The sequence below is a fragment of the Dactylosporangium sp. CA-139114 genome, assembly GCF_050955725.1.
In the GTDB taxonomy this organism is placed as follows: domain Bacteria; phylum Actinomycetota; class Actinomycetes; order Mycobacteriales; family Micromonosporaceae; genus Dactylosporangium.
Genome location: NZ_CP192080.1, coordinates 4,548,204 through 4,605,874, shown reverse-complemented (window position 1 = coordinate 4,605,874; position 57,671 = coordinate 4,548,204). Strand labels below are relative to the sequence as shown.

Annotated in this window: 41 protein-coding genes (1 of these 41 only partly in view); 19 read left to right on the top strand and 22 right to left on the bottom strand. The window is 75.1% G+C overall.

Translation table 11 applies throughout. From position 1 onward, the window contains the following. Positions 1 to 11: 11 nt before the first annotated feature. Positions 12 to 230: a hypothetical protein gene (locus ACQP2P_RS20805; protein ID WP_433618326.1), complete on the bottom strand. Its 219-nt coding sequence runs from the start codon at positions 228 to 230 to the stop codon at positions 12 to 14. 116 nt (positions 231 to 346) lie between these two features. Between ACQP2P_RS20805 and ACQP2P_RS20800 the strand changes: the two genes are divergently transcribed. Then, positions 347 to 703 (top strand): hypothetical protein, encoded by a 357-nt coding sequence (locus ACQP2P_RS20800; protein ID WP_433618324.1) that lies wholly within the window; start codon positions 347 to 349, stop codon positions 701 to 703. Positions 704 to 818: 115 nt separating this feature from the next. Here ACQP2P_RS20800 and ACQP2P_RS20795 read toward each other — a convergent pair whose 3' ends face one another. Both ACQP2P_RS20795 and ACQP2P_RS20790 read right to left on the bottom strand, forming a co-directional pair. Then, positions 819 to 1,103 (bottom strand): DUF7336 domain-containing protein, encoded by a 285-nt coding sequence (locus ACQP2P_RS20795; RefSeq protein ID WP_433618322.1) that lies wholly within the window; start codon positions 1,101 to 1,103, stop codon positions 819 to 821. A gap of 100 nt (positions 1,104 to 1,203) precedes the next feature. Beyond that, on the bottom strand, positions 1,204 to 1,359 hold the full coding sequence (locus tag ACQP2P_RS20790) for a hypothetical protein (RefSeq protein ID WP_433618321.1): 156 nt from the start codon (positions 1,357 to 1,359) through the stop codon (positions 1,204 to 1,206). Positions 1,360 to 1,740: 381 nt separating this feature from the next. On the opposite strand from ACQP2P_RS20790, the gene ACQP2P_RS20785 reads away from it, so the two are divergent. The 6 genes from ACQP2P_RS20785 to ACQP2P_RS20760 all read left to right on the top strand — a co-directional run bounded on the left by ACQP2P_RS20785 (position 1,741) and on the right by ACQP2P_RS20760 (position 6,147). Further along, positions 1,741 to 2,439: a hypothetical protein gene (locus ACQP2P_RS20785; protein ID WP_433618319.1), complete on the top strand. Its 699-nt coding sequence runs from the start codon at positions 1,741 to 1,743 to the stop codon at positions 2,437 to 2,439. 392 nt (positions 2,440 to 2,831) lie between these two features. Then, positions 2,832 to 4,066 (top strand): IS3 family transposase gene (locus tag ACQP2P_RS20780; protein ID WP_433604076.1). Its coding sequence is split into 2 segments (ribosomal slippage): positions 2,832 to 3,111 and positions 3,111 to 4,066, totalling 1,236 coding nucleotides; the frame shifts between segments, so codons are not numbered across the junction. Positions 4,067 to 4,098: 32 nt separating this feature from the next. Next, positions 4,099 to 4,350, top strand: a complete 252-nt coding sequence (locus tag ACQP2P_RS20775; RefSeq protein ID WP_433618317.1) for a hypothetical protein — start codon at positions 4,099 to 4,101, stop codon at positions 4,348 to 4,350. 14 nt (positions 4,351 to 4,364) lie between these two features. Continuing rightward, positions 4,365 to 4,886 carry a hypothetical protein gene (locus tag ACQP2P_RS20770; protein WP_433618315.1) on the top strand — a complete coding sequence of 174 codons (522 nt, stop codon included), beginning with the start codon at positions 4,365 to 4,367 and terminating at the stop codon, positions 4,884 to 4,886. A gap of 78 nt (positions 4,887 to 4,964) precedes the next feature. Beyond that, on the top strand, positions 4,965 to 5,639 hold the full coding sequence (locus tag ACQP2P_RS20765) for a hypothetical protein (protein ID WP_433618313.1): 675 nt from the start codon (positions 4,965 to 4,967) through the stop codon (positions 5,637 to 5,639). 49 nt (positions 5,640 to 5,688) lie between these two features. Continuing rightward, on the top strand, positions 5,689 to 6,147 hold the full coding sequence (locus tag ACQP2P_RS20760) for a hypothetical protein (RefSeq protein WP_433618311.1): 459 nt from the start codon (positions 5,689 to 5,691) through the stop codon (positions 6,145 to 6,147). Between the two features lie 66 nt (positions 6,148 to 6,213). Here the strand turns inward: ACQP2P_RS20760 and ACQP2P_RS20755 are convergent, their stop codons facing one another. Next, the gene (locus ACQP2P_RS20755; RefSeq protein WP_350621643.1) at positions 6,214 to 6,417 is read right to left on the bottom strand and encodes a cold-shock protein; all 204 of its coding nucleotides are present in this window, start codon (positions 6,415 to 6,417) and stop codon (positions 6,214 to 6,216) included. A 366-nt stretch (positions 6,418 to 6,783) separates the two neighbouring features. Here ACQP2P_RS20755 and ACQP2P_RS20750 point away from each other — a divergent pair, with 366 nt between their 5' ends. The 4 genes from ACQP2P_RS20750 (at position 6,784) to ACQP2P_RS20735 (ending at position 9,443) form a co-directional block, all read left to right on the top strand. Continuing rightward, positions 6,784 to 7,260: a Chromate resistance protein ChrB gene (locus tag ACQP2P_RS20750; RefSeq protein ID WP_433618309.1), complete on the top strand. Its 477-nt coding sequence runs from the start codon at positions 6,784 to 6,786 to the stop codon at positions 7,258 to 7,260. Next, positions 7,257 to 7,709 carry a YkvA family protein gene (locus ACQP2P_RS20745; RefSeq protein WP_433618307.1) on the top strand — a complete coding sequence of 151 codons (453 nt, stop codon included), beginning with the start codon at positions 7,257 to 7,259 and terminating at the stop codon, positions 7,707 to 7,709. The genes ACQP2P_RS20750 and ACQP2P_RS20745 overlap by 4 nt, the downstream gene beginning before the upstream one ends. A 133-nt stretch (positions 7,710 to 7,842) precedes the next feature. Then, positions 7,843 to 8,202 (top strand): hypothetical protein, encoded by a 360-nt coding sequence (locus ACQP2P_RS20740; protein WP_433618305.1) that lies wholly within the window; start codon positions 7,843 to 7,845, stop codon positions 8,200 to 8,202. Between the two features lie 5 nt (positions 8,203 to 8,207). Continuing rightward, positions 8,208 to 9,443, top strand: coding sequence for a glycoside hydrolase family 15 protein (locus tag ACQP2P_RS20735; RefSeq protein ID WP_433618303.1), 1,236 nt, complete (start codon positions 8,208 to 8,210; stop codon positions 9,441 to 9,443). Here the strand turns inward: ACQP2P_RS20735 and ACQP2P_RS20730 are convergent. Beyond that, a complete protein-coding gene (locus ACQP2P_RS20730) occupies positions 9,379 to 10,311 on the bottom strand; it encodes a sigma-70 family RNA polymerase sigma factor (protein WP_433618302.1) in 933 nt (310 codons plus the stop codon). The two genes, ACQP2P_RS20735 and ACQP2P_RS20730, sit on opposite strands and share 65 nt — an antisense overlap. A gap of 96 nt (positions 10,312 to 10,407) precedes the next feature. On the opposite strand from ACQP2P_RS20730, the gene ACQP2P_RS20725 reads away from it, so the two are divergent. Together ACQP2P_RS20725 and ACQP2P_RS20720 are read left to right on the top strand one after the other, a co-directional pair. Continuing rightward, on the top strand, positions 10,408 to 10,968 hold the full coding sequence (locus tag ACQP2P_RS20725; RefSeq protein ID WP_433618300.1) for a dihydrofolate reductase family protein: 561 nt from the start codon (positions 10,408 to 10,410) through the stop codon (positions 10,966 to 10,968). Positions 10,969 to 11,033: 65 nt separating this feature from the next. After that, entirely contained in the window at positions 11,034 to 12,098 is a 1,065-nt protein-coding gene (locus ACQP2P_RS20720) for a glycoside hydrolase family 43 protein (protein ID WP_433618297.1), read from the top strand. Between the two features lie 50 nt (positions 12,099 to 12,148). Here the strand turns inward: ACQP2P_RS20720 and ACQP2P_RS20715 are convergent, their stop codons facing one another. The 6 genes from ACQP2P_RS20715 to ACQP2P_RS20690 form a co-directional block, all read right to left on the bottom strand. Beyond that, complete coding sequence (locus tag ACQP2P_RS20715; protein ID WP_433618295.1) at positions 12,149 to 12,988, bottom strand: tetratricopeptide repeat protein; 840 nt, start codon at positions 12,986 to 12,988, stop codon at positions 12,149 to 12,151. Positions 12,989 to 13,096: 108 nt separating this feature from the next. Continuing rightward, positions 13,097 to 13,444, bottom strand: a complete 348-nt coding sequence (locus ACQP2P_RS20710; protein ID WP_433618293.1) for an MmcQ/YjbR family DNA-binding protein — start codon at positions 13,442 to 13,444, stop codon at positions 13,097 to 13,099. A 13-nt stretch (positions 13,445 to 13,457) separates the two neighbouring features. Next, entirely contained in the window at positions 13,458 to 14,636 is a 1,179-nt protein-coding gene (locus tag ACQP2P_RS20705; RefSeq protein WP_433618292.1) for an RNA polymerase sigma factor, read from the bottom strand. Between the two features lie 6 nt (positions 14,637 to 14,642). Then, positions 14,643 to 14,996, bottom strand: a complete 354-nt coding sequence (locus ACQP2P_RS20700) for a YciI family protein (RefSeq protein ID WP_433618290.1) — start codon at positions 14,994 to 14,996, stop codon at positions 14,643 to 14,645. Positions 14,997 to 15,040: 44 nt separating this feature from the next. Continuing rightward, on the bottom strand, positions 15,041 to 15,454 hold the full coding sequence (locus ACQP2P_RS20695) for a DUF6069 family protein (RefSeq protein WP_433618288.1): 414 nt from the start codon (positions 15,452 to 15,454) through the stop codon (positions 15,041 to 15,043). 87 nt (positions 15,455 to 15,541) lie between these two features. Next, positions 15,542 to 15,946: a nuclear transport factor 2 family protein gene (locus ACQP2P_RS20690; protein WP_433618287.1), complete on the bottom strand. Its 405-nt coding sequence runs from the start codon at positions 15,944 to 15,946 to the stop codon at positions 15,542 to 15,544. Positions 15,947 to 16,021: 75 nt separating this feature from the next. Between ACQP2P_RS20690 and ACQP2P_RS20685 the strand changes: the two genes are divergently transcribed. Both ACQP2P_RS20685 and ACQP2P_RS20680 read left to right on the top strand, forming a co-directional pair. After that, positions 16,022 to 16,564, top strand: coding sequence for a TetR/AcrR family transcriptional regulator (locus ACQP2P_RS20685; protein ID WP_433618285.1), 543 nt, complete (start codon positions 16,022 to 16,024; stop codon positions 16,562 to 16,564). Positions 16,565 to 17,000: 436 nt separating this feature from the next. Next, the gene (locus ACQP2P_RS20680) at positions 17,001 to 17,447 is read left to right on the top strand and encodes a pentapeptide repeat-containing protein (protein ID WP_433619194.1); all 447 of its coding nucleotides are present in this window, start codon (positions 17,001 to 17,003) and stop codon (positions 17,445 to 17,447) included. A 932-nt stretch (positions 17,448 to 18,379) separates the two neighbouring features. On the opposite strand, the gene ACQP2P_RS20675 is transcribed toward ACQP2P_RS20680, so the two are convergent. After that, on the bottom strand, positions 18,380 to 20,650 hold the full coding sequence (locus ACQP2P_RS20675; RefSeq protein WP_433618284.1) for a tetratricopeptide repeat protein: 2,271 nt from the start codon (positions 20,648 to 20,650) through the stop codon (positions 18,380 to 18,382). A gap of 236 nt (positions 20,651 to 20,886) precedes the next feature. Here ACQP2P_RS20675 and ACQP2P_RS20670 point away from each other — a divergent pair, with 236 nt between their 5' ends. From ACQP2P_RS20670 to ACQP2P_RS20655, 4 genes are all read left to right on the top strand, one after another. Beyond that, entirely contained in the window at positions 20,887 to 21,372 is a 486-nt protein-coding gene (locus ACQP2P_RS20670; RefSeq protein WP_433618282.1) for a response regulator, read from the top strand. A gap of 134 nt (positions 21,373 to 21,506) precedes the next feature. Next, positions 21,507 to 22,922 carry a protein kinase domain-containing protein gene (locus tag ACQP2P_RS20665; protein WP_433618281.1) on the top strand — a complete coding sequence of 472 codons (1,416 nt, stop codon included), beginning with the start codon at positions 21,507 to 21,509 and terminating at the stop codon, positions 22,920 to 22,922. Continuing rightward, positions 22,919 to 23,122, top strand: a complete 204-nt coding sequence (locus tag ACQP2P_RS20660) for a hypothetical protein (protein ID WP_433618279.1) — start codon at positions 22,919 to 22,921, stop codon at positions 23,120 to 23,122. Before ACQP2P_RS20665 ends, ACQP2P_RS20660 begins: the two co-directional genes overlap by 4 nt. 9 nt (positions 23,123 to 23,131) lie before the next feature. Beyond that, entirely contained in the window at positions 23,132 to 23,656 is a 525-nt protein-coding gene (locus ACQP2P_RS20655; protein ID WP_433618277.1) for a MarR family winged helix-turn-helix transcriptional regulator, read from the top strand. 18 nt (positions 23,657 to 23,674) lie between these two features. Here the strand turns inward: ACQP2P_RS20655 and ACQP2P_RS20650 are convergent, their stop codons facing one another. The 10 genes from ACQP2P_RS20650 to ACQP2P_RS20605 all read right to left on the bottom strand — a co-directional run. Beyond that, on the bottom strand, positions 23,675 to 25,441 hold the full coding sequence (locus ACQP2P_RS20650; protein WP_433618275.1) for a chloride channel protein: 1,767 nt from the start codon (positions 25,439 to 25,441) through the stop codon (positions 23,675 to 23,677). A 123-nt stretch (positions 25,442 to 25,564) separates the two neighbouring features. Next, on the bottom strand, positions 25,565 to 26,176 hold the full coding sequence (locus tag ACQP2P_RS20645) for an STAS domain-containing protein (protein WP_433618273.1): 612 nt from the start codon (positions 26,174 to 26,176) through the stop codon (positions 25,565 to 25,567). Positions 26,177 to 26,369: 193 nt separating this feature from the next. After that, a complete protein-coding gene (locus tag ACQP2P_RS20640) occupies positions 26,370 to 27,125 on the bottom strand; it encodes a thioesterase II family protein (RefSeq protein WP_433618272.1) in 756 nt (251 codons plus the stop codon). Further along, a complete protein-coding gene (locus ACQP2P_RS20635) occupies positions 27,122 to 28,414 on the bottom strand; it encodes a beta-ketoacyl synthase N-terminal-like domain-containing protein (RefSeq protein WP_433618271.1) in 1,293 nt (430 codons plus the stop codon). The genes ACQP2P_RS20640 and ACQP2P_RS20635 overlap by 4 nt, the downstream gene beginning before the upstream one ends. After that, positions 28,411 to 28,650: a phosphopantetheine-binding protein gene (locus tag ACQP2P_RS20630; RefSeq protein WP_433618269.1), complete on the bottom strand. Its 240-nt coding sequence runs from the start codon at positions 28,648 to 28,650 to the stop codon at positions 28,411 to 28,413. The genes ACQP2P_RS20635 and ACQP2P_RS20630 overlap by 4 nt, the downstream gene beginning before the upstream one ends. A gap of 12 nt (positions 28,651 to 28,662) precedes the next feature. Further along, positions 28,663 to 29,895, bottom strand: coding sequence for a hydroxymethylglutaryl-CoA synthase family protein (locus ACQP2P_RS20625; RefSeq protein ID WP_433618268.1), 1,233 nt, complete (start codon positions 29,893 to 29,895; stop codon positions 28,663 to 28,665). Positions 29,896 to 29,906: 11 nt separating this feature from the next. Beyond that, positions 29,907 to 30,158 carry a phosphopantetheine-binding protein gene (locus ACQP2P_RS20620; protein WP_433618267.1) on the bottom strand — a complete coding sequence of 84 codons (252 nt, stop codon included), beginning with the start codon at positions 30,156 to 30,158 and terminating at the stop codon, positions 29,907 to 29,909. Continuing rightward, positions 30,155 to 31,045: an LnmK family bifunctional acyltransferase/decarboxylase gene (locus ACQP2P_RS20615; protein ID WP_433618266.1), complete on the bottom strand. Its 891-nt coding sequence runs from the start codon at positions 31,043 to 31,045 to the stop codon at positions 30,155 to 30,157. The genes ACQP2P_RS20620 and ACQP2P_RS20615 overlap by 4 nt, the downstream gene beginning before the upstream one ends. 10 nt (positions 31,046 to 31,055) lie before the next feature. Next, on the bottom strand, positions 31,056 to 51,434 hold the full coding sequence (locus tag ACQP2P_RS20610) for an SDR family NAD(P)-dependent oxidoreductase (RefSeq protein WP_433618264.1): 20,379 nt from the start codon (positions 51,432 to 51,434) through the stop codon (positions 31,056 to 31,058). 16 nt (positions 51,435 to 51,450) lie between these two features. Continuing rightward, positions 51,451 to 57,671: the final stretch of an amino acid adenylation domain-containing protein gene (locus ACQP2P_RS20605; RefSeq protein WP_433618262.1), read on the bottom strand. 6,238 nt of this gene lie beyond the right edge of the window; the window shows 6,221 of its 12,459 coding nt (coding positions 6,239-12,459); the start codon falls outside the window, past its right edge; the stop codon is at positions 51,451 to 51,453.

Below are 57,671 nucleotides of genomic sequence, written 5' to 3'. Positions count from 1 at the left end.
CGTCGGCGACATCACAGCTGGGGGCTGTCACCGGCCTGGCGAGACCGATCCAACTCCGCCGACCACACATCGATGTCCGCCGGAGTCAGGCACACCTCCATGCCGATCTGGAGGTGTTCGAGGACCGGCTCGCCCGGCACGGCTGGACCGGCCCGCGCCACCGGTGGGACGGCCACCTCCTGGTTGTGATCGCCAGAACTGCGCTGCGGCGTCGAGTTGGTCGTCAACATGTGTGGACGTACGCTGCGCGCGATGCAGCCGATTGCATGGCGGGAACTCCGGGAAGCGGAGGTGGCACGGCGACGCATACGAGTTCGACCCTGACCACCTGGCCGAGCCGTTCCCGTTGCGCCGTTCAGACTGGCAGCTTGAGGACGAGCTCAGCGCCGACTATCCCGACTGGTTCACGTTTGCCCGGCAGGTCAACTACGACGCCGCGGTGAAGGCCTGGCGGCAACGGCACGATGATGTCGTGTTCGATCCCCGGCGAACCTACGGTGCGGTCCCGATCTGCGACGACGGCTGCGCGCTGCGCCAGTGGCTTGTCGTGACTGGTCCGGAACGCGGGAACATCTGGCTCGATCACCGCGCCGACGGTCGCGGCCTGACGCCAGCCTGGCTTCCCCATCACCGACGAGTCACCTTCCCCCAGTGGTACCACGACTGGCTCCAAACGCTTGAGGACCTCCCAGCCAGTCCTTGATCACGTTCGCGCTCATGCCGCCGATGGCGAGGGCGGCGCCACCCATGTCCGTTACGCCGGGCGAACCGATCCTTGCGCCGGGCTGGCGAGAGTGGCTGGCCGGAGCCAGCGAGGTTCAGTCGTCCGCCGGGAGGGTGGAGAAGCCTTCGGCCCACCGGTCCTCGTCGAGGGTGTACGCATCGATGAGAAAGCAATCCGGCTCGTCGCGGAAGCCCGGTAGCTCTCGGGCGCTGGTGATGCGTGCCTGGGCCTTCTGCTCGGTGGAGTAGGCGCCGAGGATCTTCAGATCGTCCCCGTCCTCCTCGTCCCAGATCAGTTCGCCATGCTCGTCACGATGTTCACTGGGCCGACCGTCGAGGAACGGCGCATGCCTGATGTGCCACAGCAGGTAGACGATCACCGGTTGACGGTATCGCCGGCGTAATCATCGCAGTTTGCGCGCCCCAGCTGCCGGTGCACGGATTTGCCGCACATTGCGTGCTGACGCCCTGTCCGATCCGCTACAAGTCGGTCTCTCGGGATTCGATCCGCCAGCGCCGCAGCTCCTCCAGCGACGGGGGCGGCCCGGCGGGCCAGCGCGACGCCAGCTGCGCGCATTGTGCGATCAGCTGGTCACGGCTGAGCCCCTCGCCGTAGAGCGAGGCCTCGAACGTCATGGCATGTCGGCCGCGATTGGCGTGTTTTCGGACGCCGACATGGACGCCGCACTCAGGCGCCCTTGGTGCTGCCGTCTTCGAACGGGCAACGGCACGCGTGATGCGGGGACCAGATACCAGCGGCGACCGCAGGACGACAGCATCCTGATCTGACTCGCTGATCGGCGAGGCATGAACACTTCCGGCATCAACTATGTCGTTACATCATGCCACTGCGGCGTGCTGGCGTAACACCCTCTGGGCCAGGATGCCGCCGAGGGGTTGCATTGCTTTTCGGACTGACCCCGAGCCGAGTGCCGGACCACCCGACGCTGCCGGCTTGTTCGCAAAGCACCGTTGGACGTACATCTGCCGTGATCGTGAGCATGAGATCGTGGTGACATGGTTTCGAGGCGCTGGCTAACACAAGATCACGAGCTCAAGCCGGGTGCCGTAATCTTCCGCAGCGACCGCCGCTTCTCGATGGAGGCGTACTCCGCGAGCCACGGCCAGTTGCTCCTACGCAGCAATCCGGCTGACGACGAGGACGACACAACTATCGACCTGTTGTTCAAGCCCGTCGAGGCCGTCAAGCTTCGGGACGGATACGCCGGACTGGTGGTCAGATGCGCGACCACGCTGGAGGCGAACGCGATCATCGGGTCAGCGCCTGGTGTGCGCGCCGATCGCGGCGACCGGGTGTTCATGCTGGAGAGTGAGGGCCGATCCGACTACGTGATCAGCATGGCGTTTGGCTGGCACGAAGGGATCCTGTCCCGGATCCAAGGCAGCTTCTTCAACACCGCGGACGCGCACCTGCCGCGGTGGCCAACGGGGGCGCTGGACGGGTTGAACCCGGGGTTCAACGTGGCGTCCGTCCAGGAACTCGTCGACGCGCTCGGCTCGGACCACGAACAGCCGACCCGCCGGCACCGGTATCGGTATGTCTTCGTCCTCATGGTTGACGTCGGCGACGACGTGCGACCGCACAAGTCGGGCTCAGGGGTGTTCTTGACTCAGCAGGACGCCGAAGCAGCACAGGCGATCCTCGCGCCGAAGGTCCCGTCCTGCTGGATCGAAATGCTGCCGGTTGTCATGTGACGCGGCTGAACGCCCGCGCTTTCCATCACCGGCCCCGTACGGAAGCCACGGATGCCCATTCGTGAATGAGGCATCCAGTCACATTGCGTACACGGATCCGCCGCATTCCGGGGGCACTCGGACCGAGTGCTGCGTCTTGGCCCGCTGACGGCAGCGGTTCGCTGTCGAGACCCGAGTGTCAACGAGGTGGCAATCGCCGGAGTGGTCAAAGCTTTGCGGATCTTGTCCGGTGCCATGGTCTGCGGTGCTTCTGGGATGATGCGGCTCGATGTACCGTGGCGTGGGGTTAGCGGCGCCATGGGAAAGTGCTGCGGGGGGTGGCGGATGCCTACGGAGAAGATGTTCCGCCCCGGGTTTGATGGAGACATCGAAACCTGGGAGATGATGCTGCTGTGCCGGCACCGAAGAAGTACGACGATGCGTTGCGTGAGCGGGCGACCCGGCTGGCGGTCGAGGCCCGTCGGGATCCGGTGTCCGCGGTCGGGGCGATCCGTCGGATCGCTGATCAGCTCGGGGTCCATCCGGAGGCGTTGCGCACCTGGGTGAAGAAGGCCGAGACCGATGCCGGGGACCGTCCGGGCACCACCAGCAGCGACGCGGAACGCCTCGCCGCTTTGGAGCGGGAGGTTCGTGAACTGCGGCGGGCGAACCAGATCCTGAAGTCCGCGGCGAGTTTCTTCGCGGCGGAGCTGGACCGTCCGTCGCGATGAAGGTCGGCTTCGTCGACTCCCAGAAGGAACAGCACGGTGTCCAGCCGGTCCTGCAGGCGCTTGAAGGCACGCCGGCACAGATCGCACCGTCGACCTACTACGCCGCCAAGACCCGCCCTGTCAGCGCCCGGTCCCGGCGCGACGAGGAGCTGACCGTGCTGATCAAGCAGATCCACGCAGAGAACTACGGCGTCTACGGCGCCCGCAAGATCTGGCACGAGCTGCACCGCCGTGGCGTCGAGGTGGCCCGGTGCACGGTCGAACGGCTGATGCACGACGCCGGGCTGCGCGGGCTGCTGCGCGACAAAGCACCGCGCACAACCCGCCCGGCCGCCGAAACTGACCGGCCTCGTGACCTGGTCAACCGCGTCTTCACCGCAGCGCATCCGAACCAGCTGTGGGTCGCGGACCTGACCTACGTCCGCACCAGCATCGGCTGGGTCTACGCCGCGTTCGTCCTGGACGTGTACTCTCGCATGATCGTCGGCTGGCAGGTCGCCACCAGCCTCTATACCGACCTGGCGTTGGACGCGCTGAAAATGGCGATCTGGCGCCGCCAACATCAAGGCGCTGACCTGCATGAACTTGTCCATCACTCCGACCGCGGCGTGCAATATCGCGCGATTCGCTACAGCCAGCGGCTCGCCGAGGCCGGCGCCGTCGCCTCGGTCGGCTCGAAAGGCGACTCCTACGACAACGCCATGGCCGAGGCGTTCAACTCGCTGTACAAGGCCGAACTCGTGCGCAACAAGGGTCCGTGGCGCGGGCTCGACGACCTGGAGATGGCCACCGTCGAGTACATCGACTGGTATAACAACCGACGGCTTCATGGCGGGCTCGGCCACGTCCCGCCCGCCGAGTACGAGGCACTACATGCGATGACCCAGCCGGTCACCGCACCCCTGAAAACCAGCTAACCAACTGTCCATCAAACCCGGGGCTTGACAAGATGTGGGTCGACTGGAAGGACGGGGCGCATCTGTCCCGATCGGCGACGAAGATCGGTTCATTCAGCCCACTGACCCGTGACGGCACCACGAACAACCTGGGTCACGTTACTCTCCGCCCAATCGACAGGGACGAGAACGTCCTGCGCGAGCTTGTTGTCGAGGTTGCTGTCGCGGTCGCTGCCGCGGTGACGCTGAAAGCCATGGTACGGCTGCCGTATCGGCCGGGTCCGCCGTGGGTTCGGCCGCAGTAGCGGCTGGCTCCGCGGTGGCGTCGGCCGGCTCGGCTGTCGGGTCAACCGCGTCATCAGCGTGGAACAGGCTGACTCGCAAAAAGGCCAAGCCGGTCGTCGACGTCGAGTCGCACACCGCGGAGGAAGCCGCACCAGCAGACGCCGCACTGGTGGAAGCCGTGCCGGTGGAGGCCGGTGTGGTGGTGGAAGTTGCGCCTGTGGATGCGTCGCATGATGTGGCTGCCGCTATCGAGGCGTACAGGGCTGGTATGAGCCGGGCGGAAGCGCGGCAGCGCATCGTCGCGGCGCTGGCGGCCCGGCTGTTCAGCGAGCAGCAGATCGCGATCGTGCGCAATGCGCGGATAGAAGACGGTGGCGATACACCGGAGCTGGACAGCGCCACTCTGGCATCGATGCAGAAGCAGATCGGCGAGAGCGTCCAGCTGATCCTGGAGACCGCCCCCGCTTTGCTCGGCGAAGGCGCGATGACGGACCTACGGAAGATCTTCGGCCCTGCGCGCACCGAAGTAGACGGGCAACCCGAACGACGCATATGAAGCGTCTCGGCCCCGTCATCAGGAGGACGCCGGTTCGAATCCGGTCGGCTTCGCCGCCTCGAGCCGCATGGGGGTGCTGTGGGCGACTCGCGCCGCGTCCGGCAGTACACGGTGCCCGCGTGGATGATCGACGAGTGCGCGGCGGCGCGGGAGCGGGGCGACTGGCGGGCCGGCTGCGCGGCGGCGCGGGTCACGGTCGGGTTCGCCGACGCCGGGCCGGTCGCCGATCTGCTCGCCGGGTTCGCGCCCGAGCTGGTGCGCCGGCACCTGCCGCGATCGCAAGCCGGGTCGGGTGCCCTGGCCGGCGGCGGGCGGTACGTCCTCGCGCCCGACGGGCCGGTCACCCCCGGCACGATGGTGCTCGAGCTGCGGACCTCGCGGTGGACGACGGGCTCGCAGCGGCTCACCCTGGACGCGGTGCGGGCCGGGGCGCTGGGCGAGGGGCGGGTCGTGCCGCTGCCGCCGTACCTGTGGGACGCCCGCCGAGCCGAGGAGCTACGGGCCGTGTCGGCCGCGGCGGACGACGGCGCCTGGACGCTGGAGGCGTGGACCGCGGCCGGGTGGGCGCTGGACGGCGTGCGGGACTCCTCCTGGTCGCGCGCTGGGCTGGACCTGCTGCTGCGCGTCGACCCGGGGCTCGCGGCGTGGGAGCTGCGGCGCGTCGCCGAGCAGTTCGGGCACCGGTCGTGGCCGGCGGCTACACCCCGATGTGCGAGGTCCTGGCCCACGAGGCCCCGTACGATCTGGTGGTAGCCCTGAACGAGGCCGGCGCGATCCCCCACCTCACGAACGGAGGCGAGTCGTGATCACGGACCCGGTGCTCGTGCGCATCGGCGAGGCCGTGGCGCTGCACCACGGCCAGGGGCAGCCCGACGCCGCCCGCCGGATGTTCGCGCAGATCTGGGCCGAGATAGGCGGCGAGCAGGGCGACGCGCTGCACGTCAGCGTGCTCGCGCACTCAATGGCGGACGTGCAGGACGACGTCCGCGAGGAGCTGCTCTGGGATCGGCGGGCCCTGGCGGCGGCCGACCGGCTCACCGACGACCGGGCGGCCCGGGCGGGCGTGACCCTGTCGGTGGCGGGGCTGTATCCGTCGCTGCACCTCAACCTGGCCGACTGTTACCGGCGGCTGGGCGACCTCGACCGGGCCCGCTCACATCTGCGGCGGGCGCAGGACACGATCGGCGCGCTCGGCAACGACGACTACGGGCGCCTGATCAGGGACGGCCTGGAGCTGCTGGAGCAGCAACTGGCCCCCTGAGACGGCCGGAGCGCCGCGCAACGGCGCGGCGCTCCGGTGGTGCCCAAGCTCGTTGCGAGGATCGCGTCAGAGACCGCGGACGTTCTCCGCCTGGGGGCCCTTCTGGCCCTGGGTCACCTCGTACTCCACCTTCTGGCCTTCCGTCAGCTCACGGTAACCAGTGCTGGCGATGGCGGAGTAGTGGACGAACACGTCCGCACCGCCGTCGTCCTGCTGGATGAAGCCGAAGCCCTTTTCGGAGTTGAACCACTTGACAGTACCGCTAGCCACACTTTCCTCCTGTTTGCGGTGGCCGGTCCCCTGCCCATCGTCGGCAGTGAACAACCGTCCCCGCGGTCAATCATACCCGCTCCCGCCCCGATCCCGCGCACCCCGGGTACCCGTGGGCCCGGGAACGCTCGGCGCGGTCGCACCGCGGGAAGCCGCCGCCGCCGGGGCTGTACCGCTTCCAGCAGGCCATTGGCCCATCCGACCGGCGGCTGGTCGCCGACCGCGGACACGTCCGGGCGGCCGACCCCGAACGTGAACATCGGCATGCCCGGCGGGCTCGTCCCGCGCGGTGGCGCGGGCCGCGGTGCCGTGGCCGGCCGGAGCGCTGGTGCAACGATCGTTGCGTCAAGAGCCTACGGTCGTTGCATGGGCGAGGAGCCGTTTCTGCTGATCTCGGTCTCCACCGCCGGCGGGCCGCCCGGGCTCCGGGTCACCGTGTGGCGGACCCTGCGCGCGCTCGGCGGTCGCTACCCGCAGCAATCGGTGTGCCTGCTGCCGGCCCGCGGGGAGGTCGTCCGGCCCGCCCACCGGCTGCTGGCCCAGGTGCGGGCGAAGGGCGGCACCGGCCAGGCCATCACCGTCACCGTCCCGGACCCGCGGGAGCGCGCCGAGCTCGTCGCACGGTTCAACGCCGAGCGCGAGGCCGGATACGCCCGGGGCCGCGTGACCTACGCGGAGGTCGAGGAGTCCGAGGCCGACCTCGGCCGGTTGCGGGCCCGGATGGCCAAGATCACGGCGCGCGACGACTTCGGCGCCGCCGGGCACGCGGCCGCACAGGCCCGGATCGAGCGCTGCGCGGCCGCGCTCGGCGAGTTCGAGGCGGCCGCCGTGGCCGCCTCGTGAGCGGGGGCGCCGGGATGCCGTGGTGGCTGCAGACCCTGGTCGGCCTGGCGATCGCCCTCGCGGTGGCCTGGCTCGCGCTGGTCGTCGTGCTGCTCGTGGCCAAGCCCGACAAGGTGCGCCTGCGCGAGGCGCTGCGCCTGCTGCCCGACCTGCTGCGGCTGCTGCGACGCCTGGCCGCCGACCCGGGCCTGCCGCGCGGGGTGCGCGTCCGGCTCGGGCTGCTGCTGGTGTACCTCGCCGTCCCGGTCGACCTGATACCGGACTTCATCCCGGTGCTCGGCTACGCCGACGACGCCATCATCGTCGTCGCCGTGCTGCGCTCCACCGTCCGCCGGGCCGGCCTCGATGCGGTGCGCGCCCACTGGTCCGGCACCGACGACGGCTTCGCCGCGGTGTGCCGCCTCGCGGGCCTGCGCGACACCCCCGGGCGGGCGTCCGGCGGCGGCTGAATGCGGCATCCGCCGATGACGGTCGCGAGCTCGCGGCCGGTGCCGGTCCGGCGGGCCACGGACCGCTCGCGCTCGCACGGTTACACGCGGGCGGTGCGGGCATGGGACACCGGGAACGTGAAGGGAGCACACGATGCGCCGGGACAGTGAACGGGATGCGGCGATCGCGGTCATCCCGCTGCGCAACGCCACGGGGTGGCGACTCGTGCACCGCACGCCGACGGGCGCCGACGTCCTGGCGAGCAGCACCGCGAACAGCACCGAGACCATGCGACGAGGGCTACGGCGGCTGGGCGACGGTGACGGTACCCTCGCCATGACCGAAACCGTCGACCACCACTGGCAGTGGACGCTCGCGGACATCGGCGGCGCGCCGATCGCCTCCCCGCCGATCTACCGCGACCCGGGCAGCTGCCGCCGCGCCTACCTCGACGCGCGCCGGGCCGCCCACGCCGCCGCCGAGCACGCCGCGGCCGACCGGGCCGGCCGCTGACGCCGATGCCGTCGGCCATCGAGGACTACGCGCTGATCGGCGACCTGCACACCGCCGCGCTGGCCGGGCGGGACGGTTCCATCGACTGGTTGTGCCTGCCCCGCTTCGACGCGCCCGCGTGCTTCGCCGCGCTGCTCGGCGACGAACGGCACGGGCGGTGGCGCATCGTCCCGGCCGCACACGGTGCCGCGACCCGGCGCTCCTACGCGGGTGACAGCCTGGTGCTGCACACCGAGTGGGACACCGCCGAGGGTACGGTCCGGGCCCTCACGTACGCGCCGACCGGCGGGATCGTCGCCGCCGCGACCACCTCGCTGCCCGAGGAGCCCGGCGGGAGGCTCCGGGCGATCGCCGGCGACCCCGCGGACCTGCAGACCATGTACGGCCGCGACGGCACCCGCCGGATCCCGGAGTCCACTGTGGACTGGCTGCCGGGCTACCGCGGCGGCTCCCCGGTCCGCATCGGCAACGCGGCCGCGAGGCAGCGCCAGCTCGACGTGTGGGGCGAGGTGCTCGACGGCCTGCACGTCACCCGCGAGTCCGGGATCGTCGCGACGGACACGGCCTGGGACCGCCGGCGGGACCTCCTGGAGCACCTCGAGGGCCACTGGCGGGAGCCGGACAGCAGCCTGTGGGAGGTCCGGGGCGAGGAGCAGCAGTACGTGCACTCGAAGGTGATGGCCTGGGCCGGCTTCGACCGCGCGGTCCGGACCGTGCAGCGGCTCGGGCTGCCGGGCCCGGTGGACGCGTGGCGGCGGACCCGGGCCGCGATCCACGCGGAGGTGTGCGAGCGCGGCTTCGACTCCGAGCGCAACACGTTCACCCAGTGCTACGGCTCGGCCCGGCTGGACGCCGCCCTGCAGCTCATCCCGCGGATCGGCTTCCTGCCCTACGACGACCCCCGGGTGATCGGCACCATCGACGCCGTCCAGCGCGAGCTGAGCCGCGACGGGCTGCTGATGCGCTACCGCGACGGCCGCGAGGGCGCCTTCGTCGCCTGCTCCTTCTGGCTCGTCGAGGCGCTCAACGGCATCGGCCGCGACCAGGAGGCTCACGAGCTGCTCGAGCGGCTGCTGGCGCTGCGCAACGACGTGGGGATGCTGGCCGAGGAGTGCGACCCGGCCAGCGGGCGGCACCTCGGCAACACGCCGCAGGCGTTCAGCCTCGTCGGTCTCGTCAACGCGGCACGGTGTCTGCCGGGAGCCCGAACAGGCCGAAGACCGCCGGGTCGGCGAAGGTGACGTTGTGCCGGATCAGCCCGTCACGCACGGCGAACACCTGCACCGAGTGGGCCCGGACGCCGCCGGTGGCCGGGTCGGGGGCGTAGGTCGCGAGTGCCGGGCCGCCGTTGGCCGCCACGACACGCAGGCGCCAGCCGGGCCCGCGCATGGCGAAGACGCGCTCCATGAACGCGCCGTAGTGGGCGTGTCCCACGAGCCACAGCGGCACCGGGGGCATCTCCAGGATCACGTCGTCGGCGAGCAGCCTGGTCAGGCCGGGCACGTCGGCCGCCTCGAACGCCGCCAGGTACCGCTCGATCAGGGCCCGCTCCCCCGGGTCGGCCGGGTCGCGGAGCTCCTCGAGCGCCGGCCCGGCGGCGTGCAGCGCGGCCCGGGCCCGCTGCAGGCCGCTGTTCACGGCGGCGACGGTGGTGCCGAGCGCCTCGGCGACCTCGGCGGCCGTCAGCTCGAGCACCTCGCGCAGCAGCAGGATCGCGCGCTGCCGGGCGGACAGCAGCTGCAGCGCCGCGACGAAGGCGAGCCGGAGCCCGCAGCGCCGCTCGGCCGCCGCGGCGGGATCGTCCGGGAACGGCTGGAGCCACGCGATGTCAAGATCGGGCTTCAGCGGTACCAGCGGATCGTCCCCGGCCGGCCCGAGCCCGCTCGGCAGCGGTCGCCGGGCCCGCCCCTCCAGCGCGGTGAGGCAGGCGTTCGTGGCGATGCGGTGCAGCCAGGTGCGCCGCGACGAGCGCGCCGGGTCGTAGCGCTCCGCCGCCCGCCAGGCCCGCAGCAGCGTCTCCTGCACCAGGTCCTCGGCCTCGTGGTAGGAGCCGAGCATCCGGTAGCAGTGCGCCAGCAGGTCACCACGGAACGCCTCGAAATCCTCCACACGCCGCAGCGTACTGAGCGATGAGTCCGGCCGTCGCCGCCGGTATGTGTTCGTGAGTGCGGCCGGACGGGTCGCCACCGGGCAAGGGAGTTCACGATGGGTGACGTCATCGTCATACAGTTCGTCACGCTCGACGGCGTGGTGTCCGACCCCGACGGGCGGGGCGGGACCGGCTACGGCGGGTGGGCGTTCCGCTTCGGCACGGGGCCGGTGACCGACGACAAGTTCCGGCTGGGCGAGGTGATGCGCACCGGCGTGCAGCTGTACGGCCGCAAGACCTGGGAGGCGTTCGCACAGCTGTGGCCGGGGCGCGACAGCGACTACGCCAAGCTCATGAACGCCGTGCCGAAGCGGGTCGCCACGCGGGGCGCCATCGACGCGGCGGCCTGGCCGAACTCGGAGGCGCTCGTCGGCGACCCGGTCGCGTGGGTGCGGTCCGAACGCGAGCGGCGCGACGTCGTCGTGATCGGCAGCCTGAGTCTCGTGCACGCGCTCGCGGCGGCCGGCCTCGTCGAGGAGTACCGGCTCATCACCTTCCCGGTGGTGACCGGCGAGGGTGACCGGCTCTTCGCGGACGGTGTGCCCGCGGAACTCCGGTTCACCCTCGCCGAGCCCATCGGCGAGGCCGTGCTGACCGTCCTGCGCCGCAATCTTTAAGGGAACCTTACAATTTCGTATCCATCTATTGACAGGCGCGCGTGAGCTGGGAGATGTTGCGATCCATGCCCCGCATTCGCCGCTCCGGTGCCGCCGCCCTGGTCATCGCCGGCGCCCTCGCCCTCGTGCCGGTGCTGACCAGTGCCGGCACCGCCGACGCCGGTGCCACCACGCTCGGTGGCGCCGACCCCAGCGTCATCAAGGTCAACGGACTCTACGTCGCGGCCAAGTCGGTCGACGGCGGCGTGGCGATCCGCACGGCCACCTCCCTCGCCGCGATCGCCTCCGCGCCGAAGAAGCAGGTGTGGAAGGACACCGGCCTCGGCGAGGTGTGGGCGCCCGAGATCGTCTACCAGGACGGGCGCTACCACGTCTACTTCTCGGCCGGGACCGGCGCCGCGCACCGGATGTACCACATCGACTCGGCCAGCCCCGACTCCGGCTACACCGCCGCCGTGAAGGTCGCGCTGCCCAACGACAAGTGGGCCATCGACGGCGTGCCGTTCACGTTCCAGGGCCAGCGCTGGTTCGTGTGGTCCGGCTGGGCGGGCGACACGAACGTCGAGCAGAACCTGTACATCGCGCGGATGGCCGACGCGACCACGGCCACCGGCGCCCGGTACGTCATCTCCCAGCCGCGCGAGTCGTGGGAGCGCACGGTCGGCAACCCCTACATCAACGAGGCCCCCGAGCCGATCCTCGACCCCAAGGGCCAGCTGCACATCGTGTACTCCGCGAACGGCAGCTGGAGCAGCAAGTACTGCCTGGCCGACCTGCGCCTGCGGGCGGGCGGCGACCCGACGTACGTGTGGGACTGGTACAAGAGCAACGGCTGCCTCTTCGGGTCGTACGCGCCCAACATGATGTCCGGGTGGGACCCGACGCTGTACGTCGACGGCCCCGGCCACCACTCGTTCGTCCTCGAACGGGGTGACATCGCGACGAGCCCGCCGTCGGGCAACCGCTTCCCGACCATGTACCACGCGGTCGCCAAGGGCACGCCTTACTCCTGGTCGGCGCGCTACTGGTACACCGGCACGGCGGTGTGGTGGGGCAGCGTGACGTACCGCCGGGCCAACGTCCCCGGCGCGACCACCGACACCGGCTTCGGCCTCAAGTTCTTCGAGTAGCCGACGCGTTGCGCCCGAGCGTTCCCGGCCCGGCGCGCGGTGCGGGCGGATCACGTCGCGATGTGCAGGTCCGTCCACGTGCCGGTGGTCGTGCTCCGCCAGGCGTCGAGCAGTTCGCGGGCCCGGTCCGGCGGGGCGGCGATGAGGCACCGCTGCTCGCCGCCGAATGTTCGGGCCTCCTGCGCGACCGAGCCTTCGCTGCAGCACTTGCACAGAATGTAGCCGTTGCGCAGCGGTTCGAAGCCGAAGCCGTTCGCGTCGAGCAGGTCGGACAGCTCCTCGAGGACCGCCGGTTCCGCGGTCACGGTCGCGGCCAGGGTCGGCAGGTCGGACGGCTCGAACAGCATCAGCTCGTCGAACACCCGATACGTCCGGTCGCCGACCACCCGATCGCCCTTCGGCTCACCGTCGTGGACGACGATCTCGCCGTAGCGCCGGGAGGTGTCGAACGGCACGTTGATCACCCGGGCCCGGGTCGGGCACAGCCGCTGGACCCAGACGACCTCGGAACCCTCGGCGGTGGTGAGCCGCACGCACGCGCGGCCGAAGTCGCCCACGATCGGGCCGTCGCCGGGCGGCAGCTCGATGCCGAACGACGACCAGGCGTCGCGGGCCGTCGCCCAGTCGCGCTGGATCGTCGCGGCGATGCCGAGATTCCAGAATGCCGGGTCCTGCGCGCCGCGCGGGGCGTGGGCCGCGGCCTGGATGCCGAGCCGGTACGCCTGCGCCCAGTTGCGGCGGAACTTGTACGCCAGCGCGGCGTCGTACCACCAGTCGCCGACCCGCGGGTCCTCCGGCGCCTGGAGGGCGAGCCGCTCGTACAGCGCCGCCGAGCGCTCCCAGTCCTGCGCCGACCACGCGTCCCGCGCCTCGCGGACAAGCTCGTCCATCACCGTTTCCCTCCGACCGGACGGCGAGCGTACCTCAGGCACCCGCAGCCATGATCAGATGCCGCAACGACGCGACCGGCCAGGCCCCGATCGCCTCCGATCGCGTCATCACCGGCGGTCCTCCAGGTATGCGGTCCAGACCTTCTTCGGCACGGTCATGATCCAGGCGTTGACGACGAGCTCGTCGAGCTCCTCCGCGTCGAGGGCGGCCAGCCGCGCGCAGGCCCAGTTGAAGCGCAGGTCCGGCGGCGGCGGGAGGAGGAACTTGTCCGGCTCGGCCTCGACCAGCGCGTCCCGGCCGTCCTTCGGGTAGCCGAAGCCCACGGTCGCCTCGTCGCGGGAGAGCGCCGCGAAGACGATCTGCCCGACGCGCCACTTGATCCGGTCCCGCACGACGACCTCGTAGGCGCGCGGGAGCGTCCTGGTGATCGCGCGGATGTCGTCGACCCCGGCCATGTCTGCAGCCTATCTACGTGCCGGCCCGGCGCCGGCGCAGGTGCTCGCGCTCGGTCTCGTTGGTCGCCAGCGCGATGGCCTGGTCGTAGGCCTCCGCGGCTTCCGTGTCCCGTCCGAGGCGGGCCAGCAGCTCGGCGCGGGCGGCGGGCAGCCGGTGGTACCCCGGCAGGTCGACGTCCTCGAGCACGGCGAGGGCCACCGCCGGTCCGTGCACCTCGGCGACCGCGACCGCACGGTTCAGCGCGACGATCGGGGTGGGGGTGAGGGTGTACAGCTGGTCGTAGAGGGCCAGGACCTGCGCCCAGTCGGTGGCGTCGCCGTCGGTGTGGACCGCGTTGATCGCCGCCTGGATCTGGAACGGGCCGGGCCGGTTGCGCCGCAGGCACCGGCGGACCAGGTCGTGGCCCTCGGCGATGAGGGCACGGTCCCACCGCGTCCGGTCCTGCGCGGCGAGCAGCACCGGCTCGCCGCCCGGGCCGAGGCGGGCGGGGCGGCGCGCCTCGGTGAGCAGCAGCAGGGCGAGCAGGCCGAGGACCTCGGGCTCGTCGGGCATCAGCGCGGCGAGCTCGCGGGCGAGCCGGATCGCCTCGGCGCACAGGTCGGTGCGGATCAGCGGACCGGCGGTGGCCGCGTACCCCTCGTTGAACATCAGGTACAGCACGGTGAGCACGGGCGGCAGCCGGTCCGGCAGCTCGTGCGCGGCGGGGACCCGGTAGGGGATGCCGGCGTCGCGGATCTTCTTCTTGGCGCGCACGATCCGCTGGGCGACGGTCGCCTCCGGGACGAGGTACGCGCGGGCGATCTCGGCCGTCTCGAGGCCGCCGAGCAGCCGGAGGGTGAGGGCGGCCCGCGCGTCGGGCGCGAGGGCCGGGTGACAGCAGGTGAAGATGAGGCGCAGCTGGTCGTCCCGCACGGGTCCCACCTCCTCGGGCTCGTCCTGGTGGTGCAGCAGCAGGGCCTCGGCGTGCCGGGCCTCGCGGGTCGACTCGCGGCGGAGCCGGTCGATGGCCCGGTTCCGCGCGGTGGTCACGATCCAGGCGCCCGGGTTCGGCGGGGGCTCCTGCCATTTGCGCACCGCCGTGGCGAAGGCGTCCTGGACCGCTTCCTCGGCGAGGTTGATGTCGCCGAGGAAGCGGGTCAGGGTGGCGACGCAGCGGCCGTACTCCGCGCGGTAGATCTCCGCCAGGTCCACGCGGGTTCAGCCCTGGGACAGCTCGTCGAAGGGTCGCACCTCGATCGGCCCGCAGGCCCGCGAGCACTGCTCGGCCCAGGCCAGCGCCTCGTCCAGGTCCGCGCAGCGGATGACCCAGAAGCCGGCGAGGTGCTCGCGGGTCTCGGCGAACGGCCCGTCGGTCATGGTGGTGCCGCCCTGGCCGGTCCGCACGACGGTGGAGCTCTCCGGCGGCAGGAGCCCTCCGCCGAAGACCCAGGTGCCGGTCCTGACCATCTCCTGGTTGATCCGATCGGTCTCGCGGAACATGTGCTGCGTCTCCTCGTCGGACATCGCGGGGGCGCCCTCGACGGCGTGCACGGCCAGCAGGTACTGCTTCATGACGGTTGTTCCCTTCTCAGCAGGAGCCAGTCTCGGCAGCAAGCTCAGGCGGACAGGCGGCGGGCGACGAGCGGGACAACGATCGCGGCGGCGACCAGGTGCGTGAGCATCAGCAGCGCCTTCGTGCCAGGCGCGGCGTCCGCGAGCACGTCGGGCACCAGCGACAGCACGGTCAGGACCACCGTCGTGCGGACGAACGCGCGCCGCGGGCCCCGGGCGAAGCGGGCCAGCACCGCGGCGAGCACCACGCCCACCAGCGAGAAGATGGCGGTCAGCGTCCCGAACCCGGTGACCGGGATCGGCTGGCCGGCCATGTCGAGGCTGATCCCGGCGGCGTGCCCACCGGCGGCGACGGCCATGGTCGCGGCGCTCGCGGCGACCGTGGCGACGACGCCGTGCCCGACCAGCGCGGGGATGCTCGACGTCGTGGTGCGGGTGGTGGGAAGCGTGGTGGTCATGATGCCCTCCAGCGGTGTCCGGGCCGGCCGTGTGTGCCGGGCTCTCACCAGGGCTACGAACCACCCCCGCGCCGATCGACAGGTCCGCTAGAAAAGTTTCTGGCCGCGAATCCGCGCGGACGTGAGGTGGTCGAAGTAGTCGCGGGACTCGACGATCTGCCCGTCGCGCACGCGCAGCACGAAGATGCCCGGCAGCCGGAAGGGCTCGCCGGTGTCCTCGTTGACGCCGTCGTACGCGAACTCCGCCACGATCACCTCCGGGTCCACGGTCTGGTGGATGACGACGTCGGTGACCCGGCGCCGCAGCCGCGGGCCGTCGCCGGTGGGGCGGAAATGCTCGGCGAGCTCGGCGCGGGTGCGCAGCGCCGGGGCGCGCCGCGGGTGGAACGGGTGGACGACGTCGGTCCGCTCCGCGTAGAGGCCGGGCAGCTCGTCCCAGCGCTCGTCCGCGACGCCGTTGACGAGGGCGAGGAACACTTCGCGCGGGGTCATGAGGGGCGCTCCTGTATTATCCGAAGTGATGACTCCGATGCTACGGAGTCCAGACTTCGGACAGCAAGGGCGAGCATGCGCAGCGACGGACAGGCGAACCGCGACCGCATCCTGGACGCCGCCGAGGACGTGTTCGGCCGCGGCGGCGCGACCGCGTCCACGGAGGAGGTGGCCCGGCTGGCCGAGGTCGGCATCGCCACGGTCTTCCGCCACTTCCCCACCAAGGCGGCGCTCCTGCAGGCCGTGCTCATCCGGCGGTACGATCGGCTGCGCGCCGAGGCCGAGACGCTGCACGACACCGCAGATCCAGGCGCGGCGTTCTACGACTTCTTCCGCCACCTGGTCGCCGACGCGCCCGCGAAGATCACGATCGGCGAGGCGCTGCTCGACGCCGGCGGCGACACCGGCGGCGAGGCCCACCGAGCCGCCAACGGCCTGCGCGGCGCCGTGGGCGTCCTGCTGCGCCGCGCCCAGGCGGCCGGCGCGGTCCGCGACGACGTCGAGCTGCCCGAGGTCTACGCGCTGCTGGTCGCCACCTCGCGCGCGACCGCACTGGACGACGAGGTCCGCGCGCGGATGCTGGCCATCGTCTTCGACGGCCTGGCACCGCTGCCGTAGCACCGCCGCTGCCACCGCCCATCCGCGAGGTGACCGCAGGTCGTGACCGCGGCGGCGAGGACCTCGGGATGATCATGATCACACGCGGCCACCATGACCGGCAGCGTCTGCTCAAGATACGGGCCCGGCTCGATGCCCGGTCGGCCGCAGCGGAAGGATCGCCGGGTCGATCGCATGGCCGGCTCGGGCCGGTGTTCGCACCGAAACAAAGCGGGGTCGTGCGGGTGCGTCCGGACCTGTACCGTGCTCGCGTGACAACGCCATCGTCCCCCGTCGGGCCGGACCCGGACCAGCCCGGTCCGAGCGCGCCCGACGCCACCGAGCCGGCCTCGGGCACGCCGTCGACCGGTGCGGTACCGACGTCCGGAGGGCCGGCCTCCGGCATGCCGGCGGCTCCGGCTCCGACGTCCGGGATGCCGACCGGTGACGCGCCGGCCTGGCAAGCGCCGGGAACCGAAATGCCGGCAGCCGCGGCTCCGACGTCCGCCATGCCCGCCCCCGCAGCCCCCGGCTTTGCCATGCCCGGCGCCGCGATGCCGACCTCCGGGGCGCCCGGCTATGGGATGCCCGGCCCCGCAGTGCCGACCTCCGGGGCGCCCGGCTATCCCATGCCCGGCGCCGCGATGCCGACCTCCGGGGCGCCCGGCTACCCCATGCCCGGCGCCGCGATGCCGACCTCCGGGGCGCCCGGCTACCCCGTGCCCGGCCCTGGGATGCCAACATCCGGGGCGCCCGGCTATCCCATGCCCGGCGCGGGCTGGCCAGTCGGAGTGCCGGTCGCGCCGAAGCGGTCCAGGACCGGGCTGATCGTCGGCGTTGCCGTCGTCGTGCTCCTGCTCCTGTGCTCCGCCGGTGGAGTCGCCGCGTTCGTCGTCGTCGGTGATCGTCGAACGGACGCCTCGCCCTCGGGCACCTCGGGCAAGGCCTCCAGCGAGCCGTCGAGCCCGCCGAAGGCGATGTCCGTCGCCGAGTACCAGGCGGTCCTCACCGAGGTGGACGGCCTGCTCGGGCCGGCGTGGCAGAAGGTCGTCGGGGCGGGCAACCGGACCGCGACCTCCGAGGCGGCCACGGCGCTGTCCAAGGCGGCCAAGGACAGCGATTCCCGGCTGGCGTACTTGACCCCGCCCCAGGAGGCGAAGGACGGCCACGAGCACCTCATGCGGGCGTTCTCGTCGTCCAGCAACGGTTTCAGCAACCTGGCCGTGACCGTGCAGCGGGGCGAGGTGTGCGCCGGCTCCTCGGCGGTCTCGCAGGTGACCGGCTCGGTGGCGGCGAACGAGGTCCGCGAGGCGGTCAAGGCCTTCGGGTCGACGTTCACCTTCGGCGCGTGGCTGCCGGGGCCCGCCCCCCAGCAGGACCGCAAGCTGGCCAACGGCACGTACGTGAAGAAGGGCACGCTCAACGGCTCCGGCGAGTTCACGATCAACAACGGCGGCGGCCAGACCGACGTCGTGGTGAGTCTCGTGCCCAACGGCACGAAGGCGGCCGCCACGACCGTCTACATCTCGGCCGGCCAGACGTTCAAGGTCAAGCGCGTCCGGGACGGCAGCTACCAGATCTACATGGCGACCGGCTCGGACTGGGACGCGGGCGCCGCCGGCTTCACCCGCGACTGCCACCTGTCGAAGTTCACGGACCCCATCGAATTCAAGACCACCAGCAGGCAGTACACCACCTGGGAAATCACCCTCAAGCCGTCCACCGGCGGCAACGCGCACACCGACTCGGTCGACCCGGCCGACTTCCCGCAATGATCCCGGCGAGCGATCGGGGTGATCGCCGCGAGGAGCCGGCCGGGCGGCGACGTGGGCTCGCTCAGCTCGTGGGCGCGCCGAGGAGCGTCAAGGTGGCCTCGGTCGCCGGGTGGTCGGGGCCGAGGTGCCGTTGCTGGTCCCGCGCCAGCCGCCGCAGCAGCCGCTTGGCCTCGCGCCGGCGGCCCTGTTCGAGCAGCGCCCTGGCCAGCCAGTAGCGGGGCCGCGTGTCGAGCGTCTCGGGGTGGTCGGCGCCGAGCACGCGCAGCCGGTCGGCGATGAGCGGGCGCAGGAGCCGTTCCGCGTCGCCGAAGCGCTCGCACAGCACGAACAGCTCGGCGAGCGAATGCCGCGCGTCGAGCGTCTCGGCATGGTCGGCGCCGAGGACGCGTTCCCGGACCGCGATGATCTCGGCGTACCGGCGCTGGGCCTCCTCCGGCCGCCCGCACCGGCCGATCGCCCAGGCGAGGCAGCACCGGGTGTGCAGCGTGTCGGGGTGCTCGTCGCCGAGGGTGGCGGCCCGCGCCCGCAGGACCGGCTCCAGCTGCGCCTGCGCGGCCTCCCAATCGCCGAGCCGCCCGGTGGCCCAGGCGAGCTTGTGCCGGGTGTCGAGGGTGTCGAGATGCCCGGGGCCGAGGAGGCGGGTCCGCGCCGCGCACACCTGCGTGAGCTCGGCGTGGGCCTTCTCCCACCGGCCGAGGCGCCCGACCGCCCAGCCGCGTTCGTTGCGCAGGGCCAGGATCGCGACGTGGTCCGGGCCGAGGCGGTCGGCATGCCGCAGCGCCGATCCGGCGAGGGCCACGGCCGCCGCCTCCTGCCCGCGCCAGGTGTTGGCGGCGACCACCCGCACGACCATCCAGACCAGCTTCGTGAGGCTCTGCTCGCCGAGGACGCCGCTGTACCGCAGCAACTGCTCGACGTGCGGCGCGAACAGCCCGAACCAGCGCCACTCGGCGTTGTCGTCGAAGCGGCGGGCGGCGACCGCCGCGACGAGCAGGTCGAGCGCGGCGGCGGGCGCCGATCGGTCGGGGGCGGCGGGCCGGCTGACCTCGGCCACGAGCGGGTGCAGCATGAACATCGGGGCGCCGTCGGGCGCGGGGCCGTCCAGCCGCTCGATGAGGCCGTGGTCGGCGAGCCCCTCCAGGCTGTTCTGCACGACGCGCCGCACCGCCAGGGCATCTCGTCCGGTGGTGCCGTCGCCGCCCACCAGCGTCCGGGCCGGCTCGGTGTGCAGCAGCATCTGCGGCACCGGCACGGCCGGGGCGAGGTGCGACAGCACCCGCAGCAGCGTCCGGCAGTGCGCCAGCCCCTGCCCGTCGAGCGCGCGCAGCGACATCTCCCAGGTCAGCGCCACGTTGCCGCGGTGCTCGGCCTGATCGTCGCCCACCCCGGGGGCGACGAGGACCGGCCGGGCGCCCCGCTCGTGGAATGCCTCGCGGTACTCGTCGAACGTCGGCCAGATCGGAAACGCCGAGCCGAGGTTGGCGCCGGCCAGGTGCAGCGCCAGCGGCAGGCACCCCAGGTCGCGGGCCAGCCGTTGCGCGGCCGGCCGGTCACCGGCGCCGGGAGCGAGGTCGAGCAGCACCTGCGCGGCGTCGGCCACGGTCAGCGGCGCGAGTTCGGCCACCTTGCGGGCGCTGCCCCACACGTCCTCGCGCTTGATCCGGCTCGTCACCAGCACGAGCCCGCGACCGGCGCAGCGGGCCACATTCGACTCGATCAGCCAGGCGATCACCTGCTGGTCGTCGAGGTTGTCGAACACCAGCAGCCACCGCCGCGGTGACTGCCGCAGCACCTCCCACAGCTGCTCCACCGCCCGCGCCGACCCTTCGCGGATCGCCGTCACCTGCGCCCGGCCGACGCCGAGCTCCTCGGCCAGACTGACCAGGGCGTCGGTCAGACCCGCCCGGTCCTCCGCGGCGATCCACCACGCCGACCGGCCCCGGTGCCGCTCGAACCACCGGCAGGTCCACATCGCCAGCGACGACTTGCCCACCCCGCCGAGCCCGGTCAGCACGTGCACCCGGCCGTCCGGCCGGCGCGCCGCCCGCCGCAGCTCCCGCAGGTCGGCGTCGCGGCCGCGGATGAGAGCGGCGCCGGCGCCGGCCGGCGCCGTGAGCGAGGCGCCCATGAAGGTGGCGTCGGAGCCGACGCCCCCGGCCGCGCGCCGGTGCAGCGCAGCCACCAGGAACCCGGCCACGGTCGCGCCGCCGCCGACGACGCTCGCCCACTTGTCGGCCCGGTCGAGCCCCTCGCCCAGGAGGACCACGGCCACCACGACGACCATCGCCACGACAACGGCGACCACGATGATTCGCTGCCGTATCCAACGCATAGCGATATTGTCGCCGCCCGATGCCACACCGCCGCCCGGCCGAGCGCGGCATGTCAGGTGCCGAGACGATCCCGGGCGGTCGCGAGCACCCGCGTCCCGGCCGCTGCAGGCGTTGACCGGGCAGGCGGTGAGCAAGCCACCCGGCGGCAAACACATAGCCGGGCGGAAACGGCTGCATACCGCAGTAGTTGTATGCTGCATGTGATGGGAAGCCGCACGTCGGAAGGGTGCCCGCAGTGACCGAAGCCGCCGGAGCGGAGGCGCACGCCCACCCTCCGACGAGCGGATCGCTGCCGTTGGTGCGGATTCTGCTGGTCGAGGACGACCCCGGCGACGTCGCGTTCACGCTCGACGAGTTCCGGGAGCATCGCCTCCGCAACCCGGTGACGGTCCTGGGCGACGGGCGCCGCGCGCTGGAGTACCTCGAACGGCGCGGCGCCTACCGGGACGCGCCGGTGCCCGACATTCTGCTGCTGGACCTGAACCTGCCCGGCGTCGACGGGCGTGTGGTGCTCGACCGGGTGCTCGCCGACCCGCGGCTGCGGAACCTGACGGTGGTCGTGCTCACCGGCTCGGACGTCGAGGAGCGCATGCTGGTCGACTTCGGCGTGCCGTCCACCCACTTCTTGCGCAAACCCGTGGACTTCGTCCGGCTGGCGGGGCTGATCCGCGGCGTCGAGCGGTACGCCCTCGTGGTCGACCGCGACCGGCCTACCGCCTGACGGTGCGCGCGCGGGCCGCGGATATGACGGTCCCGTGTCAATGCGCCGCTCGAAGGGCCCGAGCCTGGCCGCGGGGGAAAACGCCTCGGTAAGGTGCGGGTCGGGTGCCCGTTGCCGCCGAGGGAGGTTGCGCGATGCCGACGATCGCCCGCCGGTACCGGCTGGTGAGCCAGGCCGGCTCGGGCGGCATGGCCGAGGTGTGGCGCGCCGTCGACACCCGCCTCGAGCGGACCGTGGCGGTCAAGCTGCTCCTGCCCGAGCTCGCCGGATCGGCCCGCGCCCGCGAACGCGCCGTCGCCGAGGCCAGGGCGGCCGCCCGGATCAACCATCCGAACGTCGCCGCGATCCATGACGCCGGGCATCGGGTGCGCGGGCTGGGCCGGGCGGTGCCGTACCTGGTGATGGAGTACGTCGACGGCGAGACGCTCGACCATCGCCTCCGCGGCCCCGGGGCGATGCCCTGGCGCGACGCGGTGCGCATCGCCGCGCAGGTCGCCGACGGGCTCGCGGCCGCGCACCGCCACCGCGTCGTGCATCGTGACATCAAGCCGGGCAACATCATGCTCACCGGCTCGGGCGTGAAGGTCGTCGACTTCGGGCTCGCCTCGATCATCGGCGCCGCCGCCGACGGCCGCGCCGCGCGCGTGCTGCTCGGCACTCCGGAGTACATGGCTCCGGAGCAGCTGCGCGGCGAGCCGGTCACGAGCGCCACCGACATGTACGCGCTCGGGCTGGTGCTGTACCACATGCTGACCGGCGTTCTGCCGTGGACCGCGGTGGCCCGCCACGCGCTCGTCCGCGAGCGCCTGGCCTCGCCGGCGGTGTCCCTGCCGCCGGTGACGGAGGTCCCGGCCGAGGTCGTCGCGGCCGTCGACGCGTGCCTGGCCGACGACCCGGGATATCGCCCGTCCAGCCGCCACCTCGGCGACGTCCTTCGTGACGCGCTGGCACGGCACGCGGACGGGGCCGGTCCCGCACCGGTCGTGCGCACCGCGCCCGGCGAGACGCGCGGGCCCGAGCGTCCCCGGCATCCGTGCACGGTCCCGTGGCGCGCCGGACCCACGCCCGGCCGGCGCCGCCCGGCCGTCCTGGTTGCCGCGGTGGCGCTGATCGCCGCGAGCGGCTGGATGCGCCCGCTGTGGTCGACTCCCGCCGCGTCCGCCGGCGGGCCGCAGCCGGACACCGGTGGCGTGTGCGCGGTCCGGTACGTCGGGCACCGCACCCCGACGACCTTCACCGCGGAGGTCGCGGTCACCGCGGCGACCGGGCAGTCGTGGACCCTGCGCTTCACCGCGCCACCCGGGCAGCGGGTGACCAGCGCCTCCGGCTGGGCCGTCAGCCAGTCCGGCTCACTCGTCGTCGTGACCGGCGAGGGCTCGCTCGACCGCGCCACGCCGGCGCGCGGGTCACCCTCTCGGGCACCTTGGACCAGCCCGACACCGGGTTCCCGGCCGCCTTCGAGCTCGACGGCGTCCGCTGCCAGCGCACCGTGTCCGTCTACGCCGCCGCGGCGGCGGACGCCTGACCGTCCGGAGGTGCCCCCACGATGATCGTCACGACGAATCCGAGGACCGCGGAGGTCTCGTGCGACCGCTGCGGTGCGACCCTCCAGCTCGCCGGCGCCGACCGGGAGACCATCTGGGCCCGGGCGCGGGCCCTGGGGTGGGAGGCGGAGCGGCTCCGCGAGCTGTGGTGGCACCGCTGCCCCGCCTGCGCGGGGCGTTTCGTGGAGGGTCCGGCGACGCTCTAGGGTTGGCGCATGCCCAAGGAAGCGCGCGCAGTGGACGCCACCATCGCCGGCCCCGAGGCCGTCGAGGCCCTGCTGACGGCGAGCCGGGCGCTGGTCGGCATCGCCGCCCGGTCCCTGGCCGACATCGATCCCGACGTCACGCTGCCGCAGTACCGCGCGCTCGTCGTGCTGGCCGCGCGCGGACCGCAGCGGGTGGCCGACATCTCGGCCGAGTTGCAGGTCGCCCCGTCGACCGGCACCCGCATGTGCGACCGGCTGGTCCGCAAGGGCCTGGCCCGCCGCTCACGGCCGACCTCCGACCGGCGAGTGGTGCGGCTCACGCTGACGGCGGCCGGGCGGCGGCTCGTCCAGCGGGTGACGGAGAGCCGCCGCCACCAGCTGTCCGACATCGTCGCCGCGACGGCGGAGGTCTGGCACCCGGCGGTCGCACCGGCGCTGCGCGCCTTCGCCGCCGCCGCCGGTGAGCTGCCGGAGAGCGAGTGGTGGCTCGGTTTCCCGTCCGTGGACGAGGAGCTCGAGACCCCGGACGGCTGACGGCGGCACCGGGGGTCCTCACGGGCCCGGCGCGCCGGCCCGCGGCTGCGGGCCGGTCGTGACGGCGGCGAGGATGTCCCGATGCGTGACCCAGCCGACCAGACGGTCATCGCGCTGCACCGGCAGGCCGAGCCCGCCGGCGCGGACCACCGCGTCGAGGGCCTCGTCGAGGGACTGCCCGGCCCGCAGCACGGGCACGGTGGAGGCCAGGTCGGCCGCGGTCACGCCGCCGGCGTCGTCGCGCAGCGCGCGCTCCACCTCCACGGCCGGCACCACGCCGCGCAGCCGGCCCCGACCGTCGACGACCGGCAGCGCGTCATGGCCGCCGGCCGCGAACCGCTCGGCCACCTCCGCCAGCCCGGCGTCCGCCGGTAACGCGGTCGGCAACGCCCCCGCCACCGCGTCCACGGTCGGCACCGCCAGTCCCGGCCGCGCCGGTGCGTGGTCCCGGCCCAGGTCGATACCGCGCCGATGCAGCTTCCGCGTGTAGATCGTGTCGGCGGACACCAGCCGCGAGGCGCCGGCGGCCAGGGCGACGGCGACCATCAGCGGCAGCACGACCGAGTACTCACCCGTCAGCTCGAAGATCATGACCACCGCGGTGATCGGCGTGCGGGCCGCGCCGGCGAACACCGCGCCCATGCCGACCAGCGCGTAGGCGCCCGGCGGAGCGGTCAGGCCGGGCATGACGGCGTGCGCGGCGTCGCCGGCCGCGGCGCCGAGCATCGCCCCGATGAACAGCGTGGGGCCGAAGACGCCCCCGGATCCGCCGATGCCGATCGTCAGGCTCGCGGCCAGCATCTTGCCGACCAGCAGCAGGAGCAGCAACACCAGCGGGTAGCCGCCCGCGACGGCGCGGTCCAGGACCGGATACCCCACCCCGTACAGCTCCGGCAACCAGAGCAGGATGCCGCCCAGCGCAAGGCCCCCGGCCGCCGGCCGCAGCCACTCCGGCCCGCGCCAGCAGCGGTCACAGACGTCCTCGACCAGGTACAGCACCCGGCTGAACCCGACCCCGACGATGGCCGCGACCAGGCCGAGCGCCGCGTACCACACGTACTCCACCGGCGAGACCACGTGGAAGGCCGGCAGCGCCAGGAACGGGTGGTCGCCGAGCAGCGCCCGGCTGATGGCGCTCGACGTCACCGAGGCCAGCACGACCGCGGCGAACGACTCGACGGCGAAGTCGGCGAGGATCAGCTCCAGGGAGAAGAACACCGCGGCGATCGGCGCGTTGAAGGTCGCCGACACGGCCCCGGCCGCACCGGCCCCGACGAGCAGGCGCAGCCGGGAGTCCGGCAGCCGCAGCGCCTGCCCGGCGGCCGAGGCGAGGGCCGAGCCGACCTGCACGATCGGCCCCTCGCGGCCGACCGAGCCGCCGCCGCCGATGCACAGCGCGCTCGCGACGGACTTCACGATCGCGACCCGCGGGCGAATCCGGCCTCCGCGGGCGGTGACGGCGTACATGACCTCCGGCACCCCGTGACCCCGGGCCTCGCGGGCGCCGAGATGGATCAGCGGCCCGTACAGCAGCCCGGCCACCACCGGCGCCGCCACCACGAACCACCGGCCGGCCCACGGCAGCCATGGGTGTGCGGCACCAGGGTGGGCGGTGTAGTCCGCCGCGCCGCTGAACAGCCCGGTGGCGGCGGAGACGAGCCAGCGGAAGCCGACCGCGCCCAGGCTCGCCCCGGCCCCGACGCCGACGGCGAGGACGAGCAGACCGGCCGAGCCGCCCCGCAGCCGGTCCCACAACACCAGGTACCGCTCGCGCGGCACGCGCATTAATAGCTGCATAGTGCAATCATTGTAGTACGCAGCTAAATGCGCAGGACCCGGCGGTCTTCCGCCGGGTCCGCTCGATCAGGGCCGGTGCGGCCCAAGGTGCCCGCGCGGCGGCGGTTCAGCTCAGCACGCCACGGCCCGGCCCGAGCGCAGCCACGCCAGGGCCGCCGCCCGGTCGGCATGCATGGGCAGGACGTGGTCCAGGCACAGCATCCGCAGCGCACCCGCCACCACCGGACCGGCGCCGACCAGACACGCGCGGCCCCCGGCGGCGGACGCGCGCTGCGCCGCGCGGACGAGCACGTCCACGGTCGCCGAGCTCAGCCGCCCGACCCGGCTGACGTCGACCAGCAGATGCGCGAACGGGCCGGGGTCGCCGCTGAGCAGGTCCCAGAGCCGCGCGTCGTCGGCGCACATGAGCTCGCCGCGCAGATCGATCGCGCGGACGTCCGCCAGCAGCTGCAGCACCATCCGCTGGCCGGACCGTCCGGCCGGCACGATCGAGGGCGCGTCCAGCGATCGGGCCACGATGCCGTCCAGCGACGTCGGCGGCCCGCACCGGCCGCAGCCGTGCGGCCCGACCGCCAGCTCGCTGCCGCACCAGCCGTCCAGCGCGAAGAGGCTCCAGGCCCCGCGCCAGTCGCCCGCCGACGCCGCGAGATTGCCGATCACCCAGCCGCAGGAGTCGCACACCAGACTGAAGTCGGTGCCGTCCCGGCTGAGCAGCGCGGTCATCGGGCCGCCCGATCAATCATGTGCATAGTGCAATTATCCGGGTCGGCCGGCACGCCCACATCGTCGCGGGGCATGACGTTCGCGTGACAATCGGGCCGCCCGCCGCAGCACCGTCACCCGGGGGCCGCGTGCGCGGCCCGCGGCGCGCATCGCGGGCAGCCGTGCGGCCCCCGCCGGGACCGATCGCGGCGGGTCAGGCGCCGCCGAGAGCATCGAGGACGGTCGCGAGCACCGCGTCCCGCGCCGGTCTGAGGTAGAAGTGGTCGCCCGGGAAGACGTGCAGGTCGAAGGAGGAGCGGGTCGTGTCGCGCCAGGCGGCCATCTCGTCGGCGGTCACCTCCGGGTCGGCGTCGCCGGTCAGGGCGGTCACCGGGCACCGCAGCAGGTCGGTGCGGCGCGGGCAGTACGTCTCGTTCAGCTCGAAGTCGGCGCGCAGCGTCGGCAGGACCAGCGCCATGATGTCCGGGGCGTCGAGCACCTCGCGGGGAATGCCGTTGAGGGAGCTGACCGCGGGCACGAACTGCTCGTCGCGCAGGCGGTGCAGCGGGGGCCGGCGTGCGGGCAGGTGGGGCGGGCGGCGGCCGGAGACGAAGAGCCGGACCGGTGCGCCCCAGCCGCGGCGGGCGAGCTCGTGGGCGACCTCGAAGGCGATCGCGGCGCCCATGCTGTGACCGAAGACGGCGAAGGGCCGGTCCAGCAGGGGCAGCAGGCCGTCGCAGAGCGGCGCGATGAGGTCGTCCATGCTGCGCAGCGGGCGCTCGCGCAGCCGGGACTCGCGTCCGGGCAGCTGGACCGGGGCGAGGGCGACACGCGGCAGCAGCGGCTCGCGCCAGGTGCGGTACGCGGTGGCGCCGCCGCCGGCGTGGGCGAAGCAGAACAGCCGCAGGGGTGCGCCGGTCTCGTCGGCCGGGCCGCCGACCCAGGCGGTGCCGAGCTGCAGGGACGTCATGCCGGGCTCCCGAGGCTCCCGAGGCTCCCGAGGCTCCCGAGGCTCCCGAGGCTCCCGGGTTCGACCGCGATGGCGATGCTGGTGTTGATGCCGCCGAAGCCGAAGCCGTTGGACAGTGCCAGGACGGGCCGGGCGGCGACCGGTTCGGCGCCCACGAGTCGCAGGGCGGGCTCGACGGGGCGGAACAGGCGCGGGTTGGGGTGCAGGAAGCCGCCGCGCAGCTGCGCGATGGTCGCGACGGCCTCCACCACGCCGGCGGCGTAGAGGCAGTGGCCGGTGAGGGCCTTGGTCGCGTTGACCCAGGGACGGTCCGGGCCGGTGCCGAAGACGCGGCACAGGGCGGCCGCCTCGGTGCGGTCGCCGAGCGGGGAGCCGGTGCCGTGGGCGTTGACGTAGCCGACGTCGCCGGGGGTGCGGCCGGCCGCGGCGAGGGCGGCCGTCATGGCCCGGGCCTCGCCGTGCTCGTCGGGGTCGGGCCCGCTGTTGGCGTCGAGGCACACGGCGGTGCCGGCGATGCCGGCCAGCACGGTGGCGCCGCGCGCGCGGGCCGAGTCGCGGTGCTCCAGCACGAGGGCGGCGCAGCCCTGGCCTGGTACGAAACCACGATGCCCGGCATCGAAGGGCCGGCACGGCTCGTCCGCCATCGCGCCGAGGTTGAACAGCGCCTGCGTCTCGGCGGGGGTGAGGTCGGCCAGGGCGCCGACGACCACGCAGGCCTCCACGGCGCCGACGGCCACGAGACGGGCGCCGGTGACGATGCCGACGTTGCCGCTGGCCGAGGCGGCGCCGACCTGGCAGCCCTCCCCCGCCGCGTCGAGCACCTGGCTGAGCACGCCGAGGTGATCGGTGTCGAGCAGGCGCAGCGCGGCCCGGCCCGGGACGCGGGCCGGCGCACGGCCGAGGGTGGCCGCCACCTGCTGCGCGTAGCGGCCGGTGAGGTTGTGCCCGGCGACGACGACGCCGAGGCGCTCGCGGGGCAGCGCGCCGGTGAGCAGGCCGGCGGCGGCCGCGGCCTCGACGGCGACGGCGACGGCGGCGCGGATGGGCAGCGGCGCCCGGGCGGCGGCGCGGGCCGCCCGGCGGGCCACCGCGGCGGGTGCGCCCTGCAGGGCCGTGGCGAGGTCGACGTCGGGCATCGGGGCGGCGCAGGCGGGACCCGCCGTCGCCGGGTCGTCGACGCCGACCACGCCGCTCACGCCCCGGCGCAGGGCGGCGGTGAAGGCCGCGACGCCGTCGCCGATCGCGCAGCGCACGCCCATGCCCGTGACGGCGACCGGTTCCGCGCTCACGCGTACCGGCGCAGGACCGCGACGAGCCCCGCGATGTCGCCGACGTCGCGAAACGCCATGGCCGGCACGTCGACGTCAAGGTCCTCCATCGTCATCGCGACCACCTCGGTGCGGTCGAGGCTGTTGCAGCCCAGGTCGGCCATGGCCACGTCGGGGCGGACCGAGCCGGGGTCGACCTCGGGCAGCACGAGGCAGAGATTCTTGCGGACCAGCTGGAAGATCCGGTCGTCGTCCATGATGTCGCCTCCTCAGTGCCACGCGTAGCGGCGGTGGAAGTTGTCGATACCGGTGAGCACGAGCAGCCGGGGGCGGCCGGGCACCCGGTCGAGGTACTCGTCGTAGCGGGCCACGTCCACGTCGCGGTGCGGCTCCGGGACGAGGACCCGCAGGTTCTCCTTGAGCAGCTGGGCGTACTCCTCGAAGCTGAGCGCACACCGGGCCGCGAGCCGGGCGCCGATGCGCATCGGGGCGAGCGCCGCGCGTGAGCCGGTGTCGACCGTGCCGCTGAAGAACTCCGACGAGCAGCCGGAGCCGTAGGAGTACAGGCCGACGCGGGCCGGGGTGTCGAGCGGCGTGTGCTCGATGAGCGAGGCGAGCGCCAGGTACACCGAGCCGGAGCACAGGTTGCCGACGGTACGCGGGTAGGCCAGCGACGGCGCCACCCGCCGCTGGAAGTCGGCCTCGATCGCCGCCGGCTCGGCCCCGGCGTGCTCGCGCAGCATCTTGCGGTGCGCGGCGCGGACCAGCCCGGCGAAGGGCGTGTGCAGCGCCAGCCCGTCGAACGTGGCGACGAAGTCGGCGTCCTGGACCCGCTCGGCGTAGGCCGCGAAGCTGCGGGACAGGCAGTCGAGGTAGGCGAACAGCGACCGGTCCGTGTCGGCGATGTCGAACTGCGGTGTGGGCCGGGCCGAGTCCATCGTCTCGTAGCTGTGCAGCCCGAAGGCGCCCAGGTCGAGCGTCAGCACCCGCGGCCGGTCGCCGAGCAGCACGGCGGCGGCGCCGTGGCCGGTCGCGGGCTCGGCGTACTCGCTGCGGGCGTCGACGAGGGCGACGTCCGTGGCCACGACGAGCGCCCGGGCGCCGGGCGACACCGCGGCGGCCAGGTAGCCCGCGGCGAGCTGCAGCACGCCGGTGGCGCCGTAGCAGGCCTGCTTGACCTCCAGCAGCCGGCAGCGGGAGCCGAGGCCGAGGTGCTCGTGCACGTAGGAGGCGACGGACTTGCTCAGGTCGACGCCGGACTCGGTGGAGGTGACGAGCAGCTCGATCGAGTCGCGCTCGTCCGCGGTGAGCGCCTCCACGATCGGCCGGGCCGCGTTGACCGCGTTGGTGACGGGGTCCTCGCAGGGCAGGCCGATGGAGCGGTTGGTCATCGCGAGGTTCTCCAGCCGCGCCGGGTCCAGGCCGCGGCCCTCGAACAGGACCGGCACGGGGATCTGGGCCACGCCGCAGTACACGTTCAGCGCTTCGATACCGATAGTCATCGTTGTGTCGGTCATGATTCCGCCCGGCAGAGGTCGTCGATGAGGGCGGCGACGTTCGGGATGCCGCTGAAGTCGGACAGGGGGCGGCGCACGCCGAGCCGATCGGTGATCATGAGAATGATCTCCACCCGCTCGACCGAGTCGGCGCCGAGGTCCTTGAGGTGCTTGCCGTGGTCGATGGTGCCCGGGTCGAGGCCGGGCAGGATCGTGGTGATCGCGCTGTGCACGGCCGCCGTGACGCGCTCGCGGGTCGCCGGGCTCATGCGGCACCGACCTGCAGCGTGGCGACGGCGATGAGCCGCGCGGTGTCCTGCTCCTCGATGACGACGTCGACGACCTCGGCGCCGTCGGCGTGCCGGCGCAGCCGCGCGGTGAGCGTGAGCACGGTGCCGGCGTCGGCGTTGCCGAGGTAGCACACGCGCTCGTCGGTCAGGCGCAGGCGCAGGTACTGCTCCTCGTCGCGGCCGAGCAGCTGCCACAGCCGCCACACCGCGGTGTCCACGATGGAGAAGTACGCGGCGAAGTACACGAGGCCGACGCCGTTGAGGTCCCGGGTCGGGTCGAGGCGGTACGTGGTGGTGTGCCCGTCGACGACGACCTCGGCCGGGCCCTCGTCGAACGTGCGGGCGGTGCGGGCACGGTGGTAGACGGCGCGCGGGGAGTACCGCTCCGGCAGGATCGGCAGGTGCTCGTGGCGGAAGTCCACCGGGGCCGAGCGCACCAGGTCGCGGTTGCTGCGCTGCGCGCTGCGGGTCACCCACCGGTTGAACGTCTCGACGTAGAGGCAGCCGGCGTGTGGACGCTCGTAGAACTCGACGGGGTCGAGCTTCTCGGCCTCGGCCGCCGGATCGCCGGCCAGGGCGATGCGGTGCAGGGTCAGCACCGACTCGCTGCCGTAGCCGTAGCAGGCGGACAGCACCCGCAGCCGGTCGCCGAACGTGAAGCGGCGCAGGTGCATCTCGCGGCTGCCCCGCAGGTGGTAGTAGTAGAACGCGAGGTACGTCGGCGCACCCGTCTCGTCGCGAGCGGTGAACGCGTCGGTGCCGCACAGCTCGCTGACCGTCTGCCAGGTCCAGTCGCCGACCTGGCCGACGAACAGCGAGTTGTGCCCGCACATCGCCGGGGTGACCGTAATGTCCCGGAGCAGCATGCGACTCCTCTCAGCGAGCGGTGAATTCGGCCAGCAGCGCGTTGACCCGGGCGGCGTGGGTCAGGCTCGGGAAGTGCCCGGCGTCGGGCAGCTCCTCGTAGCGGGTGTCGGGGATGGTGCCGTGCAGCAGGTGCGCGGTCTTGAGCGGCACGACCGAGTCGAGCCGGCCGTGCACGAGCAGCGTCGGGACGGCGAGACCCGGCAGGCGCCCCAGCAGGTCGGGGTTGGCGGCGAACTCGTCGAGGTAGCGCAGCCCGATCTGCGCGTCCATGCTCTCGCAGCGCAGCAGCAGCCGCTCCCACGCCTGTGCCTCGTCCGCCCGGGTCACGCCGGCGGCGGTGAGCCGCTCGAAGTCCTCGCGGGCCACGAGCGAGAGCCGGTTCATCTCCCCGGCCCGGTTGCCGACCCGGTAGGAGCTGGCGATCAGCGTGAGCGACGCGACGCGGTCCGGGTGGCGCAGGGCGAACGCGGCGGCGGGCAGCCCGCCGAAGGAGGAGCCCGCCAGGTGTACCGGCTCGTGCAGCCCCAGCGCGTCGAGCGTGCGGGCCATCAGCCCGACGATGCCCTCGATGGACAGGTTCCCGGCGGCGGTGGTCGCGCCGACGCCCGCGTGGTGCACGGCGACCACCCGCATCCGGTCGGCGAGCGCGGCGAACTGCGGCGCATAGAACCCGGCGCCGATGTTGAAGGGCGGCATGAGCAGCAGGACCGGGCCGTCGCCGGCGGTGAACACCTCGACCTCGCCGTCGTCGAGGCGAACCAGCTCGCGGCGCACCCGCGGCTGGTGCTCGCGCAGCACCGCCCAGTTGTCGTCGGCGGGCCGGTGCCCCTCGTCCATCGCCGCGCGCACGTCCTCGGGGATGCGCCCGGCCGGGTGGTACACGGCCTGGGGCGCCGGCCCGGTCTCGTCCACGATCAGCAGGTCGGGCACGGGCGCCGGGTCGCGGTACCGCTCGGCGAGGGCCCGGCCGGCCTCGGCGGCCACCTCGGCCGGAAGGCCGACCGGGACCGCCAGGCGCACCCAGGCGCCGGAGCCCTCGACGGCGTCGTCGGCGAGGTGCGCGGCGCCGCGGACGCCGGTGCCCGCGTAGAGCCAGGCCAGCAGCGCCTGCACCGGATGGGCGAGGCCGGCCAGACGGGGCATCCGGGCGGTGTCCAGCAGCACGCAGTGCCCGCCGACCGGCTCCACGATCGGCACCTCGGCCGACCGCAGGGCCTGCGCGAGCGCGGCGACGGCGGCCATGCGCGCCCGGACCCCGGCGACCACCCGCTGCGGATCGGCCAGCGCGGCGTCGATGAGCCGCCGGTCGGCCAGGTTCACCTCACACCCGCGCAGCGCCACGTGCTCGCGCAGCCGCTCGGCGAGGGCCGGGTCCGATGTGGCGACGAGGCCGCCGCGGTCGACGCCGAAGTCCTTCGACAGCCCCATCGTCACCGCGTCGGCCAGGGCCAGCATCTCCCCCGCGACCGCCCAGGCGTCGCGGCCGTCGCGCTCGGCGACGGCGACGGCGTTGTCGACCAGCCGGGTGGCGTCCAGCACCAGCGACACCCCGTGCTCGCGCGTGACCGTGCGGATGTGGCGCAGGTTGTCCAGGCTCAGCGGCAGCCCGCCGAGCGCGTTGGTGCTCACCTCGACCGCGACGAACGCGACGTCACCCGGGTGCGCGGCCAGCAGTTCGGCGAGATGCCCGGGGTCGAGGTCGGCGCCGTCGCCGGTGCGGCGCACCGGCAGGGCCGAGAGGCCCCGGTCGAGCCGGCTGAGGGTCCACGTCGGGAAGAGCGGGTTCTGCACGACGTACCGCCCCGGGCCCGCCCAGGCGCGGCAGAGCAGGGCCTCGGCCGAGCGGCCCGAGGCGACCGGGACGACGCACGAGAACGGCAGGGCCGGGCGCGGGCCGAGGTCGAGGGCGCCGGAGTGGGCGGCGGCGCGCTCGCGCACGGCCGCGGTGCCGGCCCGGACGAAGTCCGCGTCGAGCTCGGCCCAGGAGTCGGTGAGCAGGTCGACGCCGACCTCCGCGGCCGGGATCCGCACGGGATTGTGGCCGTGCCGGTCAAGCTGTCCCTGATAAGGCGCCTCCGGCCGCCGGGGCGGGGGTGCCTCCACCTTCGCCGGGGCCGCGGGCCTCACCGTCGGATTGGTGATCATCAGCAGGACGGCGGTCACGTCGGCCGGGTCGGCGTCGGCGGGGCGGCACAGGTAGATCGGCAGGTTCACCGGCCGGAACTTGTTCTTGAACCGGAAGTTGCCCTCGCCGGAGAACACGCCGGACTCCCGCAGCTCGGCCAGGGCCCGCTCCACCGCCGGGTCGGCGTTGGGCGAGCCGGTCACCTGGACCCCGAAGGTGCCGCCGAAGCTGAACATCGTGCTGCCCTCGGCGGTGATCCGCTCGATGATGGCGACGATGGTGTACTCCAGGCCGCCGCGCGGCATCGCGTGCGGGTAGAACTCGAGGTCGAGCAGGTAGCCGGGCTCCGACGGGATGCGCGTGACGATGACGGCCGCGATGAGCTCGTCGTCGACGCGGGTGAGGAACATCCGGTGCCGCTCGGCGAGCACGCCCCGGCCGATCTCGTCGCGGACGGTCCCGACGTACGGATTGATCATCTCCTTGGTCGCGGTCCACCCGTCGATGATGCCCACGATCGCCTGGTCGGTCGCGGGATCGGAGCCGACGCGGTACTCCTCGACGCGCGCCTTCCCCGCCCGCTGGAACCGGCTGACGAGCGAGCGCACCCGGGTCATCGGGCCGCCGTCCAGCGTGAACTCGGGCAGCTTGTCCAGCCGCTGCACGACGCCGAAGGGCGTGGCGGTGAACGGCCGCCCCGCCACCTCGCTCAGCCGCACCATCGACAGCTGGTTGGGGCGCAGGCCGTGCCGCTCGGCGTGGGCGACCCACTCGGCGGTGAGCTCCTCCAGGTCGGCCGCGGAGCCGACGTAGCTCCAGGCGAGCAGCACGCCGTCGCGCTGCGAGGCGTTGAAGTACGCGGTGCGGCGCGAGCCGATGAACAGCAGCGGGGCGATGTCACGCCCGGGCAGGCCGCCCTCCTTGCCGTGGCGCTGCTCGAGCTCGGCCACGAGCGTCGCGGTCGCGGCGTCGAGCTCCTGCTTGGCGACCATCCACGGGCCCGCCTCCGTAGTGGCGCGGACCGCGGGCCCGGCGGCGTCGGGGCGGGGCGGGGCGGCCTGCGCGAGCCGGGCGGCCAGCGCGGCGCCGTGCTGCTGCGAGAGGTGCGCGGCGAGGCCGCCGAGCGTGGGATGGTCGAACAGCACGGTCTTGCGCATGGCGCCGAGGCCCCGCTCCAGGGCGCCGACCACCCGGAGCATGTCGAACGACGTGAACCCGTTGTCGGCGAACGACATTCGCCGGTCCCAGGGCCGCTCGAGCGCCGCGTCGATCACCGCGGCGAGGGCGGTCTCCACGTCGGGCGCCTCCGGCACCACCGGCCCGGTCGCGTCGGCGGCCGCGGCGGCGACGAACGCGCTCAGGCGGTCGACGGTGTCGTACTCGTACAGCTCCGTCGCCTTCAGGTCCAGTGCGAAGGTCGCGTTGAGCAGCCGCACGAGCTCCATGCGGTAGATGGAGTCGAGTCCGAGGTCGCCGAACGGCTGATCCAGCGCGATCGCCGCCTTCGGCAGGCCCAGGATCTGCCCCAGCCGCGCGACGACGAGCTCCTGGACGGCTCCGGCATCACGCGCCCGGCCCGGGTCGGCCGGTGCCGGTGCTGGGGCCGGTGCGGGCACGGGTGCCGCGGCGGGCTCGGGTGCGGGCGTGGGCGTGGGCGTGGGCGCGGGCAACGGGGTCAGGCGCAGCTTCGGCCGGCCTGTTCCGGGCGGCGTTGCGGGCTGGGACAACGTGACCTCCGCGGTGGGAATCGTGAACCAGTGGCGGGTCTCGGCGAACGGGAAGCCGGGCAGCGGTACCCGTCCCGGCGGGCTCGGCCACGCAGCCGCCCAGCCGACCGGCGCCCCCGCGACCCACGCCTCGGCCCGGGCGAGAGGCCCGGCCGCCGGTCCGGGGTCGCCGGGGGCGGCCGTCGAGCGCAGCACCGTCCCGCGCAGCAGTCCCGCGGGCGTCTCGCCGCGCCCGGCGGCCTCCAGCGCGGCGACGAGCTCGTCACGGCTCGCGGTGACGACGGCGAGCCGCTCGGCGAGGTCCTCCCGGCCGGTCTGCAGCGTCCAGGCCACGCGGGCCAGGTCCGGCGTCTCGGCGCGCAGGTGCCGGCCGAGCGCGGCGGCGTAGTCGGCCAGCGCCTCGGGCGTCGGCGCGGACAGCACGAACGCAAGGGGCGCGACGGGCGCCGGCCCGGCGGCGCGGGTCCCGTGGGCCTCCAGCACGACGTGGGCGTTGGTCCCGCCGAAGCCGAACGAGCTGACCCCGGCGCGCCGCGGCGTTCCCGGCCACGGTGACAGCCGCGTCTGCAGGCGCAGGGGTGTCCCGTCGAGGCGGACGTGCGGGTTCACCTGGCGCAGGTGCAGGCTCGGGGGCAGCTCGCCGTGCCGCATGGCCAGCAGCACCTTGAGGATCCCCGCGATGCCGGCCGCGGCCTCCAGGTGGCCCACGTTCGTCTTCACCGCGCCGATGGCGAGGGCCGCCCCGCCGGGACGGGTGCGTCCGAGGTCCGCCAGCGCCTGCTTGACGCCCTCGATCTCGACGGGGTCGCCGAGCTTCGTGCCGGTGCCGTGGGCCTCGAGGTAGGTGATCGTCTCCGGGTCGACCGCGGCGTCGCGCCAGGCGGCGGCGATGACCCGGGCCTGGGCGGCCGGGTTCGGGGCGGTGAGCGACGGCGCCCGCCCGCCGTGGTTGACCGCGCTGCCGAGGACCTCGGCGTAGATGTGGTCGCCGTCGCGCTCGGCCCGCTCCAGATCCTTGAGGACGACCACGCCGCAGCCCTCGCCGCGCACGTAGCCGTCGGCGTCGGCGTCGAAGGTCTTGCAGCGGCCGTCCGGGCTGAGCATGCCGGACTGGGTGAAGGCGTTGAACAGGCCCGGGCTGAGCAGGACGTTGACGCCGCCGGCGAGGGCGAGGTCGCAGTCGCCGGCCCGCAGCGCGGCGACGGCCCGGTGCACGGCCACGAGCGAGCTGGAGCAGGCGGTGTCGACGACCTCGCTCGGGCCGCGCAGATCCAGCAGGTACGACACCCGGTTGGCCAGGATCGAGTGCGCGATGCCGGTGGCGGTGTGCGCCTCGACCGGCACACCGTGGCCCTTGAGCAGGTCCTGGTAGTCCGAGGTGGAGACGCCCGCGAACAGGCCGGTGGCGGTGCCGGCGAGGGCCGACGGCCGATAGCCGGCGTCCTGCACCGCCCGCCACGCCGTCTGCAGGAACAGCCGCTGCTGCGGGTCCATCAGCGCGGCCTCGCGCGGGGCCACGCCGAAGAACCCGGCCGCGAAGCGGTCCACATGGGACAGGAACCCGCCGCGCAGGTGCCGGGTGCCGGGGTCGGCCCGCAGGTCGGCCCGGTCGGCGGGCACCTCGCCGATGAGGTCGTCACCGGCGCGCAGGTGCCGCCAGAACTCGTCGAGATCCGCGCACCCGGGCAGCACCCCGGCCATCCCGATCACGGCGATCCGCCGGCGTCGGGGCTCGGCCGTGACCACCGGCGCCACCGGGGCCGCCGGGGCCGCCGCGGCGGCCGGCGCGGGTGTGGGGGGTGTGAGCGCCGGATGCCGGGCCGCGACGGCCGCTGGATGGGAGCGCACGAGGTAGCCGGCGAACGCGTCCAGGTCGGGGCACTCGAACAGCACCGTCGGCAGCAGGTCCAGGCCGTAGCGCTCGTTGACCTGGTTGACGAGCTCGGTCAGCGAGATCGAGTCGAAGCCGAGGTCCATCAGCTCCGCCCCCAGCTCGACCTCCGCCGGGTCGACGAGCAGAAACGCCGCGGCCATCTCCCGCAGCTGGGCCCGCACGGCGTCGACGCGGTCCTCGGCGTCGCCGCCGGCCGCCGCCTCCGGCGGCTCGGCGGGGGACGGCTCGAGGGGCGATGTCGAGGAGTCCACCACCACCTCGGGCGAGTCCAGCGCGAGGGCGGCGGAGAAGGCGCGCAGACCGTCCTCGGGATCCAGCGGCACCATGCCGAAACGGCGGCGCAGCACCGCGAGGGTCGCCTCGTCGACCCGCATGCCGCTGTCGCGCCACAGCGGCCAGCCGATCGCGACCGTGCGGCCGGTGCGGGTGCCGGCGGCCCGCCACTGCTCGCGCAGCCCGGCGAAGGCCGCCAGGAACGCGTTGGCGTAGGCGTAGTCGACCTGGCCCGGGTTGCCCGTCTCGGCGACGACGGACGAGAACAGCGCGACGAAGTCCAGCGGCTGCCCGGCGGTGGCCCGGTCGACGGCGACGGTTCCGGCCACCTTGGCCGCGAGCACCGCGGCCACCTGCTCCTCGGTCTTGGCCACGGACCGGGCGTCGCGGGTCACGCCGGCCGCGTGCAGGACCCCGCGCAGCGGGCCGTGCCGCTCGGTGACGGCGGCGACCAGCCGCTCGAGGGCGTCGCCGTCGGTGACGTCCACGGCGTGGTACTCCACCGCGGCCGGCATCCCGTCCAGCGCCGCACGCCGTTCACCGTCCAGTTCGGACCGTCCGACGAGGACGACCGCCCCCGCGCCCCGCTCGGCGAGGTGCCGGGCGAAGCGCAGCCCGAGGCCGCCGGCGCCGCCGGTGACGAGGTACGCACCACCCGGGCGCACGCCGACCGGCTCACCCGCCCCGGCTCGCTCCAGCCGGCGCACCTCGCGGCGCCCGCCGGTGTAGCGGACCCGCTCGGCCCGCGGCCCGCACGCCAGCAGCTCGTCGACGAGCGCCTCGGCGTGCCGCCGCGGCCCGGCGGTCGCGTCGGCCCCCTCGAAGGCGACGACCGCGCCCCGGACCCGCTGATGCTCCAGCGCGAGGGTGCGCAGCGCGCCGGTGACGGCGGCGTCGTGCGGCTGCCCGGCCGGGCTGGCCGAGGCGTACCCGTACACGATGCGCAGCTCGCCGGGGCCGCGACCGGCCAGCAGGGCGGTGCTCATCCACAGCACCGTCAGCGGCCCGGTGGCGATGCGCTCGTCCAGGCCGGGACCGCCGGTCCAGGCCGGCTCGTCGGCCGGCAGGCGCAGCACCGCGCCGGGCCGGGCGCCCTCGGCGGCCAGCGTCTCGGCCACCGTGTGCAGGTCGTCGCGGGACCCGGCCCGCACCGTGAACCCCTCGGCGTCGCGGGCGAACCCGTCACCCGGCACGACCGTCACGCAGCGGCCGCCGTCGCGCTCGAGCCGGGCCCGGGCCGGCGCCGCGACGGCCGCGTCCGGGGCGATCAGGATCGTCAGCGACGGCGGTTGCGCGCGCGGCGGCGGCAGCGGCTCGGCGTCCCAGGTGGGCCGCAGCAGCGACCACTGGCCGGAGTCGGCGGCACGCGCCGGCACGGCGGCGACGCGCAGACCCCGGACGGCGAGCACCGGGCGGCCGGACCCGTCGGCCAGGTCGAGATCGAAGCGGTGCGGGCCGCTGCGGCGGACCCAGGCCCAGCCGGCGCCGGTGCACGGGGTGGCGTAGTCGGCGCGGTCGAACCCGACCGGGACCCGGGCATCGCCGGCGGTGCCGAGCGCGGCCAGCGCCTGCAGTGCGCCGTCCACACAGGACACCGGGCCGCCGTCCAGCCGGGCCAGCGCCTCGCTCTCGCCGGTCCACAGGTTGCGCACCGCGCGCATCCCCGGGCCGTACTCGAGGCCACCCGCGGCCAGGCCCGCGTAGAACGCGGTCACATCGTGCTCCCGGCCGCAGCGGGCCCGCACGGCGTCGAGGTCGAACGGCTCCGGCCGGCCGGCGCCGGGCTCCAGCGTGCCGGTCGCGACCGGGGCGTCGGGCGGGCCGGCGGTGAAGGCGGTTGCGGTACCGTCGCGGCGAAACCGCATCGGCAACCGCTCGGTGCCGTCGTCGAGCCGCACCGGCGCGAGCCAGCGCAGGTCACGGACCACGTCCGCGTCGACGCCGGACCGGGCCGCCGCCGTGCGCACCGCGTCGAGCAGCGCCGCGCCGGGCAGCCAGCGCTCGCCGCGCACCCGGTGCTCGCGAAGGTGGGGCGCGTCGCCGGTGAGGTCGGCCCCGGCACCGTCCCAAGCAGCGTCTGAAGCAGGGTCCGAAGCAGGGTCCGAAGCAGCGTCTGAAGCAGGGTCCGAAGCAGCGTCCGTGGGCGCGTCTGGCAGCCAGAAGCGGCGGCGGGCGAACGGCGTGGTCGGGAACGCCACGATCCGGGGGCGGCCGCTCCAGCGGGCGGCCCAGTCGACCTCGGCGCCGCCGGTCCAGGCGCGGGCCAGCCCGTCGAGCTGATCCGGGCCGCCGTCCAGCGCCGGGGCGGGCGGCCGGGCCGACGCCGTCGCGTGCCACAGACCGGGCCCGGCGTCCTCGCCGGCGCCGAACGCGGCCAGCCGCCGGGCGAGCGCGGGCAGGTCGTCGGCGCGGGCGGCGAGCCGCTCGTCGGCCTCGCGGCGGCCGACCTGGCTGGTGTAGGCGAGCGCGGCCGGGTCGGCGCCGGCGCCGTCCGGGGTGCGCAGGAACGCCGCAACGCGGGCCGCGTACGCGCGCAGGCGCTCGGGCGTGCGGGCCGAGAGCAGGAACAGGGCCGGGCCGTCGGCGGCCGGCGGTGCGGGCTCGGGCTCGGGCTCCTCCAGCACGACGTGGACGTTCGCGCCGCCCGCGCCGAACGAGCTCACCCCGGCCCGGCGGGGCGCGTCGCCGTCCGGCCGCGGCCACGGCGCCAGCTCGCGCTGGGGGCGGAACGGCGAGCCGGCGAAGTCGATCTTCGGGTTGACCGTGTCGAGGTTGGCGGCGGGGAACAGCTCCCGGTGCCGCAGCTGCAGCAGGACCTTCGTGAGCCCGACGATGCCGGCCGCGCCCTCCAGGTGCCCGACGTTGGCCTTGACCGACCCGACGGGGCACGGGGCCGCCCCCTCCGGCCGCGCCCCGAACGCCCGGGTGAGGCTCGCGATCTCGATGGGGTCGCCGAGCTCCGTGCCGGTGCCGTGCGCCTCGACGTAGCCGATCGTGGCGGGGTCGACGCCGGCCCGGTGCAGCGTCGCGCGGACGAGCTCGGCCTGGGCGTTGGGGTTCGGCACGGTGTACCCGCTGGTCTTGCCGCCCGCGTTGGCCAGGCTCGCCCGGATGACGGCCCAGATCCGGTCGCCGTCGGCGCGCGCGGCGGCCAGCGGCTTGAGCAGCACCGCGCCGACGCCCTCGCCCGGCACGTAGCCGTCCGCGGCAGCGTCGAAGGTGCGGCAGCCGTCGCCGCTGGCGAGCATGTTCATCGCCGACAGTGCGACGAGATGCGCGGGGTGGATGATGACGTTCACGCCCCCGGCGATCGCCATGCGGCACTCGCCCCGCCGCAGGCTCTCGCACGCCAGGTGCACCGCGGTCAGCGACGACGAGCACGCCGAGTCCACGGCGAAGCTCGGTCCGGTGAGGTCGAAGGTGTACGACACCCGGTTCGCCAGCGACCAGTACGCCGAGTGGGCGCCGGCGAACTCGCCGCGGGGCCAACCGCTCGCGGCGGCGAGCTTGCCGTACGAGCCGTACATGGTGCCGACGAAGACACCGGTCGCCGGCTCGTGGCGGCTCGGCCCGAGGTACCCGGCCTCCTCCAGCAGGTTCCAGCAGGTCTCCAGGAACAGCCGCTCCTGCGGGTCCATGGCGGCCGCGTCGCGGGGCAGCACCGAGAAGTGGGCGGCGTCGAACTGGTCGACGTCCTCGATGAAACCGGCCCAGCGCCCGTACGTGCGGCCGCGCCGGCCCTTGCGCGGATCGAAGTGCTCGCGCCAGTCCCATCGGGACGCCGGCACCTCGCGGATGCAGTTGGCGCCCGCGCGCAGGTTGCGCCACAGGGCGTCGAGGTCCGGGGACTCGGGGTAGCGGCCGGTGACGCCGACGACCGCGACGGCGCCGGGATCCTCGACGGGTTCCGTTCTGGCGGATGCTGTACCGACTGTTGCTGTGCCGACGGTGCCGGCCTCGGGCGCGCCCGTCGCATCGTCGCGGCCGGGCAGCACGCGGGCCAGCTCCCCCGGGCGCTCGGCGAGCAGGTGGTTCGCGAGCCGGTCGATGGTCATGTGCTCGAACAGCAGGGTCGCCGGCAGCTCCCCCAGATCGGTGGCGAGGCGGTGGACGAGATCGACCGCGACGAGCGAGTCGACGCCGAACGTCTCGAACGTCTCCCGGTCCCGCAGGGTCTCCGGCCGGCACTTGAGCACCTCGGCGAAGACGTCGCGCAGGTACTCGCGCACCTCGGCGACGTCGGGCCCGCCCGCCGGCTCGGGGTCGACGACCGCGAGGCCGTAGTCGCCCAGCCGCTCCGGGTCCGCGTCGAGCACGAGGACCTGCGGCAGTCCGGCGGCGAGGATGCGGCGCAGCGCACGGTACCCGGCGTCCGGCTCGATCGAACGAACGCCGAGGCCGGCGAACCGGTGCGCGTAGGCGTCTCCCGCGACGGCGCCGACGCCGCCCCAGTACCCCCAGTTGACCACGGTGACGGGGAACGGGGCGGCCGCGGCGCACGCGTCCTGGGCGGCGCTGGCCGCGGCGTAGTTGGCCTGGCCGCCGGCCGCCACGAACGACGCCGCCGAGGAGAACAGCACGCACAGCTCGAGCGGCTCGTCGCGCAGCGCATCGAGCAGGGTGGCCGTGCCGGCGAGCTTCGGGGCCAGCACCTCGGCCACGGCGGCGTCGTCGAGCCGGGTCAGTGCCGCGTCCCGCCACACCCCGGCGGCGTGCAGCACGCCGTCGAGCCGGCCGAACCGGCGCCGGGCGAGCGCCACCGCCGCCCGGACCGCCGCCGGGTCGGTGACGTCGGCGCGCACGTACTCGGCCTGCCCGCCCGCCTCGGCCACGGCCCGCAGCGCCTCGGCGATCGCGGGGGTGAGCTCCCGGCGGCCGGTCCACACCAGCCGCGCCCGGTGCCGGCGAGCCAGCTGCAGGCTGAGGGCGGCGCCGAGCCCACCGGCGCCACCGACGACGAGGTACACGCCACCGTCGCGGAACGGCTCCCGGTCCGGCGCGGGCGGCTCGGCCCGGACGAACCGCAGCCGCCACGCGCGCCCGCCCCGCCAGGCCAGCAACGGCTCCCCGCCCGCGTCCGCCGTGATGCGCCGCACGGCCACGTCCGGGTCGTCCGCGGCGTCGAGCCCGACGTCGACGCAGCGGACCGTCCACGCCCGGTGCTCGGCCGCCGCGGAGCGCGCGACGCCGAACACGCCCGCCACATCCGGGTGCACCCGGTCTGCGGGGCCGGTCGCGACGGCACCGGCGGCGGCGACGGTCAGCCGGAGCGCTCGTCCGGCGGGCACGGTCGTCGCCAGCGCCCGCACGCTGCGCACGGCCGCCGCGACCGTGGCCCCGCCGGGCGAGCCGGGGCCGCACAGCAGATACGCGGTGTCCACCGTGGACGCCGCGGCGGGCAGCGGCTCGCCGAGCGTCGCGCGCACGGTGCCGGGGCCGAGGCTGTCGGCGAGGGCGTCGGCGAGGGCGTCGGCCTCGCCCGCCGAGGGTGCGGCCACGACGATCGCCCGGCCGGCGCGCGGTCCGGCCGCGACGGGCGTCTCGGCCCAGTGTGGGCAGAGCAGCATCGGATCCTCGGCGGCCACCGTGCCGCTCCCGGCCACCGTGCCGCTCCCGGCCACCGCGCCGCTCCCGACCGTGGCCGGGGTCCGGGCGGGGCGCAGTGCGAGGCCGGTGCAGCGCAGCGCCACGCGGCCCTCGGCGTCGGCGAGGGCGACGTCGTAGCGGTGCGCGCCGGTGCGGCGGACGTGGGCGTGGGCGGCGACCGCGGCCGGGTCGGGCACCTCGATGGTGTCGGCGGCGAAGGGCAGGAGCGGGCCGGCCGCCGCGGCATCGGCCAGCGCCGCGATGGCCTGCCAGGCACCGTCCAGCCGGCGCGGGTCGAGCACGCCGCCGGCGACCGCCGGCGCGGGACCGTCCGGGGTGCCGGTGGGCGGGGCGAACGTGGCGAGGGCCTCGTCGTCGCCGACGGCGAGCGCGGCGATGCGATAGGACGGCCCGTAGTCGAGGCCGGCCGCGGCGAACGCCGCGTAGAGCTCGGTGATGTCGCGCCGGGCCGGGCAGCGGGCGGCCACGGCATCGACGTCGAGCCGCTCGGGCGGGGACGGGGGCAGGTGGCCGGCGGCTCCGCGCACGTACACCTCGGCGTCCTCACCCTCGACGGTGAACGCCCCGTCGGTGCCGGCGCGCAGACGCAGGGTGCGTGGCGCGTCGAGGTCGACCGGGCGCAGCCAGCGCAGCGCGGTGAGCCGAGCCGGTCCGCCCCGGCTCGCCAGCGCCCAGCAGGCCGAGACGGCGCCGGCGAGCACGGGGCGACCGGCGAGGCGGTGGTGCGTCACGAGCTCGTCCCCGGGGTCCGCCCGCCACGTGCCGGCCGGGCGAGCGCCGGACGGCCAGTGCCGCTCGGGCTCGAAGGGGTAGCCGGGGATGCGCACGCGGCGGACGGGCTCGCCGTCGTGCAGCGCGGCCCAGTCCGGGTCCGTCCCCGCGACGTACGCGGCGGCCAGCCGGGCCAGCTCGGCGTGCCGGCCCGGGTCGCCGCCGGTGTCCGGGCCGGGGGCGTCGACGGCCACCGGGTCGGCGGGCGACCAGGCGGCCAGGCGCTCGCGCAGCCCGGCCACGTCGGTGACGACGAAGGCGGCCCGGGCCGGCAGGTGGGCGCGGGCGGTGCCGAGCGTGTGGGCCAGGTCGCGCAGCGGCGCGTCACCGTGCGGGGCGTCGTGCAGGGCGTCGTGCAGCTGGGCGATGCGCCGGCGCAGGGCCGACTCGGTCGCCGCCGAGACGGGCACGAGCTCGGCGCGGGCCGCGGCGGTGGCGGCGGGCGCCGGGGCGGGCGGGGCCTCGGCGAGGATGACGTGCGCATTCGTACCGCTGAAGCCGAAGCTGCTCACCGCGGCCCGGCGGATCCCGTCCCGGCCCGGCGGGAACGGCGTCGGCTCGACCGGCACGGTGAAGGGGCCGCCGTCCAGGTCGATGCGCGGGTTCGGCGTCGCGAACCCGGGCGAGGGCGGGATGACGCGGTGCCGCAGCGCCTGGACGGCCTTGATGAAGCCGGTGATGCCCGCGGCCATGGTCGTGTGCCCGACGTTGCCCTTCACCGAGCCGACCGCGCACCAGCCGGAGCGGCCGTCCGCGTGCTCGCCGAAGACGTTGCCGAGGGCCTTGAACTCGATCGGGTCGCCCAGCGGGGTGCCGGTGCCGTGGGCCTCGACGTACCCGACGTCGGCCGGGCTGACCCCGCCGCGGGCGTAGACCTCGCGCAGCAGGGCGGCCTGGGACTCGGCGCTGGGCGCGGTGATGCCGTTGGTGTGCCCGTCGCCGTTGACGCCGCTGGCCTTCACCACGGCGTAGACGTGGTCGCCGTCGGCGAGGGCCCGGCGCAGCGGCTTGAGCACGACGGCGCCGACCGCCTCGCCCAGGACGATCCCGTCGGCCGAGGCGTCGAACGGCGCGCACCTCCCGGTCGGCGACAGCATGCCGGTCTTGCTCGTCCACACGTGCATCCGCGGGGTGACCATCACCGCGACACCGCCCGCGATCGCCAGGTCGCAGGCGCCGGAGCGCAGGCTCTCGGCGGCGAGGTGCACGGCGACGAGCGACGACGAGCAGGCGGTGTCGATCGACATCGTGGGGCCGGTGAGGTTGAGCAGGTACGCGATGCGGGCGGCCAGAATCGACGGCGAGTTGCCCAGGAACGCCTGGCCGGCGCCGTCGAGCCCGGACGCCTCCAGCAGCCGCAGGTAGTCGCCGCCGCCGCTGCCGACGAACACGCCGCACCGGCGCGACCCGCGCTGGACGTAGCCGGCGTCGTCGAGCGCGGCCCACGCCCGCTGCAGGAACAGCCGCTGCTGCGGGTCCATCAGCTCCGCCTCCATCGGCGAGATGCGGAAGAACGCCGCGTCGAACGCGTCCACGTCGGCCAGTGGTGCGGACCACTTGCTGTAGCTGCGGCCGGGCGCGTGCCGGTCGGGGTCGTAGGTCTCGGCCGGGTCCCAGCGCTCGGGGGGCACCTCCCGGATGCTGCACCGCCCGTCCCGCAGGTTGTTCCAGAACGCGTCCACGTCCGGCGCGTCGGGGAACGCCCCGGACATCCCGATGACGGCGATGTCGTCGGCATCGTCATCGGCGGGCGCGGCCGGGGTGAACGAGGCGGCCACCGGCGCGAGCCGCAACGGAGGCGGGCCGGCCACGGGGGGTCGCGGTTCAGGACTCGTCGCCGCCGAAGCAGGCACCGAGACAGGCGCTGGGTCCGACGCTGTGTCAGGCGCTGTGTCAGGTGCCGTGTCAGGCGATTTGTCAGGCGCAGCGGGCAGCGGCGCGGGGGCGGCGGGAGCGGTGGCCCTCGCCTCCAGGCGGCGGGTCTCGGCGGCGCTGTCGAGGGCGTGGTCGGCGAGGCGGTCGACGGTCGGGTGGTCGTACACGGTGACGGAGTCGAGGTCCAGACCGAAGCGCCGGCTGAGGTCGCGGACCAGTTCGACGGCGCCGAGTGAGTCGATGCCCATCTCGCTGAATGTCAGCCGGTGGTCGATCTCGGCCGGCTCCAGGTACAGCTGGGCGCCCAGCGTCCGGCCGATCGCCGCCACCACCTCGTCGCGGTCGAGCGCCGGCCCGGCCGCGACCTCGATCGGCGGGGGCGCGGCGGCGATAGACGTGACCGGGGCGAGCGCGACAGGCGCCGGTGCCGGCGCGACAAGCGTGGGGGCGGGAGCTGGGGCGGGCGTGAGCGGGGCGAGCGCGACAGGCGCTGGCGCCGTCGCGACAAGCGTGGGGGCGGGAGCTGGGGCGGGCGTGAGCGGGGCGAGCGCGACGGGCGCCGGTGTCGGCGCGGCGAGCGCGGGGGCGGAGGCGGAGGCGGGCGTGAGCGGGGCGAGTGTGATGGGGGCCGGTGCCGGTGCGGCGGGGGCGGGCGTCTCCCGGCCCGCGTAGCGGTCCACCTTGCCCATGTGCTCGCGGACCAGGCCGACCGCGCCGGCGCCCAGGACGCGCTCGTGCAGGGCGACCTCGCGCGACACCGCGGCGTCGACGGTCGTCAGCACCCGGTCGGCCAGCTCGCGCTTGAGGGCCGCGACGGCCGTCTCCGGCTGCCGGGCGATCGAGCGGGCCACGGCAAGCGCGGCCGGCAGGACGTCCGCCCGGTTCTCGAAGCGGACCTGCGCGCCGCGGCGCTCCAGCTCCGCGCCGTCGAACGCGCGGCCGGTGTAGAACATCTCGCTCGCCAGCGCCCGGCCGAAGCGGTGCTCCAGGATGAACGTGGCGCCCATGCCCGGCGTGAAGCCGTAGTGCAGGAAGTTCGCCGCGTAGCCGGGTTCGCGGGCCATGATGACGACGTCGGCGTAGAGGCCGAAGGCCAGGCCGCCGCCCGAGGCGTGGCCGGTGATGGCGGCCACCACGGGCCGGTCGCAGCGCAGCAGGCCGCGGTAGAGGAACGGGACGTCGGTGAAGCGCCCGTCGCCGCGGGCCAGCCGTTCCAGCGCATCGGGGGTGCCGCCCATGCTGAATGCCGGGCCGGACGCGGTGAGCACGACGGCCTTGACGGACGGCTCGGCGGCCACGCCGGCGAACGCCGCCTCAAGGCCGCGCACGAGCCCCTCGGTGAACATGTTGCGGTCGCCGCGCATGGTGACCACCGCGACGCCGTCGTCGAGCACCCGGACGTCGACCGGAACGTCACCGGCGGCAGCGGGCGAGGACTCCGGCAGGGGCTCAGGCAAGGGCTCCGGCAGGGGCTCAGGCAAGGGCGAGGGAAGGGCTTGGGGCTCGAGCAAGGACTGCGGTGCGAGTGAGGGTGCGCTCCCCCGGCGGCGCCACTGGCCGACCCAGCAGCGCTCGCCGGCGAACGGGTACCCGGGCAGCGGCACCCGGCGGCGCGCGCCCGGGCGGTGCAACCGCGCCCAGTCCACGTCGGCGCCGCTCACCCAGCGCGCCGCCAGCTCGTGCAGGCCGACGCCCGCCGGGTCGACGACCGGGTGCTCGCCCGCCGCGACGCCGAGCAGGACACCGGCGGGCGGCTCGGCACCGGTGGCGACCGCCCGCAACGCCGCGCGCAGGGCGGGCAGGTCGCCGACGACGACGGCCAGGCGGTGCGCCATCGCGGCCCGGCCGACCTGCGAGGTGTAGGCGACGTCGGCGAGGCTGAGCCCGGAGCCCGGCGACGCAACGGCCAGGCCGAGACCCGAGCCCGGCGACGCGGCGGCCAGCGAGCGGGGCGTGGCGAGGCCGCTGACGGGGCCGAAGCGCTCGCGCAGGCTCAGCAGCGCCGCCCGGTCCAGGCCCAGGTCGGTGAGCGTCTCGTCCGGGTCGACGGTCGCCGCGTCGACGCCGAGCAGTTCGGCGACCGCGGCCGTGACGGCGGCCAGGACTGCGTCGACGGCCGAGGCGGTGACGGCGGCCGAGGCCGTGCCGGGGGCCGAGGCCGTGCCGGGGGCCGAGGCCGTGCCGGGGGCCGGGGCGTCCGCGCCGGGGTCGTCGGCGAGGGCCGCCTCGACCTGCCCGGCGTAGCGGCGCAGTGCCGGCTCGTCGCGGGCCGAGAGCACGAAGAGGGCCTCGCCGGGGGCGGGTTCGGGTGGCGGTACCGCTGCCGCCTCCTCCACGACGAGGTGCGCGTTGGCCCCGCCGGCGCCGAACGCGCTCACGCCCGCCCGCCGCGGGCCACCGTCGCCGGGCGCGGGCCACGGCGCCGCCTCGCGCTGGATGTGCAGGGGCGTGCCGTCCAGCTCGATGTGGGGGTTGATCCGCTCGGCGTGCAGCGACGGCGCCAGGGTGCGGTACCGCAGCTGCAGCAGCACCTTCGTCAGCGCCGCGATGCCGGCGGCGCTCTCGGCGTGGCCGATCGACGACTTGACCGAGCCGACCGCGCACCCGCCCGGCGGGGCCGACTCGGCGAAGACGGCGCGCAGCGCCTCGATCTCGATCGGGTCGCCGAGCGAGGTGCCGGTGCCGTGCGCCTCGACGTAGCCGACCGTCTCCGGGGCGACGCCGCCGCGCCGCCAGGCCTCGCGGATGAGGTCGGCCTGGGCGGCGGGGCTGGGGACGGTGAAGCCGCTCGTGCGGCCGGCGTGGTTGAGCGCCGTGGCGCGGATGATGCCGTAGACGTGGTCGCCGTCGCGCACCGCGGCGCCGAGCGGCTTGAGCACGACCGCGCCGACGCCCTCGGCCGGGACGTAGCCGGTGCCGCCCTCGCCGAAGCTGCGGCAGCGGCCGTCGTCGGAGAGGAACTGGCCCTGGGCGAGCTGGAGGTACTTCTGCGGATGCACGGTGAGGTTGACGCCCCCGGCGACGGCCAGGTCGCACTCCCCGAGCCGGAGCGCCTGCACGGCGAGGTGCACGGCCGACAGCGACGACGAGCACGCGGTGTCCACGGCCATGCTGGGCCCGGTGAGGCCGAGGGTGTACGACACCCGGTTCGCCACCGCCGCGTGCATCGCCGCCGGCGCGACGCCGTCCTCGTCGAAGAGCTGGTAGTGGCTCCAGGTGACACCGGCGAACACGCCCACGGGCGCACCGCGCAGCCGCTGCGGCGCGTACCCGGCGTCCTCGATCGCCTGCCAGGCGGTGGTGAGGAACAGCCGCTCCTGGGGGTCCATGCGCTCGGCGTCCTTGCGGGAGATGCCGAAGAACGCGAAGTCGAACTCGTCGATGCCGTCGAGGAAGCCGCCCCAGCGCCCGTAGGTGCGGCCCGGGGCTCCGCGCTCGGCGTCGAAGTACCGCTCGTGGTCCCAGCGCCCGGCCGGGACCTCGGTGACGCAGTCGCGGCCGGCCGCGAGGTTGCGCCAGAACGTGCGCAGGTCGGGCGCCTGCGGGTACTGCCCGGCCAGGCCCACGATCGCCACATCGCCGCCGTGCGGGGCGGGCTCGGTGTTCGGGGCGACCGGCGGCAGCGGCTCCGGGCGGGGCAGGCCCTCCGCGGCCCGGTCCGGGTCGCCGTAGCGCACGAGCACGGTGCCGTCGCCGGCGGCGAGCGCGGACTCCAGCGCGGCCAGGCCCGCCCCGGTCGGCAGCGGTGCCGTGCCGTGCTCCCGCCGGGCGCGCTCGATCGCCGCGTCCGCGATGCGCATGCCGCCGTCGGCCCACAGCGGCCACGCGACGGCGACGCTGACGCCGTGGCGGTCCGGGCGGGCCGCCCGCCACTCGACGAAGTGTTCCAGGTAGGCGTTGGCGTAGGCGTAGTCGCACTGGCCGGGGTTGGGCACCGTGGCCGACTGGGACGAGAACACGGCGAAGAACGCGAGGTGGTCGCCGGCGGTGGCGGCGTCGAGGTGCCGGGCCCCGGCGGCCTTCGGGCCGGTCACGTCGGCGAAGTCGGTGCGGCGTTTGGCCGGGAAGAGCCCGTCGCGCAGCGTTCCGGCCAGGTGCAGCACGCCGTCGATGCGCCCGAAGTGGGCCCGGCCCCGCTCGACGGCGGCCCGCACGGCGCCGGCGTCGGCGAGGTCGGCCACGACGTGCAGGACCTCGGCTCCGGCGGCCCGCCACGCGGCGATGCGCCCCGCGAGCGGCTCGCCGAGGGGGCGGCGGCCGAGCAGGATGCAGCGGGCACGGTACCGCCGCGCGAGGTGCTCCCCCACGAGCCCGGCGAGCGCCCCGTCGGCCCCGGTGAGCAGGTAGACGCCGCCGTCGCGCAACGGCACCGGGCCGCCGGGCACGGGCAGCGGGGCGTACGCGCGCGTCTCACGCCGCCCGGCGACGTGACGGACCTCGCTGCCGCCGGCCGGGTCGGCGACCTCCCCCGCGATCGCGGCGGCGAGCGGCTCCGGGCTCCAGGCGGCGACGCCGACCGAGCGGATTCGCAGCGCGGGCGCCTCCGCCGCGACGGTTCGGCCCAGCGCGCCGACCGCGGCCCCGGCCGGGTCGGGCGAGCGGTGCACGTAGAGGATCGGCCCGGGAGCGGCCAGGCGGCGGCGGTGCAGCGCCGAGGCGAGCGTCCACGCCTCGACCGCGGGCCGGGCCGGGTCGGAGGCCTCCGGGGCCGGGGCGACACGCACGTACGCGGCGCCGTCGGCGGCCGCGGAGACGATGCGGTCGGCCTGGGCCGGGTCGGTGAGGTCGAGTCCGTCGCCGGGGTGGGCGTCGACGGCGTGGCCCGCACGGCGCAGCGCGGCCACGGTGGCCTCGTCGGCCCCGATGACCACCAGCGGCCGTGCGGCGCCCGGGTCCGGCCCGGCCCCGATCGCGGCCCACTGGGGCCGGAACAGGGTGGTGGCAAGGTCCGACGGGCCCGGGCCGGCGCCGGCGGCCGCGGGCGGGTGGAAGGCGTGGGCGGAGCCGAGGTGCTCGGCGAGGCTCGCGATGTCGCTGTGCTCGAACAGCAGCGTCGGGTACAGCGCCGTCGCGGCCACCGGCTCCAGCTCCCGGCTGATGTCGAGCATGGCGACGGAGTCCAGGCCGAGCTCGTAGAAGCCGGCGTCGACCGGCACATCCACGGCGGCGCGGCCGAGCCTCTCGCCGACGAGGGCCCGCAGGTGGCCGGCGAAGGCGCGCACCGCGTCCGCGCCGGAGTGCGGAAGCCGGGCGGCCGGAGCCGCCGGCACGTCGGCGAGCAGGCGGGAGATCAGACCGGCGTGGCGGATCCGCTTGCAGGTGAGCTTGCCGAACTCGGCCAGCAGCGTCCCGGCCGCATCGTAGAGGCCGTAGTCGTTGTCGATGACGTCGCCGGACGCGGCGAGCGTCTCGACCCGGGGCGCGTAGAGCAGCGTGGTGCCGCGCAGCGGACGCGGGGCGCGGAACCGGTCGAGGTACATGGGGATGAACGGGTCCCGCGAGACGGCCTCGGTCTGGCCGTAGGCCGCGATGGTCGCCGCGTCGAGCTTGGCCGGGTGGAGGTGGAAGGCGTCCTCGGGCGGGGCGGCCGGGTCGAGGTCGAGCTCGGCGAGCAGGTAGCCGTCGCCCACGTGCAGGTCGCCGTGGCAGGTCATCGCCGGGCCGTGCCGGATGTCCTCGGCCCGGGCCCGCGCGTACAGCTCGGCGATCGGGTAGCTGCGCCGGACCCCGGCCCGCAGCGCGGCGAGGTCGAGCGGCGCGGCCTCGGGGGCGTCGGCGAAGAGGAGCTCGGCGCGCATGTTCTCCCGCCAGGGTGCCTCCGGGCGGCCGGCCCAGCGGCTCTGGGCGGTGACGGGGCGGCCGCCGCCGGGGCCGGGTGCGCCGACGCACAGGCGCAGCTCCCGGGGCGCGCCCTCGGCGGTGACGACCGGCTCGGGGAACAGGATGCGGCGCAGCTCGGCCCGCTCGGTGTCCAGGCCCTGTGCGGCCAGGACCCGCATCAGGATGTCCAGGAACGTCACGCCGGGCAGCACCGAGACCCCGTGCACCCGGTGGTTGCTCATGATGAAGTCGGTGTCGGACAGCTCGAGCCGACACTCGATCTGGGGGTCGTCCATGTCGGTGTCTCCTGGTTCAGCTCGGTGTGCGGCCGTTCACCCGCGTGGTCCTGACGAAACGCAGGTCCAGCAGCGACGACACGGTTGCGGGCAGTGGCGCCACGGTGACCGGTTCGGGCGGGGCGGGGGCCGGTCCGGGCGGGGCGGGGAGCGGCTCGGGGGCCGGGGCGGCGGGGCGCTCCAGCCAGTACCGCCGCCGCTGGAATCCCGGCGCGGGCAGCGGGGTGCGGCGGACCCCGGCGGCGGCATGCTCGTCGGGCGCGGAGACGATCGCGTGGGCGTTGGTGCCGCCGAGGCCGAACGCGCTCACCCCGGCGACCCGCCGCCCGGCCCACGGCTCGGCGGCCAGCTGCGGCGTGAACGGGGAGGCGGCGAAGTCGAACCGCGGGTTCGGCCGGTGGCAGTGCAGGGTCGGCGGGCGGACGCCGCGCTCGACGGCGAGGACGACCTTGAGCAGCCCGGCGATGCCGGCCGCGGACAACAGGTGCCCCACGTTCGTCTTGACGCTGCCGAGGCCGCAGTAGCCGGTGTCCGATGTGGACTCGCGGTACACCTGGGTCAGCGCCCGCAGTTCGATCGGGTCACCGATCATCGTGCCGGTGCCGTGCGCCTCGAGCAGCCCGATGTCGCCGGCGCCGTAGCCGCTGGCGGCGAGGGCCCGGCGCACGACGGCCGCCTGGGCGACCGGGTTCGGCGTGGTGAGCCCCATGGTGCGGCCGTCGTTGTTCACCGCGACCGCGTCGATGACGGCCCGGATCCGGTCACCGTCGCGGATGGCGGCGCCGAGCTCCTTGAGCACCAGCACGCCGCAGCCCTCGCCCGGCACGAACCCGTCGGCGTCGGCGTCGAACGTGGCGCAGCGGCCCGAGGGTGACAGCGCGCGGGCGGCGGTGAACTGCAGGTACGGCTCCTCGTCGAGCAGGATCTCCACCCCACCGGCCAGCGCCAGCTCGGACTCGCCGCTGAGCAGGCTGCGGCAGGCCAGGCCCACGGCGACCAGCGCGGAGGAGCAGGCGCTGTCGACCACGAGGTTCGGCCCGTGCAGGTCGAGCGCGTCGGCGACCCGGGCGGCGATGAAGTTCTGGTCGGCGCCGAGCCCGGCCGCCCCGCCGCGCACGCCGGCGCGGTGGCGGTAGCCGGAGAGCCGGGCGCCGGCGAACACGGCGACGTCGCGGCCGCGGACCTCGTCGTCGCGGTAACCGGCGTCGCGCAGCGCGCCGACCGAGGACTCCAGGAACAGCCGGATGCCGGGGTCGAGGCAGACGGCCTCCTCCTCGCCGATGCCGAACCAGCCCGCGTCGAAGTCCTCGATGCCGTCGACGAACCCGCCCCATTTGCTCACGGTGCGCCCGGGGTACAGCTCGGCGGCGCTCCAGCGGCCGGGCGGCACCTCGGTCACCGCGGAGCGGCCCGCGACGAGGTTGTCCCAGAAGGCGTCGGCGTCGGCGGCGCCGGGCATGCGGCACGCGAGGCCGATGACGGCGACCTTCCCGGCCGGTGCCGGGGTCGCGGCCGGCGGCCCGGCGGCGGGGGCCGGGCCGGGTGCGGGCAGCGCGGCGGCCAGCCGTCGCAGGGTCGGATGCTCCAGGAGCAGACTCGGCGGTACCGGCTCAGCCACACGCTCCTCGATGCGCCGCACGAGCTCGGCCAGCATCACCGACTCGACGCCGAGCTCGCGGAACTCCGCGTCCGGGTCGAGCGCCTGGGCGGGGATGCCGGCGGTCGTCAGGAACAGCTCGGCCAGCCAGCCCGGCACCGGCCCGGCCGCCGGGGGCGGTTCGGCCACAGCGATCGGGGCGGCCGGTTCGTGCGGGGCGGGCGGGACGGGCGCGGCCTGCACGACGGTCTCAGTCGCCCCGGCGAGGGCGAGGTCCAGCACGTCCAAGCCCTCGCGGTCGGAGAGGGTGCCGAGCCCGGCCCGGGCGCACGCCGCCGCGGCCCCGGCGCCCGAGCCCGACTCGCGCCAGACCGTCCACTGGATGCTGCGGTAGGCGGTGCGGCCGAGGCGGGCCTGGTAGCCGGCGAGCAGATCGAGATACGCGTTGGCCGCCGCGTAGTCGGCGACACCGGCGGCGAGCGCGGGCACGGCGGCCGACACCGAGGAGTACAGCACCGCGAACTCCAGCGGCTCGTCCGCGCACAGCTCAGCGAGGTTGGTGGCGCCCTCGGTCTTCGGCGCGAGCACCGCGGCGACGTCGGCCGGGTCCCGCAGCACCAGCGGCCCGGGGGTGGCGGCCCGGCCGGCGCAGTGCACCAGCCCGCCGATCGGCCCGAGCTCGCCCCGCACCCGCTCCAGCGCCGCGGCGAGCTCGGCGGCGTCGGTCAGGTCCGGCGCGCAGGCGCGCACGGTGACGCCCTCGGCCTCCAGCGCGCGGATCGTCGCCGTCGCGGCCGGGGTGTCCCCCGACACCGGAGCGGCCGAGAACAGCGCGATCCGGCGGGCGCCGCGCTCGGCCAGCCGCCGGGCGGCGAGGGCACCGAGCCCTCGGGTGCCGCCCGTGACCACGTACGCGCGGTCCTCCCGCAGCCGAACCGGCGGGAGCGGGCGGGCCGGCGCCGTGACGGTCCGCGGGAGCAGCCGCCGCCCCGACCGGTGGCAGACCTCGGCCCCGGTGCCGGCGCTGAACTCGGCCGCGATGCGCGCCGGGTCGGCCTCGTCGCAGTCCAGGGCGCTCGCGCGGACCGCGGTGTGCTCGGCGGCGATCGAGCGCACGAGGGCGGTCATGACGGCGCCGGCCAGCCGCGCCGGGGTGCCGCCGACCGGCTGGACGCCGCGGGTCACGTGGAGGATCCGCGTGATCGGCCGAGGCCCGCGCAGCAGCCGCTGCAGCATCGCCAGGCGGGGCCGCCAGGTGTGGGGGCGGGGGTCGCCGGGGGCCGGTCCGTCCACATCGGACAGGTCGAGCCAGCCGGTGAGCCCGGGGTGCGCGTCGCGCAGGGCCAGGCCGGCCGCCTCGGAGTCCACGACCGGCAGGTCGCCGCCCGCCCCGGCCGCGGTGCGGGCGAGCACGAACCGCGTGGCGGGCAGGGCGGCCGCGACCCGCGCCGCCAGGTCCGTGCCGTCGGCGCCGCCGATGAGGCAGAGCACTGCACCGGGGAACGGTGACGCGTCGGGCAACGGCGCCTCGTCCGGCTCCCACCGCCGCGCCGTGAGCGGCACCGCGGCGGCGGCCGTCCCGGCGTCGTGGCCGCGCCCGGGCGCCGCCGGGTCCGCGTCCGGCAGCCAGCAGCGCATGCGGGCGAACGGATGGCCCGGCAGCGCGACCAGGCCGGCCCGGCCCAGGCGGTCCCAGTCGACCTCGGCGCCGGCGGCCCACCGCCGGGCGAGCTCGTCGAGGTCGAGCCGCTCCGGATCGGCGACGACCGGCCCCGATCCGGCGGGGCCGCTGCGGCGGCCGAGCACGATGCCGGCGTGGTCGCCGGCGGCGAGACCGGCCAGGCGCCGCCGGGCCTCGGCGAGGTCGGAAGCGACGAACGCGGCCCGGTGCGCCAGCGCCTCGCGGCCCGCGCGCAGCGTGTGGGCGACGGCGGCGAGGTCCAGGCCCGGGTGGTCGGCGAGGTGCCCGGCCAGCCGGGCGGCGACGTCGGCGAGCTGTCCGGGGTTCGTGGCGGAGACGACGACGAGCTGCGGGCCGGGGACCGTGCCCGGGGCGACCGGCGGGGGCGCCTCCTCGACGATGGCGTGCGCATTGCTGCCGCCGGCGCCGAAGGAGCTCAGCGCGGCCCGGCGGGCGGTGGCGCCACGCGGCCACGGCGCGGCGGTGCGCTGGACGGCGAACGGGCTCGCGGCCCAGTCGACGTTCGGGTTCAGCCGGTCGGCGTGCAGCGACGGCACCAGCCGGCCGTGGCGCAGTTGGAGCAGGATCTTGGTCAGCCCGGCGATGCCGGCGGCGCCCTCCAGGTGGCCGATGTTGGACTTGACGGAGCCGATCGGCACGCTGCCGGCGGGCCGGTCGCCGTAGGCGCGGTGGAGGCCGCTGAGCTCGATGGGGTCGCCCAGCGCGGTGCCGGTGCCGTGGGCCTCGACATAGCCGACGCCGGACGGGTCGAGGCCCGCGCGGCGCAGCGCGCCGGCGACGAGCTCCCCCTGGGCGACCGGGTTCGGGACCAGGTAGCCGCTGGTCCGGCCGCCGTGGTTGACCGCGGTCGCCAGGATCACGCCGTGGATGCGGTCGCCGTCGGCCTGCGCGCGGGCCAGGGTTTTCAGCAGTACCGCACCGACGCCCTCCCCCGGCACGAGCCCGTCGCCGCCGGCGCCGAACGGCCGGCACCGCCCACCGGCGGCGGTCATGCCCATCGCCCGCTGCTGGACGAACTTGTTGCGGTGCAGCGACAGGTTCACCCCGCCGGCGACGGCGACCTCGCACTCGCCCCGGCGCAGGCTCTCGGCCGCCAGGTGCAGCGCCGTGAGCGAGGAGGAGCACATGGTGTCGACGGTCAGGCTGGGCCCGGCGGCGTCGAGGAACCACGAGACCCGGTTGGCGATGCCGGCGATGGCGGAGCCGGTCGCGATCGGCGCGCCGGCGGCGGTTCGCTCGACGCCGAAGAAGGGGTACTCGTTGTACATCGTGCCGGCGAACACCCCCACCCGGCCGCCGTGGCGCATCCGCAGCCGGGCCCGGCTGTAGCCGGCGTCCTCCAGCACACGCCACACCGTCTCCAGGAACAGCCGCTCCTGCGGGTCCATGAGCGCGGCGTCGCGCGGGGTGATCTGGAACAGCATCGGGTCGAACAGGTCCACGTCGTCGAGGAAGCCGCCGATCGCGGCGTCGTCGTCCGGGCCGGGGCGACCGGGCGGCGGCGCGGTGACGCAGTCGCGGCCGGCGACGAGGTTGCGCCAGAACTCGTCGAGGTCGGCGGCCTGCGGATAGCGGCCCGCGACCCCGATGACCGCGATCGGCTCCGCCGCCTCGTGAGTCCGGGCAAGCGTTGTCTCGGCCGCGGTCCGCGGCGCGGCGGTGCGGGCCAGGGCGGCCGCGATGCCGGCCAGGTCGCGGTGCTCGTAGAACAGCGTCCGCGGTACGCCGTCGAAGCGCTCGGCGAGGCGCGCGTTGAGGCCCGTGACCATCAGCGAGGTGAGGCCGTAGTGCTCCAGCGGCGTGTGGGCGTCGATGCGCTCGGCCGGGATCTGGGACACCTCGGCGAACATGGCGCACAGGTAACGCTCCAGGTCGCCGGGTTCGTCGGCGGGCGCGGGGGCAGGCTCGACGGCCAGGCGGTGCCGGTCCGGCGCGAACGGGTAGGTCGGCAGCGGCACCCGGCGGCCCGGCACCCGCCACGCCGCGGCCCAGTCGACGGGCTCCCCGGCCAGCCAGGAGCGGGTCAGCACGTCGGCGGGCGCCTCGATGTGCCCGGTGGCCAGGAACGCGTCGAGCGCCGCGCGGAGGGAGGCCTGGTCGGCGGCGGGAAACGCCGCCCGGTGCGCCATCGTCACCCGGCCGACCTGCAGCGTGTACGCGATGTCGGCGCTCGGCACCGCCACGGCGTCGAGGGCCGCGCGCAACCGCCGGACGGCCTCGCGCACCTGGTCGGGCGTCTGGGCGGACAGCGGTACCACGAGAGGACCGTCGGCGGCGGGCGCCGCGGCGAGCGGGTCGGGCGCGCGCAGGACGAGGTGGCCGTAGGAGCCCGTGGCGCCGAGGGCGTTGACGAGCACCCGGCGCGGGGCCGTCGCGCCCGGCGGCGGCCACGGGGCCGGGGCGTCCACGACCCGCAGCGCGACCGCGTCCCAGTCGACCAGCGGGCTGAGCTCGTCCGCGCGCGGCGTCGGGGCCAGGCGCTCGTGGCGGAACTGCAGCAGCACCTTGGTCAGCTGGGCCAGGCCGGAGGCGGCCTCGAGATGGCCGATGTTGGCCTTCACGGTGCCGACGGGCACGGGGGTGCCGCGGCCGCCCAGCACGGCGTCGAGTGCCTGGATCTCGGCGGCGTCGGCGATGCCGGAGCCGCCGGCGGCGCACTCGACGTAGCCGATGTCGGCCGGCTCCCGCCCGGCGGCGGCGAGGGTCTCGCGCAGCGAGCGGGTGAGTGCGGCGACGTTCGGGGCGAGGAAGCGGTTGCCGCCGCCCGCGTGCCCGGCCCAGGTGGCCTCGAGCACGCCCCAGCGGTGATCGCCGCCGGCCACGGCCGCGGCGTCGGGGCGCAGCAGGACGGCACCCGCGCCCTCGCCGGGCGACCAGCCGCCGGCCGCCGCGTCGAACGCGCCCGCGACCCCGCCGGTGGAGACGAGGTCGAGGCCGC

Excerpts from the sequence above, each read along its gene's own strand:
- ACQP2P_RS20805 (WP_433618326.1), bottom strand. The coding sequence starts at position 230 with ATGTTGACGACCAACTCGACGCCGCAGCGCAGTTCTGGCGATCACAAC.
- ACQP2P_RS20790 (WP_433618321.1), bottom strand. The coding sequence starts at position 1,359 with ATGACGTTCGAGGCCTCGCTCTACGGCGAGGGGCTCAGCCGTGACCAG.
- ACQP2P_RS20785 (WP_433618319.1), top strand. The coding sequence starts at position 1,741 with ATGGTTTCGAGGCGCTGGCTAACACAAGATCACGAGCTCAAGCCGGGT.
- ACQP2P_RS20775 (WP_433618317.1), top strand. The coding sequence starts at position 4,099 with ATGTGGGTCGACTGGAAGGACGGGGCGCATCTGTCCCGATCGGCGACG.
- ACQP2P_RS20750 (WP_433618309.1), top strand. The coding sequence starts at position 6,784 with ATGGGCGAGGAGCCGTTTCTGCTGATCTCGGTCTCCACCGCCGGCGGG.
- ACQP2P_RS20740 (WP_433618305.1), top strand. The coding sequence starts at position 7,843 with ATGCGCCGGGACAGTGAACGGGATGCGGCGATCGCGGTCATCCCGCTG.
- ACQP2P_RS20735 (WP_433618303.1), top strand. The coding sequence starts at position 8,208 with ATGCCGTCGGCCATCGAGGACTACGCGCTGATCGGCGACCTGCACACC.
- ACQP2P_RS20725 (WP_433618300.1), top strand. The coding sequence starts at position 10,408 with ATGGGTGACGTCATCGTCATACAGTTCGTCACGCTCGACGGCGTGGTG.
- ACQP2P_RS20720 (WP_433618297.1), top strand. The coding sequence starts at position 11,034 with ATGCCCCGCATTCGCCGCTCCGGTGCCGCCGCCCTGGTCATCGCCGGC.
- ACQP2P_RS20715 (WP_433618295.1), bottom strand. The coding sequence starts at position 12,988 with ATGGACGAGCTTGTCCGCGAGGCGCGGGACGCGTGGTCGGCGCAGGAC.
- ACQP2P_RS20710 (WP_433618293.1), bottom strand. The coding sequence starts at position 13,444 with ATGGCCGGGGTCGACGACATCCGCGCGATCACCAGGACGCTCCCGCGC.
- ACQP2P_RS20700 (WP_433618290.1), bottom strand. The coding sequence starts at position 14,996 with ATGAAGCAGTACCTGCTGGCCGTGCACGCCGTCGAGGGCGCCCCCGCG.
- ACQP2P_RS20695 (WP_433618288.1), bottom strand. The coding sequence starts at position 15,454 with ATGACCACCACGCTTCCCACCACCCGCACCACGACGTCGAGCATCCCC.
- ACQP2P_RS20690 (WP_433618287.1), bottom strand. The coding sequence starts at position 15,946 with ATGACCCCGCGCGAAGTGTTCCTCGCCCTCGTCAACGGCGTCGCGGAC.
- ACQP2P_RS20685 (WP_433618285.1), top strand. The coding sequence starts at position 16,022 with ATGCGCAGCGACGGACAGGCGAACCGCGACCGCATCCTGGACGCCGCC.
- ACQP2P_RS20675 (WP_433618284.1), bottom strand. The coding sequence starts at position 20,650 with ATGCGTTGGATACGGCAGCGAATCATCGTGGTCGCCGTTGTCGTGGCG.
- ACQP2P_RS20665 (WP_433618281.1), top strand. The coding sequence starts at position 21,507 with ATGCCGACGATCGCCCGCCGGTACCGGCTGGTGAGCCAGGCCGGCTCG.
- ACQP2P_RS20660 (WP_433618279.1), top strand. The coding sequence starts at position 22,919 with ATGATCGTCACGACGAATCCGAGGACCGCGGAGGTCTCGTGCGACCGC.
- ACQP2P_RS20655 (WP_433618277.1), top strand. The coding sequence starts at position 23,132 with ATGCCCAAGGAAGCGCGCGCAGTGGACGCCACCATCGCCGGCCCCGAG.
- ACQP2P_RS20650 (WP_433618275.1), bottom strand. The coding sequence starts at position 25,441 with ATGCGCGTGCCGCGCGAGCGGTACCTGGTGTTGTGGGACCGGCTGCGG.
- ACQP2P_RS20645 (WP_433618273.1), bottom strand. The coding sequence starts at position 26,176 with ATGACCGCGCTGCTCAGCCGGGACGGCACCGACTTCAGTCTGGTGTGC.
- ACQP2P_RS20640 (WP_433618272.1), bottom strand. The coding sequence starts at position 27,125 with ATGACGTCCCTGCAGCTCGGCACCGCCTGGGTCGGCGGCCCGGCCGAC.
- ACQP2P_RS20630 (WP_433618269.1), bottom strand. The coding sequence starts at position 28,650 with ATGGACGACGACCGGATCTTCCAGCTGGTCCGCAAGAATCTCTGCCTC.
- ACQP2P_RS20625 (WP_433618268.1), bottom strand. The coding sequence starts at position 29,895 with ATGACTATCGGTATCGAAGCGCTGAACGTGTACTGCGGCGTGGCCCAG.
- ACQP2P_RS20620 (WP_433618267.1), bottom strand. The coding sequence starts at position 30,158 with ATGAGCCCGGCGACCCGCGAGCGCGTCACGGCGGCCGTGCACAGCGCG.
- ACQP2P_RS20615 (WP_433618266.1), bottom strand. The coding sequence starts at position 31,045 with ATGCTGCTCCGGGACATTACGGTCACCCCGGCGATGTGCGGGCACAAC.
- ACQP2P_RS20610 (WP_433618264.1), bottom strand. The coding sequence starts at position 51,434 with ATGGACGACCCCCAGATCGAGTGTCGGCTCGAGCTGTCCGACACCGAC.